The sequence below is a fragment of the Faecalibacterium sp. AF28-13AC genome (assembly GCF_003478405.1).
In the GTDB taxonomy this organism is placed as follows: domain Bacteria; phylum Bacillota; class Clostridia; order Oscillospirales; family Ruminococcaceae; genus Faecalibacterium; species Faecalibacterium prausnitzii_E.
Window position 1 is genome coordinate 1 of sequence record NZ_QUFG01000012.1, and the last position, 57,671, is coordinate 57,671.

Sequence of the window (57,671 nt, forward strand, 5' to 3'; positions counted from 1 at the left end):
AACCGAAAAAGATTTTGAGTTTTCCGCTTTTCTTAGTGGATGCATCGTTACGGATCGCATGAAGAAGCTGATCCGGATCTTGTCTTGGCAGTTCCATTTTAACCCTCCTATCAAAGAAATCTTCCGACCGGAAATCATTGCAAAGGGTGCGGCTATGGTAATAACCCCCATACCTGCAATCCTCCTTTATACCCCTTTATGTGCCCTTAATTATAAATCAAAAGGAGTAAAGAAGGTAAAAGAGAATGCGTATCTGCATTAAAATCGTCTAAAGATGCAGGACTTATTCTTTTTTATCACGAGCTTGTGCCAGAAATTCAATCAGCCGTTTCCTTGTCAGAATCCCGCATAGAGCATTCCGGCCATCAACGATGGGGACAAAATTCTGATTCAGCATTGCAGTTACAACCTGCTCGGAATCTGCATCTATTTGTAACGCAGGGCAAAAATCTCTGCGAACAATGCTGCCAAGTCGGTATCCCTCCTGTACTTTCAAGTCTGTTGTCTGGCAAGCAAGAAGGTGGCGGAGGAAATCTCCCTCCGTCACGCTTCCAATATACTGTTCCTGATCATTCAGTACCGGGACAGCGGTATAGCCATGTACCATAAACCGTTCCAATCCCTGACGAATCGTATCCTTTTCATAAAGAAATACAGTGGAGATTTTGGGAATCATGATTTTAGCTATGTTCATTTCACTTCTCCAGAATACCGTCCAGCATCAGATTGACTTCCAGCACATTGACAGTCTCTTCACCAAAGATGCCAAGGAATCGTCCGTCGGTGCAGTTTTGAATGATCTCACGCACTTCATCTTCGACCATATCATTTGCCTTTGCAATGCGTGCTACCTGATATTCCGCTGCTGCCGGGGAAATATGGGGATCAAGCCCACTGCCGGAACAAGTAACCAGGTCCACCGGAATGGCCGTTTCGTCCATGTCCGGATCGGCAGCCCGGAGCTTTTCTACCCGCTCTGCCACGAGCTGTGCATACTCCTCGCTTGCCGGAGAGAGGTTGGAGGGAGCAGCGTACATCAGTGCCTTTCCGTTTTCATCCGTATAGGTTGAAACATCAATATTCATAATGCGCCCCCACATATGGGCTTCATCTGTATATTGCTGCCCCAGCAGCTCACAGCCGTATTTTTTCCCGTCTACTTCAATGATGCTTCCGTTTGCATTATCCGGGAAAATAAGCTGAGCAATTCCTGTGACAACACCCGTATAGATTACGCCGCACAGCAGCGTAAAGATTAAAAAGATCATACCTGCCTTTGGCAGTACACTTTTTATCGTTTTCATGATAGATACCCCCTTATCCGAAGATTGTGAGAAAAATTTTCTGAAGCAATTCCGGTTCCCACAGGGCGAAACGCAGTGTAATCGCACATAGGACGGCTAAGGTCATTCCAAGAATTCCTTCAAAATACGAGATTGTTTTCTTTGTTATCGCATTCATATTTTGTCTCCCCCTTATACCAGGCCGGTAAACACCAGCAGAACATCGATCAGTTTCACAAAGATAAAGGGAGCCGCCAGACCGCCCAGACCATAAACCAGCAGGTTCCGTGACAGCAGCTTTCCAGCAGAGACCTCACGGTATTTCACACCTTTCAGTGCCAACGGAATGAGCGCGATAATGATGAGTGCATTATAAATGATCGCAGAGAGGACAGCGCTTTGCGGGGAATGCAGCCCCATAATATTCAGAGCAGACAGTCCCGGATAAAGTCCCATAAACAGCGCCGGAATAATGGCAAAGTATTTTGCCACATCGTTGGCAATGGAGAAGGTAGTCAGGCTGCCTCGTGTCATCAAAAGCTGTTTGCCGATGCGAACAATGTCGATCAGTTTTGTGGGTGAAGAGTCCAGATCCACCATGTTACCTGCTTCTTTTGCTGCTTGTGTGCCGCTGTTCATGGCAACTGCAACATCTGCTTGTGCCAAAGCCGGAGCGTCGTTGGTGCCGTCGCCTGTCATGGCGACCAAATGACCCTTGGCCTGAAAATCACGAATCATTGCCAGCTTTCCCTCCGGCGTTGCTTCCGCAAGGAAGTCATCCACACCGGCCTCGGCAGCAATGGCCGAAGCAGTAATCGGATTGTCGCCGGTGATCATAATGGTCTTGATGCCCATTTTCCGCAGATCTGCAAATTTTTCCTTCACACCCTGCTTGATAATATCCTTCAGATAGATAACGCCGAGGATCTTGTGGTTCTTAGCCACAACCAGAGGTGTGCCGCCCTTGGACGCAATAGACTTGACAACTTGATCACAGTCCGGAGAATACATTCCGCCTGCATGGGTCACATAACTCTGCATGGCATCTGCTGCGCCTTTTCGGATTTCGTTGCCGTCAAAGTCGACGCCGCTCATACGAGTCACGGCAGTAAATGGGACAAAATGCATATTCTTGTCCTGAAGGCTTCTGCCACGAATTCCAAACTGTTCCTTGGCCAGCACGACAACGCTTCTGCCTTCGGGGGTTTCATCGGCCAGAGAAGAAAGCTGAGCGGCGTCCGCCAGTTCCTGAATATCAACACCATCTACCGGAATGAACTCCGATGCCTGTCGATTGCCCAGAGTGATGGTTCCGGTTTTGTCAAGCATCAGAATGTCTACATCACCGGCGGCTTCAATGGCACGACCACTCATGGCCAGAACATTTGCCTGGTTCAGTCGGGACATACCGGCAATACCGATGGCAGAAAGCAAGGCACCAATGGTAGTAGGCGCAAGGCACACCAGCAGCGCTACTAAAGTTGTTACAGAGGTGGGATTCTCAATTCCCGCCAGCTTTGCAGAAAAAATAGAATAAGTGTAGAGGGAGACTGTTACTAAAATAAAGATGATGGACAAGGCTACCAGAAAAATCTGCAAAGCAATTTCGTTGGGCGTCTTTTTCCGGGCAGCACCTTCTACCATCGCAATCATCTTGTCCAGAAAGCTCTCTCCGGCTTCGTTGGTCACTCTGACAACGATCCAGTCCGACAGTACAGTGGTGCCGCCGGTCACAGCGCTGCGGTCGCCGCCTGCCTCACGAATTACAGGAGCGGATTCGCCGGTGATGGCGCTTTCATCCACAGATGCCGCACCTTCTATGACTTCGCCGTCTGCCGGAATCTGCTCTCCTGCTTTGACGATCACCAGTTCCCCTTTTTTCAACAGGGCGGATTGAACCACAGTCACGCTGTCCTTCTGCGATACAGAGGGGATTTTATGTGCGTCCACATCCTTTCGGGATGCCCGGAGAGAATCTGCCTGTGCTTTACCACGACCTTCTGCAATGGCCTCGGCAAAATTGGCAAATAGCACGGTAAACCAAAGGATAATGGCAATCGCCAGTGTATATCCGCTTGGAGCGTCTTTTAACCCGAACAGGGATACCACCCAAAGGATACTGGTCAAGATCGCAGACGCAAAAACCAGAAACATGACCGGGTTTTTTGCCTGTGTTTTCGGGCTCAATTTCATAAAAGAATCTTTAATTGCCCTGCCGAGCATTTTCCGGTCGGCAAAAGCAGTTTTCTGTTTTGTACGCATATCTGTAAATCTCCTTTACGCAATGCTGCCAAAGAACTCAGCAAGCGGACCAAGGGCAAGCGCCGGGAAGAAGCTCAGCGCACCGATCAGCAATACCACAACGATTAGCAGGAAAACAAACATTCCATTTGTGGTAGACAAGGTGCCCGCAGTCGTGGCAATTTTCTTTTTCCCAGCCAGGCTGCCTGCGATTGCAAGTGTGCCGATGATGGGCAGGAACCGGGCAAAGAGCATCACCAGTCCCAGACTTACATTCAGAAATACGGTATTCCCATTGAAACCGGCAAAGGCAGAGCCGTTATTGCCGCCACAGGATGAGTAGGCATACAGCATTTCAGAGAAACCGTGGGCACCGCCGTTATGCAGGCTATCCATGACAGAGGGTACTACGGCGGCAAGGCCACTGCCGACCAGAATTGCAATGGGTGTTGCAAGGCAAACCAGTACCGACCATTTCATTTCATAAGGCTCAATTTTCTTGCCAAGGAATTCCGGTGTACGGCCTACCATCAGACCGGCAATGAACACCGTCAGAATAGCAAAAGCAAGCATACCGTAAAGGCCGCAGCCCACGCCGCCGAAAATAACCTCGCCGAGCTGCATCAGCAGCATAGTCACCATACCGGCAAGCGGCGTGTAGCTGTCATGCATGGAGTTTACAGCGCCGTTGGAGGCTGCTGTAGTGAAAGCTGCCCATGTAGAGGACCCTGCAATGCCGAAGCGAGTCTCCTTGCCCTCCATATTGCCGCCTGCCTGTTCGGTCATTGACATATTGACTGCGCCGTTTTGTGCAAGCTGGGGGGTGCCAACCTGTTCAGTGACGGCGATACAGCCCAAAGCAACAACCAGGCAGAGAAACATTGCCATAAAGATCGCAACACCCTGCTTCTTGTTCTTTACTGCAGAACCGAATGTGAAACACAGTGCCGCCGGAATCAGCAGAATGGAAATCATTTCGATCAGATTGGTAAAGGCATTGGGGTTTTCCAAAGGATGTGCGGAGTTGACGCCCATATAACCGCCGCCGTTGGTGCCGGTCTGTTTGATTGCGACCTGGCTGGCCGCAGGACCCATCGGTACGAACTGCTCGGTGACGATCTGTGCATCCGAAACGATTTCGCCATCTACAGTGACGGTTTCGGTGTCTAAGTCAATTACCGCATCCTCAAGGATTTCGCCTTCTGCACTGACGGCAATCGGTTCTACAAAGGATACTGTTTCTGCACTTTTCAGGTTCTGGATCACGCCGCCGCCTACCAGCAACAGAGAAATGACCAGATTCAGCGGGAGTAGGATGTGAACCACGATGCGGGTCAAGTCCACCCAAAAGCTTCCCAACCCGGAGGATTTCACCTTGATAAAGCCACGGATCAATGCAAATAGAACGGCGATACCTGTAGCTGCGGAAACAAAGTTCTGAACAGTCAGACCTAAAGCCTGAGTGAGATAACTCAATGTGGATTCACCGGAATATGCCTGCCAGTTTGTATTGGTAATGAAACTTGCAGAAGTGTTAAATGCCAAATCCCATTTCACACCGGAAAGATGCTGCGGGTTTCCGGGAAGAACTCCCTGCAGAAGTTGAAGCAGGAACAGAAAAACAAGCCCGATACCGGAAAAAATCATTACACTTACCGCACATTTTTTCCATGTCATCTGTTCTTCTCTGTCTACACGCATAACCTTGTAAATCAGGTTTTCGCACGGTGTCAGAACTTTGGACAAAAAAGTTTTCTCGCCGCTCATGACGTTTTTTATGTATGCGCCCAGCGGAATTGCCAAAACGACCAGAATGGCAAGGTATAAAACATACTGAATCATGGTGCTCATGCCTGATCATCTCCCTTCATTAAAATATAGACATACCACAGCAGCATTGCTGCCGCACATACACCTATGAGTGCAATTAGCATTTGCATAAGATTCATCCTCCTTTTTTGCTGTCCCCAATATCATAAAACCTTTCCTCTAAAAATGGCATTAGTGATCTTTTGTGTGTTTAAAGATGAAATAAAGATTACAACCAACCCAAAAGCCATGCCATAGGAAAGGCGATAACGATCGTACTGATACAGACACACGCCAAAACCAGTAATGGCATTCCAACAAAGATGGAGATGGAGCCAAGTAGCGGATGATGCCAAATAAAGCGCTCCGCTTTTGCGTCAAATCTCTGTTCAAATCTTCTCGCCGCATTTGTAATGCTCATAATTGTTCACCTCATTTCTTTCTTGCAAGGCCATAATACCGCTAAAAGTATTAAGAGGGGAAAAGGGTCCTGCAATCGAAACAAAGATTGTATAAGTCTTTGTCGCTCCAGAAAGTGATCTTACGGCTTTGTTCAAGCCTTGTGCGCTTTTGTCTGAAATCCGTCACGCTTTATAACGAGTCGTGATCCTTCAGGGTTTTGCTGCCAAATAGATGTCAAAACAGCAGTATAGCCCGGATGGAGGCGCTGTCGATAAAATAAAAAAAGTGAACCCTCTGGGTATTTCCACCCAGAAAAGTCCACATAGAAAGAGCTGCTTTGGATTTATAAGAGATCGCAGTTGTCCAAATCCCTGCCATGAATCGTAGTTGTGGATGTACATTTGATGCTCGGTCTGAACAGGCTAGATTGCAGCTGCCATTTTGGGCTCGAACCCGACCGATTTCCCGGCTTTGCATAAAAATCCGATACCTGTTTTAAGGGGCTGATTTTGGCTCTGCACATTTTTGCACACCGGAACGGCTGGATAACGGATGCAAGAGGAAACAACAGGTGCAAAGAATGCAGCGGATGCAAAATGTTAATTTACGACAAAACGCTAAAAACGACGAATTTGCGTAATTCCGGAAATTGATGATTGTTGCGCGTTGGTTTCTCTTAATCAGTGGGCCCAGGGTTCGAGTCCCTGGAGGTGCACCACAACAACAAAATCCGAACTTTTTTCCAATAGGAGAAGGGTTCGGATTTTTTGTGTTTTTCGGAAAACAGAATGAATCCATTGCTTCCATCGAAAAACGTCCCAGACCTTATCATAAGAAAGCACGACAGACCACTGTAAGAGTGCCGTAAGGCAGAAAGGGCACGAGTATGAAGTACGATGCAAGAGCCTGCAAATTCAACATGGACGCCGGCTGCGTGGAGCTGCTGTTCCTCCGGGATGGGAGAAAGATTTCCATCAATTGCACCGGGGTCGAGGATGCGCTGGATGTGACCATGGCGCAGCAGACGGAGCTGGATTACCTTATTTACAATGACCCGCTGAGCTATGCTGATTTGATTTTGAATGGTGACCCGGAGGAATATTTGAAAAACGTAACCGGGAGCCATGGGTTAGAAGATTAAACGCAAATAAAAAACAGAGTGCCCCCCTGAATGAACAGCACCCCATTTGTCCGACAGGATTCGGTCTGACAAATGGGGCGTTTTTATATGTTGAAAAAAACGAAAGACGTATAGCGGAGAATGAGAGCAATTTTTATAGTGCAAGATGCTTTGCACGATAGTCCCGTGGGCTGATGCCATATACATTTTTGAACGCACGGGAGAAGTGAAGCTGATTGGGATAGCTGACCATGGTGCTGATGGTGCTGATGGGCAGGCGGCTTTCGGTCAGCAGCTGTGCCGCCCGTGCCATGCGGTAGTGCAGCAGGAATCCCTGCGGGCTTTCGCCCATGGTATCCCGGAACACCTTGCTGAAATAGCTGCGGTTCAGCCCGCAGAAGGAGGAGATATCCTCGATGGAGATATCTTCGCTGTAATGCTGCTCGATGAAGGACAGAGCCTCTTTCATATAGAAGTCCCGCAGGCGGCGGGGACTTTGTGCCTGATGGGAGGCCGAGGACTGTACAAGCTGATCCAGAAACAGAAAGCCGTAGCCGATCTGACGCAGGGGGCTGTCCTGACTGTGATTTACAAGGAAGAGCATCTGCTCTTGCAACAGCTGCCCGGCTTTGGCGCTTGCAGGCGAGTACACAGGGTTCTGTCCGCTGATGCCTGCAAGGTTCAGGGCTTCGTGGGCACGCAGACCGTCAAACTCGATCCATGTGTATTCCCACGGATCCTGTTCATCGGCACGGTAGGTAGTGACCTCACCCGGAGTGATCAGAAAACCATGCCCGCCCTCGATGGCGTATTCCTGTCCGTTTGCAAGCAGCAACCCTTTGCCGGAGATGACATAGTGGAACAGATAGTGGTTGCGGGCATAGGGACCATAGGAGTGCAGAGGCTCTGTCTGCTCCCAGCCATATTGGTATAAGTTGAGATCGACGAATCGCTCATCCTGAAACACATGGAACCTGAATGTTGTTTCCGTTGATACGTTTCTTTTTGTACATTCTTGCATACAAGATGCCTCCTGTCCGCTTTTTCTTATTATATACCAAAATGCGTTATGACTTCAACATAATTCGCAGTATTCCTTCAAATTGAGATATAACAAGTCGCATTTTTGCATTTACGAAACCACTGGCAGATAGTATAATAATGGCACAACAAGAGAAAAGAAACTGTGCAATGTGATGATGCACAAAATTTTCTCGCTGCTTTTGTAAGAGCTGACAAAAGCAAGAAAATCGACCCGGCCGGTGCGACACCGTACGAAGATCACCCTACGGAATAATGACTTTGGAGGAGAAAAAAATGAAGATCTCTCGCAGACAATTCGTAAAGGCAATGGCAGCAATGAGCGCCGCATCCATGCTGGCAGCCTGCGGCGGCAGCAGCGGCAACGGTTCTTCCGGCGGCAAGAAGGCACTGACCTTCCAGATCTGGGACGTTGCACAGAAGGAAGGCATGGAGGCGATGTGTGCCGCCTACACCCAGCAGCACCCGGAGGTCAGCATTGAGGTGCAGGTCACCAGCTGGAACGAATACTGGACCAAGCTGGAGGCTGCAGCCACCAGCAACCAGATGCCGGATATTTTCTGGATGCACACCAACGAGCTGCTGAAGTATGCCGACAACGGGATTCTGGCAGACTGCACCGACATTGTGGAGAAGGACAAGTTCTCGGAGGTCTCGCTGTCCAACGCCATGGGCTCCAACGGTACCCTGTATGCAGTCCCCAAGGACAAGGACACGGTCGGTCTGGTGTATAACAAGGAGATGTTCGATGCTGCCGGTGTAGCTTACCCGGACGAGAACTGGACTTGGGACGATCTGGTCAGCGCATCCGAGAAGATCTACGCTGCCACCGGCAAGTACGGCTATATGGCATACGCCGATGACCAGCTTGGCTACTGGAACTTTGTGTATCAGGCCGGCGGCTACATCCTGAACGAGGACAAGACTAAGGCGGGCTTTACCCAGCCTGCCACCGAAAAGGCAATGAAGTTCTACATCGGTCTCCAGCAGAACGACTGGTGCCCGGACCAGACCTACTTTGCCGAGACCGCTCCCGGCACTGCATTCTTCTCCGAGAAGGGCGCAATGTTCCTGGAAGGCGACTGGAACATCCTTGCCGAGCTGCAGAACTACCCCGAAATGGTGGGCAAGTGGGATGTGGCGGTTCTGCCCAAGTGCCCCGACCCGGAAAGCGGAGACGGCCGTGCTACCATCTCCAACGGTCTGTGCTACGCGACTGCTGCCAGCAACAAGAATCTGGACACCGTGAAGGATATCCTGAAGTTCTTCGGCAGCGAGGAGGGCCAGCGCATTCAGGGTGAAAGCGGTGCGGCCATCCCTGCCTATCAGGGTCTGGAGGATACCTGGGCAGGCTGCTTTGCAGAGTATCCCATCAATATCCAGTGCTTCATTGAGATGTTTGAGTACAGCATTCAGAGCGTCAACAACGCCTCTCGCCCGGAGTGGAAGAGCAAGGTCAATGATGAGCTGCTGAAGATCTACGCAGGTACCGAGGATATCGACACCGGCCTGCAGAAGATGCAGGACATTGTGGATCAGGCGAGTGCGGGCTGAAAATGCAGCTTGGGAGGAACCAAATGAAAAGCACATCAAAACTGGGTCGGGATGGGCGTTTCTGGGGGCTGGTCATGGTAGCTCCCACCATCCTCGGTCTGATGATCCTGAATATTATCCCGTTCTTCCAGACCATCTACATGAGTTTTTCCAAGACGAAAGCCTTTGGAGCCTATCAGTTCTGCGGTCTGGAAAACTACCTTGAAATGTTCCGCAATGCGGAATTCTGGAAGGCAAACTGGAACTCCATCTACTTCTGCATCCTCACTGTGCCGGTGGGCGTTTTTCTGGCGCTGATCGTGGCAGTGCTGCTGAACGCAAAGATCAAGGGCAAGACCGCCTTCCGCGCCATCTTCTTCCTGCCCATGGTGGTGGCTCCTGCTGCGGTAGCAATGGTCTGGAAGTGGATCTTCAATGCGGAGTACGGCATTCTGAATCAGGTCCTTGGCACGAACATCCGCTGGCTGACCGACCCCAAGATCGTTCTGGTCACCTGTGCCATCGTTTCCATCTGGAGCTCCATCGGCTACGATGCCGTGCTGCTGCTGTCCGGCATCCAGAACATTTCCCAGTCCCTGTACGAAGCCGCCGAGCTGGACGGCGCATCCAAGATCCGCCAGTTCTTCAGCATTACGCTGCCCATGGTGTCGCCCACCCTGTTTGTGGTGCTCATTATGCGTCTGATGGCTTCCCTGAAGGTCTACGATCTGATCTACATGATGGTGGAGCAGACGAACCCTGCGCTGACCAGTGCACAGAGCCTGATGTACCTGTTCTACCGCGAGAGCTTTGTTGCCGGCAATAAGGGCTACGCATCGGCCATTGTGGTGTGGACCGTGCTGCTGATCGGTCTGGTCACCCTGGTGCAGTTCATCGGTCAGAAGAAGTGGGTCAATTACGAGGTGTAAACTATGAATGCCAGTCTGAAAACCAGAAAGAATGTCGTAACGTTCTTTACCTATCTGGTCTTGATCCTCGGCAGCATCAGCATGATCTTCCCCTTTGTATGGATGGTGCTCACCAGCTTCAAGACGCAGGCCGAGTCTATGGCGATCCCGCCGCAGATCCTGCCCTCCCATTGGAATCTGGACAGCTTTGTCAAGGCATTGCAGAGCCTGCCCTTTACCAACCTCTACGTCAATACGGGTCTGTTGATCCTGTTCCGTGTGATCTTTGCGGTGGTGTTCAGCTCCATGGCAGGCTATGCCTTTGCCAAGCTGGAATTTCCCTGCAAAAAGCTGCTGTTCGGTCTGGTGCTGATCCAGATGATGCTGCCGAGCCAGATCTTCATTATTCCGCAGTACCAGATGCTGGCAAAGATGGGAGCCACCAACTCCATCTTCGCGCTGGTGTTCCCCGGTCTGGTCAGCGCCTTCGGTACCTTCTTTCTGCGGCAGGCGTATCTGGGCATCCCCAACGAGATCGCAGAGGCAGCGTATCTGGACGGCTGCAACAAGTGGCAGACCTTCGTCAAGGTCATGCTGCCGCTGACCGGCCCCAGCATGGCGGCACTGGCCATCTTTACGGCGGTGTTCGCTTATGCTGACCTGATGTGGCCGCTGATCTGTAACACCGATCTGAACATGATGACCCTGTCTGCCGGCCTTTCTACCCTGAACGGTCAGTACACCACCAACTTCCCGGTGCTGATGGCAGGCAGCCTGCTGGCCATGATCCCCATGGTGATTTTGTACCTGATCTTCCAAAAGCAGTTTATTCAGGGCATTGCCATGACCGGCGGTAAATAAGCAATTCACATTTCTCCTTCATCATAGCCGACAGGCGGGTAGCCGTTCCGACACGACCGCCTGCCTGTCGGCATTTTTGTTGGAAATAATTCTTTGAGGTGTTGAACTAATGAGCATTCGATTTGATTCTGACTCCCGCATTTTTGTATTGGAGACCGCCCATACCAGCTACCACATGAAGGTGGATGCGCTGGGGCACCTGCTGCATCTGTACTACGGCAAAACCATCGGCACCGGGGACCTGATGCAGCTGTATCCTCGCACAGACCGGGGATTCTCGCCGGATTACTACGCTTACCGCACCCACCGGGGCATTTCCCCGGATCTGCTCCCGCAGGAGTATACCGGCTGCAACGTGGGTGATTTCCGCATCTCCTGTCTGACAGTCGCAGACGAAAAAGGTGCATTCGGTGCGGATTTCACCTATGTTGATCATACAATAGAATCCGGCAAATACTCCCTGACCGGTCTGCCCTGTGCCCACGCAGAGGAAAACGATGCCGAGACCCTGATCGTCCGAATGCAGGACGAGGCCACCGGTCTGACGCTGGAGCTGCTGTACGGCGTGTTTGCACAGCAGGATGTCATCACCCGTGCGGTGCGGCTGACAAACCACGGAGATACCCCGCTGCGGCTGGACAAGGCGGCATCTGCCTGTCTGGATCTGCCCTTTGGCAGATGGGATCTGCTGCATTTCCACGGCAGACACGCCATGGAACGGCAGCTGGAGCGGGAAGCTGTGGGCACCAATATCCAGACCATTTCTTCGGTGCGGGGCAGCTCCAGCCACCACAATAACCCCTTCCTGATCCTCTGCCAGCGGGATGCAACGGAGACCAGCGGTGCCTGTTACGGGGTGATGATGGTCTATTCCGGCAGCTACCAGATGGACGTGGAGCGCTCTCAGACCGGGCTTGTCCGGGTAGTGAGCGGCATTCAGGAGGAGCGCTTTGCATGGAACCTGAAGCCGGGCGAAACCTTTGATACCCCGGAGGTGATCCTCTCCTTTGCGGCAGAGGGTCTGACCCCGCTTTCCCAGCAGTACCACCGCTTTTTGCGGCGCAACATCTGCCGCGGCCCATGGAAGGACAAGCGCCGCCCGGTGCTGATCAACAACTGGGAGGCCACCTATTTTGATTTCAACACCGAAAAGATCGTAAAGATCGCGGAAAAAGCGGCCTCTCTCGGCGTGGAGATGATGGTGCTGGACGATGGCTGGTTCGGCACCCGGAACGATGACAATCAGGGTCTGGGCGACTGGACTGTGAACTGCGAAAAGCTGCCCGGCGGACTGGACCCACTGATTGAGCAGATCCATGCACTGGGCATGAAATTCGGCCTGTGGATCGAACCGGAAATGGTCAACGAGAACTCCCAGCTGTACCGCACCCATCCGGACTGGGCGCTGACCCTGCCCGGACGCAAGCCCGCCATGGGGCGCAACCAGCTGGTGCTGGATCTCTCCCGCCCGGAGGTGGTGGACTATCTGGCAGAAGCCATCGGCAAGCTGCTGCGGGAGCATCACATCGAGTATATCAAGTGGGATATGAACCGCAGCATGAGCGATGTGTACAGCCGTGCTTTCCCTGCCGAGCAGCAGGGTGAGATCATGCACCGCTATATGCTGGGCGTTTATGCGCTGGCAGAGCGGCTGACGCAGGGCTTCCCGGAGGTGCTGTTCGAGGGCTGCGCAGGCGGCGGCGGACGCTTTGATGCCGGAATGCTGTGCTACTATCCCCAGATCTGGTGCAGTGATGATACCGATGCCATTGAACGGTTGACGATCCAGCACGGCACCTCCTTTGGCTATCCGGTCTGCACCATGGGTGCTCATGTTTCTGCCTGCCCCAACCACCAGACCGGCCGCACGACCCCCATCGACACCCGTGCTGTGGTGGCAATGAGCGGCACCTTTGGCTACGAGCTGGATCTGGGCAAATTAAAGCGCGCCGAGTGCACTGCAGTGAAAAATCAGATCAAGCGGTTCAAGCGGCTGAACGACCTGATCCGTACCGGCGATTATTACCGGCTGACCGACCCGGCAGAAAACGCATATTTCACGGCATGGCAGTTTGCCGCAGAGGACGGCAGCGAGGCACTGCTGAATCTGGTGGTGACCCATCCGCAGGCGAATCCCTTGCCCATCCACCTGTGCTTCCGTGGGCTGGAAGAAGATGCTGTGTATGAACTGGATGGCATCGACTATTTCGGCTCTCAGTATGCCCACGACGTAGAGGACGGCATTCACAAGGGGATGCGGTTCAGCGGCAGCACGCTGCTGTATGCGGGGCTTGTCCTGCCGCAGCTGTTTGGCGATTACCCCAGTGTGCAGCTTCATCTGACTCGAAAAGGATAAAAGGATATGAAGGATCAAACTGCATTTTCTGCCCGCTTTGCCCGCCATAAGGACGAGCTGGAATGGCTGTTCATGGAACTGTACCACAACCGGGAAGGGCTGGAGGTTCTGGAGCGTGAGATGGCACAAGCCTACAACGCCCGCAGCGCTGAGTTGAAAGCACTGGACAAGGCACGCTCTGCCGACCCGGACTGGTACAAGCGTGGCAATATGTTCGGCATGACCATGTACACCGACCTCTTTGCCGGGAACCTGAAAGAACTGGCAAAGAAGCTGACCTACCTCAAGGAGCAGAAGCTGACCTATCTGCACCTGATGCCCCTGTTGCAGATGCCCCACCCCCACAACGATGGCGGCTATGCGGTGGAGGATTTCGATACCGTAGACCCGACTCTCGGCACCAACAAAGACCTGGAAAACCTGACCCGTGAACTGCGGAAAGCCGGCATCAGCCTGTGTCTGGATTTTGTCATGAACCACACCGCCAGCACCCACCGTTGGGCAATGGCGGCAAAAGCCGGAGATGCAACCTATCAGGCGTATTATCACTGCTACGATGACCGCACCATCCCCGACCAGTACGAGCAGACCGTGCCGCAGGTGTTCCCCAACACCGCACCCGGCAACTTTACATGGTGCGAGGAGATGCACAAGTGGGTGCTGACCACCTTCCACGATTACCAGTGGGATCTGAACTATGCCAACCCGGCAGTGTTCGTGGACATGACCAAGAGTATCCTGCACCTTGCAAATCTCGGTGTGGAAGTGTTCCGCATTGACGCGGTGCCCTATATCTGGAAGCAGCTAGGCACCACCTGCCGCAATCTGCCGCAGGTGCACACCATCGTGCGGATGCTCCGCATGGTGCTGGAATGTGTCTGCCCGGCGGTCATCCTCAAGGGCGAGGTGGTCATGGCTCCCAAAGAGCTGGCTGCTTACTTCGGCACGCCCGAAAAGCCGGAATGCCACACGCTCTACAACGTGTCCACCATGGTCAACCTGTGGGGTGCCCTTGCCAGCCGGGACACCCGGCTGCTGAAAGCGCAGTTGGATGCCCTGCACGCCCTGCCGGACAACTGCTGGTTCGTGAACTATCTGCGCTGCCACGATGACATCGGCTGGGGTCTGGACGAAGCGGTGGAAAACCGGCTCGGCATTGACCCGCAGAAGCATAAGGAGTATCTCTACCACTTCTACGAGGGCAACTTCCCCGGAAGCTGGGCAAAAGGCGAGCTGTACAACTACGACCCCGCCACCGGCGACGCCCGCAGCTGCGGCACCACCGCCAGCCTGTGCGGCGTGGAGCAGGCACTGGAAAAGGGCGATAAAATCGCACTGGACTACGCCGTGAAGCGTGACCTGCTGCTGCACACCGCCATGGCATTCTTGCAGGGCTTCCCCATGCTGAACTGCGGCGACGAGATCGCCCAGCGCAACGGCTGGGACTACAAAAACGACCCCGACCGTGTGGAGGACAGCCGCAATCTGCACCGCAGCAAATTCAACTGGGAGGACGCAAAGCAGCGCACCCGAAAGGGCACGCTGCAAAACCAGCTGTGGCAGGGCATGGAGCAGCTGCGCCAAATGCGGGCAGACCCCTGCTTTGCCCCGGATGCGTGGGTGACTACATGGGACAGCCACAACCCCGGCGTGCTGGCACTGGTACGCAAGCGCGGCGAGGAAACGCTGGTGGGACTGTTCAACTTTACCGAGTACCCGGCAGGAGCCAGTCTGGACGCTCTGGGCGGCGAGTATCAAACCGCAGATGGAGCTTCCGTCTGGCTGGCGGATGTGGAGCTGGAGCCGTATCAGGCGCTGCTAGTACGCCGCTGAAAGGAGCAGCTATGGATATTGTAACGATTGGTGAAGTTTTGATCGACCTTACCCAGACCGGCAAGGATGAACGCGGCATCCCGCAGTTTGCCGCAAACCCCGGCGGTGCCCCGGCAAATCTGGCGGTGGCTGCTGCCCGGCTGGGGGCACAGACTGCCTTTATCGGCAAGGTGGGTGCAGACGCCTTTGGCCGCTACCTGAAAGAGGTTCTGGCAGAAAACAAGGTAGACGTTTCCGGCATGGCGGTGGATGCAGACCACCCCACCACCATGGCAGTCGTGTCGGTGGATGCCACCGGTGAGCGGAATTTCAGCTTCTACCGCAGCGCCAATGCCGATGTGATGCTGAGCAAAGAAGACATTTCGGAGGGCGCTCTGAAAGCTGCCAAAATCGTGCACTTTGGCTCGGTCAGCCTGACCGCTGACCCCTCCCGCACCGCTACGCTGGATGCTGCTGCCCGCGCAAAAAAGCTGGGAGCAATCATCACCTACGACCCCAATTACCGGGCGAACCTCTGGAAGAACAAAGAGGATGCCATTGCCCAGATGAAAGCCCCCCTGCCGCTGGTGGATATTTTGAAGGTTTCGGACGAAGAACTGCCCCTGCTTACCGGCACCACCGACTGTGCCGAGGGCACAGCCCAGCTTGCCCAGAACGGCATCCGGCTGATTTTCGTCACCTTGGGTGCAAACGGCGTATTCTACCGCTTTGGGGAGAAAACTGGCCATGTGGCTGGCGTCCCCTGCAAGGTGGGCGATACCAACGGCGCAGGCGATACCTTCTTTGGGGCTGCCCTGTCCAAGCTCTGCAAGGAGGAGCTGAATACCCTGACCGTGGACAAGCTGGAAAGCATTCTGGTCTTTGCTAATAAAGCTGCCAGCATCACCACCAGCCGCCACGGTGCTATCCCTGCCATGCCTACATTGGAAGAAATCGAAAAATAACAGAACCGGCCACCGACCTGTAGCAAATCATACAGGCCGGTGGCCGGAAACCATGGGTTAGAAGATTAAGGACAAAATAAAAAACAGGGCGCGTCCACCCGGACGCGCCCTGCCAAAGACCACAGACGATAACGATATGTACAGCAGGGCGTTCCCCGTCGGGAACGCTCTGTTTTTCTTTGCTGGGGGTGTGATGGGCCTGTTCCGCCTGCCACGCGGCAAGCTCGCGTTTGCGCAGCGCAGCGGAGCAATGAAAGCCCCAGTGGGGCTTTTAAGCGACCGAACGGTCTTGCGCAAGCAAGATGGAGGGGCCTTGCCCCGACAAGTGACCGTTGACCTTCCTCGCTGTTCCAGCAGGCAAGGGTGGCCGGGTAGAATGCCCGTGCCAGACGTTCGATGGCTTCATCGGAATAAGGGGAAGTGTTTGTGGACTTTTTCTTTTTGTTCAAACGCACGCTCCTTTGATCGTCCCACCGTGGCAAAGCCAGGCAAGAAAATCAAAGTTCCATTTTTTATCAGGCGCAAGGGCGCGGATGCTTTCCGCCCTGCACTTGCGGCTGGTGGCTCGTTGATGGCTTATAAGTGCCTGTCGTTATGCGACTTTTTCATCGTTCAGCATTTCTTCAAACTGTGCCATATACGCCTTGTGCTGTTTGAGAATCTTCGTAGTCTCCACTTTCACATAGGCATCATCAGGCACCTTGGGGAGATACTTCATCAGGAAATCAACATCTTGCTGGATGCGCCGGACGGCAGCTTCCAGTGCAGAATAGTTGATTCCGTAGATTCGTTTCTGCGGAGCAGAGCGGTCCTCCGGATGCAGAATCTCGTGCACGATCTGCTTGCGATTCGGAAAATCTGCCCTGGCAAGACGGTGCATATCGGCATCACGGACTTTGAACTGCCCGGACAAGATTTTCTCCTGCATACCGGGTATCATCTGATCCATGATTTGAACGCCTCGCATGAACTTTTCAGAACGGGCAACATAGGATTCGCTGACATTGTGTTGCTCCGCAATCTGCTTGCGGACGCTGTTTTCCGTAGCAGTGGGAGGAATTGTGTCAATTTGACACAATTCCTCCTGAACGGCTTCCTGAGTGGTTGCTGTATACTGATTGTTGCCGTTTCCACCGGGCTTTCGATGTTCCACACTGTACTGCTTTCCAATGAGGAACTTCTTCTGCTCCGGGGTGAGGTTGCGCCGCCCCAACTGGTTCTTACAAATCCAAGCGAGAACTTCTTCTCTGCTTTCAAACGGGAGCGGCATGGTGGAGAAAGAGATTTCGGGATTTCTATAAATAACAATCAAGAGGGCGACAGCTTTTGTTGTCACCCTCTTGATTATTATTTATTGTTCCCACGTTTTGGCTTTTTGTCGGACATTTATAATTTGGAGCTGGTATAGAATGCTGGGAATTGCAGAAACCAATGAAAAAATACCCAAGACAATAGAATGCTTGATAATCGCAAACAGTGCGAATAGGAGCAGCAGGAATAGCCATGGGTTACGCAAATTGCGGTAGTATTTTTCTTTGTCGGCGTAAGAAGTATGAAGTTCAAAAGGCTTTCCGTCGTTTGATTTTTCTACAATCAATAGTTCCCTGTTAAAAGTTGTTGCGTTTGTTGCAATACGACCGCCCATTTCCGCCCATGGACGCAATCGAACTTTTCCGACAGAATAGTTTAGATTGATATTCTTGAAAAATACCTTGTAGCCCATATCCTCCAAAAAATCAGCGTAGTCCGTTGCATTCTCTTTTGATTTTTCTCCGATAAACTCTACACAATAGGTCACTTCATCAGGACTGCATTCTTCAAATTCATAGAGCACCCTCCCTGTCCGGACAAGTCGATAGCCTTTTTCGGACATTTTGTTTAACCATTTTGCCTGTGCATTTAGCAATCCACCAAAGAAGCGATAACATTTTTTACTCATACTGCACCTCCAATAATTTCACTTGCAATGCTTACAAGTTCGTTTAGTCTTGCAAGCTCTTTTTCTGCAATTTCTTTTCCCTGTGCTGTAATGTGGTATTCTTTTTTTCTTCCCTCACTATCGCCATAAGGTTCAATCCACTTCTTGTCCTGCAAAGAGTTTAATGCTCCATATAAAGTGCCTGCGCCTAGGGAAAGCCGTCCGTCTGTTTTTTCTTCAATAAACTGCATAACAGCGTATCCGTGTTTTGGCGTATAAAGAGAAAGCAAAATATAAAAGGTGACTTCTGTAAGCGCACCACCTTTTGCATTATCGCGCATGGTTTGCCTCCTTGTTACGGTTACTGTAATAAATATATCACTAACCGTAATATTCGTCAAGCAGACTCAGGAAAATTATATAATGGGTGTGTGAAAGAAGAACAGTCTGCTCTCTATTTGGTTTGTTGTTCGGCGTGTCGTGGTGCTGAGAATTGCTAGGGGTCGATTGAACATTCGTTTTGGTCATTGTACCTCCTGTCTGTTCGATAACTCCTCGGTGAAGTTATGTAAAGCACGACACGCCGTTGCTGTTCGCACCATCAGGTGCGAACCATGAGCAGGGTTTGGGGTGGGACCGCGTTTGCGAAGCGCAGCGCAGCAATGAAAGCCCCAGTGGGGCTTTTAAGCGGCAGCGCGGTCTGCGATAGCAGATGGAGGGGCGTTGCCCCGACAAGCGCTACCCCAACAAGATCACTTCGGAAATGCAGACGCATTGTAGAAGTGAAGTCCCGGATGGACAGGAAATTTTCAAGGTACAACTCCCGTAAAAGAAAAATACCACCCTGCAAGACAGGCGAAAAATTTTGTCGGGTGAATCGGCGGCAAAATGAATCGGGTGTGTTGCGGAGCGGTAAATCTTTCAGGGAAAATCCACGGTGAGGCAGCGTTCAAAATGAACACGACCACATCTTGTAGAGGGTTTCAAACCAATCCACAAGAACGGTGGAATTTAGAAGAAAAATACCACAGTATGTAGAATGCGTCAAGAGGATTTTGAGAGATTTATGCCAGTAAAGTGGAGAGAGTAGGACTTATTTTATCGTGCAATCCCTGCCTTACCCAAAGTATAACAGGAGAACCGCAGACAGTACGGATGAAAAATCGTGAAGCAAGATGAATTTTTTGGATTATCATAAATAGCACGACTTTTTGACCGACAACACAAATTTTTGCACCCTTATTCCGTGGGATTCTCTTTATAATAAGAACAGAAATCAAACGGAAAAAGGAGATGTGGATGATGCAAGCAACAAACCTGAAAACGAATCATCTGACCCAGCCTCTCGGCATAGATGCCGGGACGCTGTTTTTATCGTGGCAGTGCGCCGAAGGCGTGCGCCAGACCACCTACGAAATCGAAGTGACCGCCGGAGCTGAAACGCTGTGGGCAAGCGGAAAGATCTTGAGCAGTGTGATGCACACCGAAACGCCCACCCCTGTGCCGCCCAAGACGCAGGGACAGTGGCGCATCCGGCTGTGGGATGAAAACGACCAGCCCGGTGCGTGGAGCGAAGCCGTCTTTGAAACGGGTCTGCCCTTTGCCGACTGGCAGGGCGTGTGGGTCTGCCCGGAAACGGAAGAGCCGGATATCGATTGCACCGATGCAATCAACGCCTTTGCAAAGCCCAACTGGGAGCAGAAGCAGGTGGCACTGGAAGCCTCCGGCAAAGGGCAGGCGCAGCCGTATCAGCCCCACCGTCCGGCAAGCTATCTGCGCAAGGTGTTCACAGCCCCGGCAGGAGAAAGCAAGCGGCTGTATATTACCGCCAAGGGTCTATATACGGCATGGCTGAACGGCAAGCGGGTCGGCGATATGGTGCTTGCTCCCGGCAGCTTTACCGCAGACAAGCACCTTGGGGTACAGACCTACGATGTGACAGGGCTTGTTCATCCCGGCGAGAATGAACTGCTCATCGCACTGGGCGATGGCTGGTACCGCAGCACTTCCGGCGTGGATGGTGACCGCGACCTGTTCGGCAAGGAACTGGCTGTCCTGTTCCAGCTGGAAGTGGATGGCAAGGCGGTCTGCGTTTCGGACGATGCCATGGAAGCAACCCAGTGCGGCCCCGTCCGCCAGAACGATCTGCAGCAGGGCGAAGTGTACGATGCCCGGCTGGAAGGAGAACTGACCGGCTGGCACGGCGTGAAGACTGCACCCAACACGCTCCCCCTCATTGGCATGAACACCGTGCCCATCCGGGAACAGGAAGCCTTTGCGGGCAGGCTGTTCCGCACACCCAATGGAGAAACGGTTCTGGATTTCGGGCAGAATATGGCAGGTTATGTAGAAATGAAGCTGACTGCCCACGAAGGTCAGAAAATCCGTCTGCTCTGCGGCGAAACGCTGGACGAGAACGGCAACTTTACGCAGGAGAACTTTCAGGACCGGAACCGCCACAAAGAGGGCGGCACGGCACAGATGCTGGAACTGATCTGCAAAGAGGGCGAAAACCACTATAAGCCCAGTTTTACCATCATGGGCTTCCGGTACGCAAAGGTGGAAACGGACATCGACCTGACCGGCGCAGAGTTTACCGCCCATGCCGTCTATTCGGAGATGCCGGTGACCGGCAGCTTTGGGTGCGGCAATGCGGATGTGAGTCAGCTGGTGCAAAACAGTGTGTGGAGCCAGAAGGGAAACTTCTGCGATATCCCCACCGACTGTCCTACCCGTGAGCGTGCCGGCTGGACGGGCGACATGGGGGTGTTCATTGAAACCGGTCTGACCCTGATGGATTGCTACCCGGTGGTGGAAAAATGGCTGGCAGAATGCCGCCTGAACCAGTACCCGGATGGGCGCATGGCAAACATTGCCCCGCCCACCAGCCGCCCCGGTTATATGACCCCCATGCTCTGCATGTCGGCGGGCTGGGGCGATGCTGCCATTCTGGTGCCCTACGCTCTTTATCAGCGTACCGGCGACCGCAAGATCCTGGCAGACAACTACGAGATGATGCAGAAGTGGTATGCGTTCCTGCTGGGTCGTGCCCAGCAGACCACCGAGGAGCAACAGACCGGCGAGTACGCCAGATATACCGTCCTGAACGGTCTGGACTACGGCGAATGGTGCGAGCCGGGCATCACCCCCATGCAGGCGATGATGAACCCCCGCAAAAGTGTGGGTACGGCGTATCTGGCTTATTCCGGGCGGCTTCTGGCAGAAATTGCACAGGCACTGGGCAAGGCAGAGGACGCAGCGCAGTACCGTGACACAGCGGAAAAAGCCCGCCTTGCCTATCATGCCGCCTTTACGGATCATGGGAAGATCACATCCGACCGGCAGTGCGAATATGTCCGTGCCATGGCATTCGGTCTGTTGGATGAAGCTGAGAGCCAGACTGCCGCCGACCAGCTGAACCAGATGGTGCTGGAAAACGGCTGCCACCTGAACACCGGCTTCCTTTCCACGCCCTTCCTCTGTGAGATGCTGGCAAAGTATGGTCATGCGGACACCGCTTACAAGCTGCTGCTGCAGGATACCGCCCCCAGCTGGCTCTATGAGGTCAAACAGGGCGCTACCACCGTCTGGGAAACGTGGACGGGCATTGACACCAATGGACACCCCAGTGAATCGCTGAACCATTATTCCTACGGCGCGATCTGCGGCTGGCTGTTCGGCGGTGTGTGCGGCATCCATCTGGCAGGGGAGATCCTGACCATCGCTCCCACCCCGAACCCTGCACTGGGTTGGGCAAAAGCGGTGTACGATTCCCCGGTGGGGCGCATTGAAAGCGGCTGGCAGTATGCAGGCGATGCCGTGACCTACACCATCACCGTGCCCTGTAATCTGACCGCAGAGGTTGCCCTCCCGGATGGCAGAAACCTGACCTTGCAGCCGGGAACCCATATCCTGTAACGCAAAAAGATTCCCCGCAAAACACAACGCCCCACACCGGAAGGAATAACCGGTGCGGGGCGTTGCTTTTATGGGGTAATGAAGAAGGAAATGATGAGAAAATGGCAGATCAGAATTTTTGTGCAAGGTATTTTGCACTGAGCTGGAAGCTCTTGACAGGGGAATTGTCTACCCAGTTGCGGTGGCTTTCCAGAATGATGGCATCTACATTCACGGCAAGTGCCTGTGTCATCAGGCTGTCCAGATCCATGTTGCCGGTGCCCAGCTCCATACTGTCGGTTTTCAGAATGGGGGTTATGGCACTGCCGGAGAGCCGCGTGCCCCGGTCGTTGATGTGCCACAGCTTCATGCGCGGGCCAAGCCGCTGCATCCACGCCAAGGCGTTTGCACCGCCCTCGGTGAACCAGTAGCTGTCAAACTCAAAGTTGACGAAGGCCGGATCGGTCTCCTCTAAAAGAATATCGTAAGCACGCTTTTCTGCGTTCACAGGACGCAGCTCGCAGTTGTGGTTGTGGTAGAGCAGGTGGATGCCCTCTTTTTGCAGAGTCTCACCCGCCTTGTTCAGGCGTTTTGCCAGTTCATGCATCGCGGCTTCATCGCCGTAATCAAAGCGGTACATCCCGGTGATGACCACATACTCCGTGCCAAAACTCTTTGCTTCCTCGGCCACTGCATGGGCATCCCGTTCCAGACTGCCAAGGTCGGTGTGCAGGCTGACCACCTTCAGGTCGGCTTCCTGCACCAGCTTGTGCCAGTCCAGATTGCCGCCCTTGCCCACCGGCATTCCGGCGGCTTTGGTCAGCAGCTTAACCAGAAATCCAATGGGATGGATCATAAATCCACACAGTTCAATGCCGTCGTACCCGGCGGCTTTCATGGCGGCAAGGGTCTCTTTGGCCTGCTGTTCGTTGTTCAGTACAGTGCCCAGCATAAATTGCTGCACGGCTTTGATGGGCATGATTTACCCCTCCAGTTTGAATGTTTTGCCCGGCGTGATGCCGTTTTCGTTAAAGCTGTCCACGCAGATGTAGTATTCCTGCCCGGCGGTCAGGGTGGAAAGGGTCACTTCGTCTGCATCGTAGACCAGCCAGCTCAGATAGAGCTTGTCGGGTGCAACGCCATAGCGGACATTGCAGCCCTGCGCATTTTCGATGTGCTGCCAGCTGATCTTTGCATCCAGTGCATCCACACGAATCCCGGCGGCTTCTGCCTGTGCAGGCTTTGCGCCCTCGCCGTTGCCGAACACCCGCAGGCCGCTGATGCGCAGTGCCTGTCCGTAGGGCAGCGCACCGCCGGTCACCCGGACATACCGTGCCCGGATGCCGTCCGCAAACTCAAAGTAGCCGTTGGAACACTCCCGGACAACCGTTTCGCGGATCGACCAGTCTGCTCCGTTCACACTGGTCTCTACCATGTAATGGGAAATCTGCGGCCGGGTCTCGATGTGGCGGGTCTTGCGGGTATCGCCGTAGCTGTCGGCTGGGAAGTCCACCACAAGCTTTTCATCTGCCATATTTACCTGAATGGCGCGGATATCACTCTCTTTGCCAAGGTCCACGCAGAGCCATTCGCCCGGCTCTGTACCAGCGGCGCTCCACCAGCTGCGGCAGTCCTCGTTGACGGCCAGTGCCGGGCTGCTGCCCTCGGCAGTGCTGGAAGCCGTGACCGGCTTTTTGTAGCTCAGCAGCATCCATTCCGGCTGCTGGCTGGCGGCATCGAATTTGCCAGCCGGGATGCGGTGCGGGTAATCGGCAAAGTTCTGGTTGCAGTAGAGAACCCCGTCTTTGTCGAACCCGGCAGGGAACAGCCCCACCCGGCGCTCAAAGTCATAGTTGACGGAAATGCGCATGGTAGAGGCGTGCCACCAGTTGCCATAGCGGTCGGCAATGGTGCTGCCGTGGCCTGCGCCGGTGATGAATCCGCCGGGCTTTGCGGAAAACGGGTTGGATGCCTGCCGCACAAAGGGCCCCAGCGGAGAATTGGAGGTGTATACACCATCGGCGTAAGTGTTGTACTGGGTGCCGGGGCAGGCGTATTGCAGGTAATAGAGGCCGTCATGCTTTGTCATAAAGGCACCCTCAATGTAGGGTTTGCCCACGGCGTTGAACATGGCAGTCAGGCTTTCGGCACTCAGGCCGGGGATGTTTGCCATCTGCGGCGGCAGATCCAGCTTGCCGGTTTCCGGGTTATAGAACTGCTTCATGGACTGGTACAGCACGCTGGCTTCCCGGTCCACAATGCCGTTGTTGCCGGGGCGTTCGTAGCCCAGTACGGTTTCATTGCCGAAGATCAGCTCCTGCTTTTCACCGGTGGGGGTCATGGTGTCCGGGTCCATCTCCACGCCGTAGATGGGCGTAGTATTGGAGCAGCCCCAGTAGAAGTACACCCGGCCATCATCATCGCAGAACAGATCCGGGTCCCAGAAAGCAAAGGGCGCAGATACTTCGGTAAACGGCTCGGTCAGGGGGTCAGAGGTGCGCAGAATGGGACAGTTGCGCTCCTTGCGGCTGGCGCAGAAGTACAGGAAATCGCCCACCTGCCGCACATCGGGGGCATAATCGTAGATCAGCAGATCCGGGTCTGCATGGAAGTCCCAGTGCAGCAGGTCGTCCGAATACCAGAAGCCTGCCGACATGGAAACAAAGAGGTAATATTTGCCCTTGAAGGATACCAGCGTGGGGTCTGCACCCTCCCGGAAACCTGCTGTACGGGGGCCTTCCTTCATGTGCTGGTAACGGTAGCCCAGATCAAGGGGGTTACAATAGGTTTGTTTCATCGAATCACTCCTTGGAAATGCCCTGCAATACACGGTTCAGCTGCTTGATGTCCTCTTCCGAAGCGCCGGCCTGCATCAGCATGGATTCAATGGTCATCCGCCGCATGGCGCGCTCCATCATCGCCACCAGAGCCGGGTTGTCCTTCACGGCGGCGGCAACATCTCCGCGGGCAGCGGCGGCTTTATCAGAGATCTGCTTCAGGATGGGACCAACTTTGGGGTCTGCTGTGGCGGCAGCCATGTTGTCCTTGACCGACCAGCAGCTTTCGTCCAACTCGCCGTCAAACCAGTTGGTCACGTTCTTGCGGTTGTCCATAGCATAATCCGGGTTGGGAGCGTCCACCTTGTTCACCAGGATCACGCTGCTGTGCTCACCGGAGCGTGCCTCAATGCTGTGTTTGCCGGTGATGGGCAGCTGGAAGGTGAACACCTTGTCGCCCTTACGGGTCTCCACCAGCTGACCGTCCTTGTACAGCGAGACCTCCGGCAGATTGGAGTAGACCTTGATCTCAGTCACATCCTCGGCGCGGTCTACATAGCGGCTGCCGCACAGGTGCACGAACGGCTCCTTGCTCCAGTAGGCCTTGTAGAGATAGAAGGGGTCTTTTTTGAGCTTGCGGTCAAAGGTGACAAGGCCCTTCTGGTTCTCGCCGTGCTTGCCGCCCTCATCACGGCCATCGGCGGCAAAATCAAACATATTCCACACATGGGTCGCCCACAGCCACGGACGAGCGGCGATCATCTTTGCGATATGTTCATGGTAGACGCACTGATAACTCTCGGTGTAGTCGCCCTTTTCCGGGTGGCTGCTCTGGTACTGGGGGTTGGCATCTGCGCCGTACTCCGAAAAGCCGATGCAGCGGTCAGGGTAATCGGCGTGGTACTTGTCAAAGAACTCGTCGTTCTGCTCCAATTCGCCCAGATACCAGCCGAAGTAGAGATTATAGCTGTTCACATCGGGAATTTCCAGAATGGGACTGGTGGTCTCCAGCATAAACACGTTTGCCATGGTGGTCTTGCGGGTGGGGTCCAGCTTGTGCGCCAGCTCGTTCAGCATACGGTGGTTTTCCAGCAGATCCTCGTTGACAGCAGAAGCAGCGGTGATCTCGTTGGACAAGCCCCACACGGCAATGCAGGGGTGGTTGTAGTTCTGGACGATCAGCTCTTCCATCTGGGTCAGGGTGTTGGCACGGCCGTTGGTCATGTGCATGGTGATGTAGGGGATCTCTGCCCAGATGACAAGACCCTTTTCATCACACAGGTCGTAGAAATACTGTGCGTGCTGATAGTGTGCCAGCCGGATGGTGTTGGCCCCGATTTCCAGAATGAGGGCAATGTCCTCCTCCATCATTTCGTTGGTCAGGGCATTGCCCGCACCCTTACGGTCCTGGTGGCGGGAAACACCGCGCAGCGGATATTCCCGGCCATTCAGGATAAAGCCCTTCTGGGGGTCGATCTCAAACTTGCGGCAGCCGAACCGGGCGGAAGTCTCCTCACCATTGTCCAGCTTGGCAGATACGGTGTAGAGGAAGGGGTCGTCCACGCCATCCCACAGATGGGCGTTGTCCAGCGTGAAAACAACCTTTGCAGTGCTCTTTTCCACCGGGGCGGTGAGGGTTTGACCCTCCAGTGCAAAGGTCACGTTCTGTGCGCCCACCACGGCGGCTTCCACGGTGACCTCGGCGGTCTTGGCAGCAAGGTCGGTGACGATGGGGGTCACCTTCAGTGCCGGTGCGCCATGAGCGGGCAGGGCAAAGTGCTCTGCCGGGACGATATGCAGGGTCACATCCCGGTAAATGCCGCCGTAGAAGGTAAAATCGGCTTTCTGGGGATACACGGTGTCGTTGTCGCGGTTGTCCACGGAAATGGCCAGCAGATTTTCCTCTTTGAGGTGGTCGGTCAGGTCTACCCGGAAGGTGGAGTAGCCGCCCTTGTGCTCAGCCAGCTTTTCACCGTTCAGGTAGACGGCGGCGGTCATAGCTGCGCCGTCCAGCTGCAAAACAGCCTTGCCGCCTGCCGGGATGGCGGGCTTTGCCAGGGCCAGCGTATACCAGCAGGTGCCGCGGTAGTAATCGTTGCCGCCGTCCTGACCGTCCACTGCGTTCCAGGTGTGGGGCAGAGCAATGGCCTCACCCATAACAGCGGTGGGGATGCCGGGATTCTCCTTGGTAAAATGCCAGTCGCTCTGATTCAACAGGATGGTCTTGCTCATGGTAAAAACTCCTTTATAAAAGATGGATGGAATCAGCAAAGACCGAAAGAGCGTATGAGCCCTTTCGGTCTTTGCAGGGTGTTACTGCATCTGTTCTGCAATTACTTCATGACGAAGGGCTTCTTTCTTATCTGCGATGCGTTTCTGGACGTTGACCATTTCTTCCTTGGTCAGCGGGCAGCCCAGCATGGCGATCAGGGTGATGGCCCAGCCCAGCATGGGCAGACCGAACTTGATGGCAAGGGTCATCCAGAAGATGCCGCTGGTGTAGGGATCTGTGGGCTGGGGCATGGTGGTGGTGTAACCCAGAAGGGCGACCGCACCGGTGGCGATGACAGCAGCCACCGAGGTGATGAGCTTGTCCACCAGACTGTAAGTACCAGAAACGACAGCCGGGATATAGCGGCCGCTGCGGTCCAGCTCGTAGTCAATGGTATCGGCCATGTAAGAAGTGTTGGAGGTGGTAATGCACATCATGGAACCATTCTGCAGCAGAGTCAGCAGGACGTAAACGATCATGTTCCAGCTGCCGATCACACCGATCTGACGAGTGTCGGTAAAGATGAAGAACAGGAACAGCACAGAGGCGATGGCCATGCTGACGCAGGTCCAGGTCACGATGCCCTTCTTGCTGCCATTTTTGCCCACATACTTTGCACCGAAGGCCGCAAAGAAGATGGAAGGCACCATGCTGATCACGCTAAGGGTGGTAGCAAGACCCATGTTGCCGATGAGGATGCCGTTCAGCATCGTGTTGATGATGGCCTGGCTGCCTACCTGCTGTGCCAGCTTATCGGAAGCGTTGGAGGCGATGTAGCACTGCAGGGGCTTGTTGTGCTTGAGCACCTCAAGAATATCCGCAGTTTTCAGCGGCTCGTGTTTTTTGCTGGTGCCCTCGAAGGTTTCGGGCTTATCGTAGGCGGAGATACCGGCGCAGACGATCAGGGTGCCGATACCGGCAATGATCAGCACGATGGTGCAGACCGTGCTGAGGAAGTCCTGATTAAAGGTGCCGCCGCACTTGGGCAGGATGACGGTGTAGATCAGCATGCTCATGCCCATGGGCACGGCGTAGTTCAGTGCAGTGGTCCAGACACCGATGGTGGGACGCTGGCGGGGATCGTTGGTCATAATAGCCGGCAGGGTCTGGGCGGTCATGTTGGTGACGGTATAGCCGATGATGTAAATAATGTAGGTCAAAACGAACACCGGCAAGCCGAAGCCCTTGCTGGAGCACAGGTTGAACATACACAGCAGGCCGACAGCCTCGATCAGGTAGCCGCTGATCAGCAGAATGCGCAGCTTGCCGAAACGGGTGTTGACGCGGTCGTAGATGAACGCCAGCATCGGGTCGGTAAAGCCGTCCAGAATGCGGGCCAGCATCAGGATGAGACCGACGGTTGCGGTGGTGATGCCGTAGCCGATGCTGGCAGAATAACTGGCCATACCGATCAGGGAATAGACGCTCATGCCCACAAAAGCGTTGCAGGCGTAACAGATGATCTGCCAGAGCTTTGCACGGCGGTACTGGACGCCGTCTGCTTCACTGGCACTGGGTTTCTTTTGGAACATAATGATTTTCCTCCTTTTTGTGTGAACGGAGTTCCGCTTTTTCTGACACCAGAATAACAGAATGCAACAGCCACCGCCGGATGAAAAACGATAGTTAAGGATAAAAATTCGTGCAATAATTTGTGATGCGTGAATTTGCGTCCGCCTTCACGATTTATTGTCCCATAGGGGCAAAACAGGTCTGCTACAATAGCCTCAACAAGCAACACGCAGGAAGGGAGAACCATCATGCAGAAATTTGAAAAAGGCTTTTTCATCGGTGCTGCAACAGCAGCCCATCAGGTAGAGGGCAACAATACGAAGAGTGACTACTGGGCACAGGAGCAGCTGCCCCATTCCAGCTTTACGGAGCCAAGCGGCATTGCCTGCGACCATTATCATCGGTACGAAGAAGATATCAAGCTCTTGGCCGATGCCGGGCTGAACGCCTACCGCTTTTCTATCGAGTGGGCACGGGTAGAGCCGGAGGAAGGAACGTTCGACCCGGAAGCCATCGAGCATTACCGCAAGGTGATCGCCTGCTGCAAAGCGCACGGTGTAGAGCCTATCGTCACCCTGCTGCACTTCACCAGCCCGAAATGGCTCATCTGCAAGGGCGGCTGGGAAACCGAAAGCACCGTAGAGGATTTCAAACGTTATGTGACCTATGTGATGGAACAGCTGGGCAGCGAGCTGCGCTATGTCTGCACCATCAACGAGGCCAATATGGGCTTGCAGCTGGCCGCGATCTCCAAGCGGTTCCGTCTGATGGCAGAACAGGCCGCCAAAAATGCCGCAGCGGCCGGAAAGTCTGCCGAGGGCACGGTGCAGGTGGGCATGAACTTCCAGAAGATGATGGAAAACATGAAGTATGCCGCCATGGAGAATGCACAGGTGTTCGGCACACCCCAGCCGCAGATCTTTGTCAGCGAGCGCACCCCGGAAGGTGATCTGCTGGTGCTGCGTGCCCATGCAGCCGCACGGGATGCCGTCAAAGCCATCTGCCCGCAGGTCAAGGTGGGCCTGACCCTCTCGCTGCACGACTTGCAGGCACAGCCCGGCGGCGAAGCCTTTGCCGAGGCCGCATGGCAGGAGGAGTTCACCCATTATCTGCCTTATATCAAAGACGATGATTTTCTGGGTGTGCAGAACTATACCCGCACCCTTTACGGCCCGCAGGGGCAGCTGCCGGCACCGGAGGGCGCAGAACTGACCCAGATGGACTACGAGGTCTATCCGCAGGCACTGGAACACGTCATTCGCAAGGTGGCAGAGGAATTCAAGGGTGACCTGATCGTGACCGAAAACGGCATTGCCACCGCCGATGATACCCGCCGTGTGGCGTTTATCCGGCAGGCGCTGGATGGCGTGCAACACTGCATCGCCGACGGCATCCCGGTGAAGGGATACTTCCATTGGAGCCTGATGGACAACTTTGAGTGGCAGAAGGGCTATGCCATGCAGTTTGGACTGATCGCCGTGAACCGCGAAACGATGGAGCGGACAGCAAAGCCCAGCCTTGGGGTGCTGGGTAGTTACACAGAAAGATAAGCTGCAATAGCAAAAAAACAGGCTGCGGAAGATGAACCGCTCCCTGTCAAGTAGACAGATGAAAAAACAAAAAGTTTTCTCCAGGATCTCAGATAGGAGGTCCTGGTTTTCTTTTATGCAGCATCCAGCAAACTGCGGTAGTCCATAGGTGCGAGGCAATTTAGACGATGCTGACGCCGTTGGTAGTTGTAGTAATGAATGAATTGTCCTACCGCATCCACAAGCTCTTCATAGGTTTCAAAATGGTTGAGATAATACATTTCACACTTCAGAATGCCCCAGAATCCCTCCATCGGGCCATTGTCAATACATCTGCCAACACGGGACATGCTTTGCCGCATTCCCTGTTTTTCCAGCATATCCTTGAACTGCTTGCTCGTGTACTGGAATCCCCGGTCACTGTGAAATAATGGGTGTGCATCCGGGTACTTCTGGATTGCCAAATCAAAGGTTTCAAATACGAGTTGGTTGTTGTTGTGCCTGCCAATTGCAAAGGAAACGATATCTCTGCCCTTCAAGTCCAGAATGGCACTGAGATAGGCTTTTCCGCCCTCAGAGCCATATTTCATTTCTGTAACATCGGTGCACCATTTCTCGTTTACGGTGTTGGCCGTGAATTCTCTGTTCAGAATATTCTCGGCAGTTACTTCGGGGGTGGATCTCTGATAAGCAGGACGCTTTCTGCGGATGACAGCAAGCAGGCCGACAATATGCACCAACCGATAAAAACGTTTCAGGTTGTACTGTTTTTCATGGGTAGCGTTATACTCGTCCGCAATTCGGCGGTAGCCATAGGTTCCGTTGTGTTCGGCATAGATCAAGCCAATATCATGCAGCAAAGCCTCGTTCTCAAGCTCGCTGCTGCTCTTGGTTCGGTGTGCCCATTTATAATAACTGGAACGATTCAGGTTCAGAATGTCACAAGTCTCGGTTATTGCATACCCCTCTTCGTGCATTTTCTGAACACAAATGTAGAGATATTCCTGTCTTACTCCGCTCAGCGCCACCTCCTTTCAAGTTCCTTGAGTTTTTTTAGCACTGCATTCTCCGTTTCCAATCTTCTGTTTCGGGCTTCCAGCATCCGGTTCTCGGCGCGCAGTTTCTCCACTTCTGTCATCTCAGATTCGGCCTTACGCTTACCACGCTTGTCTACCAGACCTTCCGCGCCTTTCTCGTTGTACTTCCTGACCCATGAATAGATTTGCTGGTAACTCACTCCGTACTTCTCAATCGTGGCAGTGTAGTCATTTCCATGCTCGATGCAGTAGCTGACAATTTCAATCCGTTCCTCGTATGTCGTAGTCCGTCCTTTGGTCATATAGATATCACTCCCTCGGCCTCTGCTGGGCCGTAATTCCTTATGACCATTATACATCTTAATCCAGTTTTGCAACTGTGTTCTTGATGAAATTCCGTACTTTTTACAGATTGCTGCCTGACTTCCTTCTCCGCTGAGGTAAGCGTTTACTGCTGATTTCTTTAACTCTCGTGGATAGTTTCTGTGCCCTGTATGTTCAAAACCATCTATGCCAAACGTTTCGTGTTTCCTGATCCAATCCTGGAATGTCTGTTGGCTTACGCCTAACCGTTTCGCTTCTGCTCCCTGACTTGTTTCTCCCCGTTGGTATCGCTCCACAGATTGGATGATCTCTTCTGGTGTCCGTTTTGACATAATAATGCTCCCCATAGTGTAGTCTCGAATTTTTGTTATTTCGAGTGTCTACTCTATGGGGAGCATATCAAGATGCTTCTTGCAGCCTGTTTTGGCTCAGCGGGAAAGATGCAGACCATGGACACCATCTGCAACCACGGCGGCGATCACATCAATTTGTTTTTGTGCCAGTTTTGCGTCGGTGTTCAGAAGCCCGGAAAGACCGTTCATTACAAAAATCAGGATCGCACCGACATTTTCATATTGGGATGGTTCCATGTTTGCGAGTTTGATTTGTTCCAGAATCGCATCACGCAGATGCTGTGTAAAGCGGTTCATCGCGGATGCAGGAACGACACCGAGGTAATCGGTCGCCTGCTGGAGAGAAGCAAACATCTCCTGCACAAAGGCCTCCGGCGCATCCAGCAGCTGCTGTGCGCCGCCCATATTGTCGCAGACGAGCTGGACCGTTTGCCGCTCCATTTCGGCGGTGAGGGCATCCAGCGTTTCATAGTGGGAATAAAAGGTCGTTTTGTTGATCTCGGCCCGTTCGGCAATTTCTTTGACCGTGATCTTTTCGATCGGCTTCTCCCGCAGCAGGGCAACAAACGCTTTCTGAATGGCACGCTTCGTTTTTTTGACCCGGATATCCATAGAATTCCTCCATCAATTGATTTCATAAAGGGTGCTTAACCAACGCTTTGAACGTGATTCGTTGCTTAAACACCGGATACGCCGGAAACTGCTGATTGCGGCCCCTGCGGCGCAGTGCTATTATAGCACCATGGAGATGGATAAGCAACTCACAGTTGAGTATTTGAGAATGAAACATCAAGTGGAGGCATTTTATGGATTTTAACAGTGTCAAAGGTAAAGTGGCCATCGTCACCGGCGCAAGCCGTGGCATCGGCCGGGCTATTGCCGAGTGCTTTGGCGAAAACGGCATGAAGGTGGTCTGTGCAGCCCGCAGTGCAGAGCAGGGGCGGGCTGTGGCAGATGGCATCTGCGCCAAGGGCGGCGATGCCATCTTTATCCAGACCGATTGCAGCAAGGCTTCTGCCATCAAAGAACTGGTGGATAAGACGGTGACGCACTACGGCAAGTTGGATGGCGTTGTCAGCAACGCAGGCATCGGCATGGGCGGCACACCGCTGCATGAGTATGAGGTAGAGGATTACGAGAAGATCTTCTCCCTGAACAGCGAGGGTGTCTTTGCCGGGATGAAGTACGGCGCAGAGGCCATCCTCAAGAGCCACAGCGAAGGCGGATTCCTCATCAATGTGGCATCGGTGGCGGGTCTTGTGCCCCAGCGTGGACAGGCGCTGTACAGTGCCACCAAGTTCGGCGTGGTCGGCATGACCCGCGCAGCGGCGCTGGATTACGCAGAATACGGCATTACCGTCAACGCCATCTGTCCCGGCTACACCAGAACCAGCATTTTCGGGGATGCACCGGCTGCGGCCATGGACTTCTTTGCAGCCGACTGCCCGGCAAAGCGGATGGGCGACCCGGAGGAGTGCGCTGCATTGGCACTTTTCCTTGCCAGCGGTCTGGCACGGTACATCACCGGTGCAGCCATCCCGGTGGACGGCGCACTGTCTGCCGGACACCAGAGCATCAGCAGCTGGAAGCACCCGGAAATTTTGACCGGCGGCAAGCTGAACAGCCAGAGCACGATTGCAGCACTGATGGAAAACGAGGCCGCAAAAGCCATCGTGGAGCAGTACCTGCCCGGTTTTGCCGACAACCAGCAGGCAAAAGCTGCCTACGGCATGACATTTGGCAAGATCGGCCCTATGCTGGGTCTGCCGGAAACGGCGCTGAAAGCACTGCTGGATGCGCTGGACAACCTGTGACCGAAGCAGCTCGGAAAGCTCCCTTGACAGGGGCTTTCGTTTTGCCTGCGTGCGGTTGATTTTTGGGAGGAGACCATGAAAAACGAAGCACTTTTCCGTACCGGCTCTGTCTGGAAATCCATCATTTCCATGGCGGTGCCCTCCATTATCATTATCCTTGTCATGGTGCTGTACAACATGGCGGATATGTTTTTTGTGGGCTGTCTGGGCGATACCGCACAGGTGGCGGCGGTCTCCGTTGTGGGACCGGTGTTTTCGATCCTTTCGGCAGTAGCGACCATGCTTGGCGCAGGCAGCAGCGCCATCATTGCACGCTGTTTTGGCGCAGGCGAGATCGAGCAGGGCAAGACCTGCTCCTCGCTCTGCTTCTGGAGCAGCTTTTTTCTGGGCGTTCTGGTCAGCATCGGTCTGCTGGTGAGCAGAGTGCCGCTTCTGGGGGTGCTGGGCTCAAATGCAGAATTTTTTCCCTATGCAGAGCGGTATCTTCAGGTCCTTGCACTGGGTGCGCCGCTTTTTATCCTGTCCAACAGCATGGCGATGCTGGTGCGTGCAGAGGGCGCAGTAAAAGAAGGCCTGATCGGCAATCTTCTGGGCACGCTGGTCAACTGCATTTTTGACCCGCTGTTCATTCTGGTGCTGAACTTCGGCGTCAGCGGTGCGGCTGCTGCCAGTGTGCTGGGCAATCTTGTGGCAACGGGCTGCTATCTACGCTACATCGTCAAACACGGCACGGTGCTGACCATTGATCTCCGTCCTGCCCTGAAAAAACCGCAGATGCTGGGTGAGATGCTGGCCATTGGTCTGCCCAACGGGATCAGCAGCCTGCTGGCAGGGTTTGCCTCCTCCTTCAGCAACCGGCTGCTGGTGACCCACGGCACGGCGGCGGTCGCAGCCATGGCGGCAGCGGGCAAGACGACCATGATCATCAGCATGATCGCCATGGCGATCTGCATGGGGTGCCAGCCGCTTCTGGCGTACAGCTACGGCGCAGGCGACACGAAGCGCCTGAAGCAGCTTTTGAAAGATCTGATCCTGCTGACCGTTGTTTTTGGTGTGCTTGCCGGGGCAGCCAGCTTTGCCGGACGCAATGCCTTGATCGGGATGTTCATCAAGGAAGAAGGGGCGTTCCGTCTGGGGACGCAGCTGGTGGTCTATCTGGTGCTGGGCAGCCCGGTGATCGGTCTGACCTATCTGGCAACCAGCCTGCTGCAATCCGTAGGCAGGGCAAGTGGTGCGGTGGTGCTCTCTCTTTTGCGGCAGGGGCTGCTGCTGATCCCGCTGCTGTACCTGATGAATGCGCTTTGCGGGGTGCAGGGCATTGCGGCGGCGCACCTGATGGCAGACGTGGGCGCTGCGGTCATCTCCGCAGGCATCCTGCTGCACTGGCTCCGGGCATCGGTAGAAAAAACGGCAGAAGTATGATATACTGTTTCCATCAATGAGCCGGAGGGATTAGGCATGGATGTTCTCCAGAATATGATGCTGTTTTCCGAGCTTGTCAAGTGCGGCGGAAATGTATATACATGGTGCTATGATGCACAGGGAAAACTCTTGCGGAGCAACTGCCCGGACGAGGCATTTCTTGCCAGTGCATTTGAACTGTTCGGCTGCAAACAGCGGATGCTGGAGCATGGGGATCGGGACGATGTACCTGTTACCTTGGGAACGGCATTGGGTCTTTTGTGGGGCGCAGCCTTTGAAAAGGAAGAGGGAAACCTGAAGCGTGTCTGGGTCATCGGGCCGGTGTTCTATCAGGATGTGACAATGCGCGGGATCGAGGAAGGGCTGAAATATTACAGCAAGCTGGAGATCAGTGTGGCATGGACGATCCAGCTTTACAAAGTCCTTGAAAAAGTTCCTACCCTGCAAAACACCATTATGAACCGCTATCTGCTGATGATGCACTACTGCCTGACCGGGCAGCGGCTGGAACTGAGCAGTGTGAACAGCAGTGCAGCACAGGACGAACGGCTGAAAAGCGATGCCATTCCCCATGACCGGCATAAGATCTGGATGGCGGAGCAGGGAATGCTGCAAATGGTCCGCACCGGAGACCTGAATTACAAGCAGGCACTTTCCAACAGCATGAGCATGAGTGCAGGCGTGCCGGTGCAGAGCAGCGATGTTCTGCGCCAGAGCAAGACTTCCATCATCGTGTTTACCTCGCTGGTGTGCCGTGCCGCCATTGAGGGCGGTCTTTCCCCGGAGGAGGCGTACGCGCTGGGGGACAGCTACATTCAGACGGCGGAAGCGGCAAAATCGTTGGATGAACTGAGCCCGCTTGCAATGATGATGTACGATGATTTCATTCGGCGTGTCCACAAACACCGGACGAACCCCAACCTCAGTATGCAGATCCAGAAATGTGTGGATCATATCGAGATGAATCTGGACAAAAAGATCGTGGCGGAAGATCTTGCCGCTCTGGTGGGCTACACGGAATACTACCTCACCCATAAATTCAAGGAAGAAACGGGTCTGAGCGTCACGAACTATGTGAAGTTTGCAAAGGTCGAACGCGCGAAGGTTCTGCTGAAAAGCACAACGCTCAGCGTCCGGGAAATTTCCGAGCAGCTTGGCTTTGCCACCCGCAATTATTTCAGCGCAGTCTTTCAGCAGGTCACCGGAAAAACACCGATGGAGTTCCGGGAAACATAAAGCAGAACAGGCATCCTGCGATACCATTTTGGCGGTATCGGACAGGATGCCTGTTTTGCTTTGAAGAAGAAAAATGGGGGAAAATAGCTCAGTTAAGGAACTTCTCGTTCAGGGTCACGCCAAAGTCGCGGGCAATGGCGCGCAGGTCATCGTCGGTGATGGTCTGCCGGATGATGCCGCCGCCCATGGAGAGCACCTTGACGTAGATCTCAGCACTCTTTTCGATGGTGTGGGCAAGACCAAAGGTGATGTCAAAGTCCGGACCGGAGGCAAACAGACCGTGCTGCGCCCAGATGGCTGCCTGATAGTGCTTCATCAGCTCACTGGTGGCCATGGCAATGTCCGCCCCGCCGGGCACCATCCAGGGGCAGACACCCACACCCTCCGGGAACACCACCGGGCACTCGGTGGCGCTCTGCCACAGGGCACGGGTGAAGTCCCGGTCGGTCAGGGGCAGGATGTAGGTCAGGGCAATGACGTTGGTGGCGTGGCAGTGGTAGATGACACGGTTTGCGCCATTGGTGGCAGCCTTGCGGACGCTGTGGTTCATAAAGTGGCTGGGAAACTCGCTGGTAGGCTTTGCACCGCCCTCCAAGCCCCAGACGATGCGCCAGCTGTCGCCCTTGTCGTTGATCTCCACAATGCCGATGCTGTGGACAGGGTCCGGCTCCACATTGCGAAAAAACTTGCCGGAGCCGGTGGTGATAAAGTACTCCCCGGCCAGGTTGTCCGCCTGCACACCCATGTTCACCCACTCCCGTGGCTGCGGGTCAAAGAAGGGGCGGCACTGTGTCACTTCCTCCTCCTTCATGCGGTAGGTCAGGTTGCCGCCGTTGCGCTCGTGCCAGCCCTGCAGCCAGCCATCGTTGCACATCCGCATAAAACCTTTGACGATCTCAATATCCAGAATACCCATCTTCAAACACCTCTCTGTTTTCAAATGCGCTTGCACAGCACATTCTGCTCGTAGTTTTTTACTTCCTCAAACCATGCGCCGTCTACCGGCACACCGTTCCGGCGGCAGTATTCGTCCCAGACCTCCCCAAAGGGCAGGGTCTTCAGCTCCTCCTGCCGCACCATCAGCTCGGTAAACTGGTTGGTGTCCTGCAGCTCCTTCAGTGCTGCATGGGGGGTACACAGGGCAGACAGCAGTGCCTTTTCCACGTTGCGGAAGCCCACCGTCCATGCGGAAATGCGGTTGATGGAGGCATCAAAGTAATCCAGTGCAATGTTCACCCGGCCGTCCAGACCGCCGCAGCGGACGATTTCCTTGCAGATCTCCTTCGTTTCATCGTCGAACAGCACCACATGGTCGGAGTCCCAGCGGATGGGGCGGGTGATGTGGAGCGCGATCTCCGGGAAGAAGGCCAGCAGAGCGGGGATCTTATCGCTGACCACCTCGGTGGGGTGGTAGTGACCGTTATCCATCAGGGGAATGCACTTTTCCCGGTTGAAGGCGGCGTAGCTCAGGGCAAACTCGGCGCTGCCCACGGTGTACGATTCCACACCGATGCCGAACACCTTGCTCTCGATGCAGGGCTTTACCAGCTTGAAGTCGTAAGGCTCGCTCAGGATCTCGTCAATGCTTGCCTTGTAGCGGTCGCGGGGGCCTTTGCGGTCCGCCGGGATGTCCTTGAAGCCGTCGCCTGTCCAGATGTTCATGGTGCAGGGCTGCCCCAGCTCCTCTGCCAGATACTGGCTGATGCGGATGCAGGCCTTACCGTGTTCTACCCAGAATTTCCGGGTCTCCTCGTTGGGGCTGGCAAGGGTCAGCGGGTCGCACTTGGGGTGGGAGAAAAAGGTGGGGTTGAAGTCTGCGCCCAACCCTCTTGCCTTGCAGAAATCTACCCATTTTTTGAAGTGCTTCGGCTCCAGCTTGTCCCGGTCTACCCACGAGTTCTCCTCGTCAAAAATGGCGTAGGAGGCATGGAGATTGATCTTTTTGGTGCCGGGGCAGAGGGACAGCACCTTGTCCATGTCGGCCATCAGTTCTTCCGGGGTGCGGGCACGGCCGGGGTAGTTGCCGGTGGTCTGGATACCGCCGGTCAGGGGCTTGGTGGGGTCGGTATCGAAGCCACGGACGTCATCTCCCTGCCAGCAGTGCAGGGAGATAGGCACGGTCTTTAACCGGGCAATGGCTGCTTCGGTGTCCACGCCAATGGCGGCGTAGCGGGCTTTTGCTTCTGCGTAGCTCATAAAGTTCCTCCTTCAGGAATGCTCATCTGAATCTTCAAATTGCCGATGGCGGTGGCCTCAATGGGCAGCGCCACCACCTGTTTTCCGGTATAGTGGGCGGTCAGCTCGTTCAGGGTGGTGTTCTTTGCGCCGCCGCCTGCAATGTACAGCTTATCCCAGTGCTGCCCGGTGAGGGCTTCCAGTTCCCGGAATGCTTCCCCGTAGCAGTACGCCAGCGAATGATAGACGCTGTTGATGAGGTCGGCATCCGTGGCCGGGGCTTCTCCGGTCTCGGCAAGGGCGGCTCTGATCTCTGCACGCATATCCTGCGGGGCAGAGAACCGGGCTGCGTTCACATCAAAAATGCGGGTGTAGGTGCTGGTTTTTGCCAGCTCTACCATCTGGGCAAAGGAGATGCCCAGATGCTTTTGCACGCACTGAATGATCCACAGACCCATGATGTTTTTCAGGTAGCGGATGTACCCCACGCCGCCCTCGTTGGTAAAGTTTGCACGGCGGCTCTCCGGGCTGGTGATGGGCGTTGCCAGCTTGACCCCCAGCAAACTCCATGTGCCGGAGGAGAGGAACGGCGCATCCCCCTGTTCCATGGGAATGCCCTCCACAGCACTGGCGGTGTCGTGGGTGGCGCACAGCACCACCTTGGTCTGCCCGCCCACCTCGGCGGCGATGTCTGCTTTCAGAGGCCCCAGCACCGTGCCGGGAGCGGTGAGCTTGGGGAACATCGCCTCCGGCAAGCCCAGAGCCTGCAATATTTCCGGGTCGTACTCCTTGGTCTGGGCGTTCACAAGCCCGGTGGAGGTGGCGTTGGTGTACTCCCGCGCCTTTACGCCGCACAGCTTCCACAGCAGGTATTCCGGGATCATCAAAAAGTCCTTGGCCTGCGCCAGCCGCCCGGCTGTTTTGTCGGCATACAGCTGATAAATGCTGTTGAAGGGCTGGAATTGGATGCCGGTGCGTGCATAAAGCGTTTCAAACGGCAGAATGCTGTGCACCTCATTCAGCACAGCCTGCGTCCGGCTGTCACGGTAGGCGTAGACAGGGGAGAGGGGCTTGCCGTCTTTCAGCAGCACATAGTCCACCGCCCAGGTGTCGATGGAAAGGCTCTCAATGACCGGGTACTTTGCAAAGGCCTCCCGGATGCCCTGCTTCACGTGGACGAACAGGCTGTCGATGTCCCATTCCAGATGACCGTCCACCCACCGGACGCTGTTGGGAAAACGGTACACTTCCTCGGTGCGGAGAACGCCGTTCTCCATCCATCCCACAATGTGCCGCCCGCTGGACGCACCAATGTCGATGGCAAGATAGTTTTTGTGCATAATGCGCCTCCTGTGTAGCTTTGACTGCTACCAGTATAGCCCCATGATGCCGCCGATTCCATCCGCAAAGGTGACGCATTTTTTGTGAAAAGTCTACTCTTGCACGGCAAAGGCTGGTGCGCTATACTGAACACAGAAAGAGAGGAATCGGAAAATGCTGACCTACAACATGGATGTGACCCCGGAAAGCGTTTGGAAGCGCACCACCCCCAGCGAAGCAGAGCTGGCACAGCCCTATTACTGCACCGAGGCAGGGGTATTTTACGCCCAGCAGCACTTTTCCACCGCCCGCACCGATAAAGAAAGCTACCTTCTGTTTTACACCCTCCGGGGTGCAGGGCTGATCGAGCAGGGGGAAAGCCATGTGGTGCTCAGCACCGGGCAGGCGCTGCTGCTGAACTGCCGCACGCCGCAGAGCTACTGTACCGCCTCGGGGCAAAGCTGTTGGCATCATTACTGGGTGCATCTGGACGGCGCAGGGGTCGCCGCTATGGAGCCGCTGCTGCTGCCGGGCAAAAAACTGACCCCGGTGCAGCTCACCGGGGTCAAGATGCAGGAATATTTTGAGACGCTTTTAACGCAGATGGAGCGCAGCACCGTGGACAGCATGGTGACCACCGGCTTGGCGCTCCACGAGATGCTGGCCCTGTGCGCACTGAGCATCCTTGCACAGGCTGAAGCCACCAGCGCACGGCAGGTCATTTTGCAGGCGGCGGAGACCCTGCGCAAAAATTACCAGCAGGAACTTTGCCTTGCCGACCTGCTGGCAGAGGCGCACATGAGCAAAAGCTATTTTCTGCGCCTGTTCCGGCGGTATATGGGCACGACACCGTATAATTATCTGGTCAACTTCCGCATCACACAGGCAAAGGAGCTGCTCGTCCTCACCGACCACAGCGTCAGCGAAATTGCACAGGAGGCAGGCTTTGGAGATGCCAGCAATTTTTCTACCCGCTTTGCAAAAGCCACCGGGCAAAGCCCCCTGCAATACCGCAAAAGTGCGCTGAAGCCGCTGGAGGGGGCACGGTGAGCGGAGGAATTGTGTCAAAATGACACAATTCCTCCGGGTGCTTTCATAGAACCATGGAATGTGAATGTTTTGCCCGAAACCGCTACGACAGTGCCCGATACAAGACCCAGCTGAAACGCAATGGTGTGAAACTGGTGTCGGCAACGGAAGTCATTTCGGCTGGCCCGGAGGGCATTATTCTGGAGTCGGTGCTGGAGGGCTATGCCGAATACTACTCGGCTGACCTGTCCGAAAAGGTCGTGCGCGGCATGACCGAGAATGCTCTCAAGGGTATTTAATAATGGCGGCACGATTCCGTTCGGTTACATGATCGATGAGACCCGGCATTACCAGCCCGACCCGTTGTTGGCTCCGTATGTGGAGCAGACGTTCCAGAAGTATGCAGACGGCGCGACCATGACCGACCTGCGGGATTGGTTGAAGGCGCACAACATCAAAAATTCAATGGGCGGGGAGATGTCCTATAACACGATTCAGCGGATGCTGAGTAATCGCCGGTACATCGGCGAATTGCGTTTGCGAGATGTGGTACAGCCCAATGCAATTCCGGCACTGGTATCAGGTGAACTTGTCGGGGTAAGACCCCTCCATCTTGCTACGCAAGACCGTTCTGTCGCTTAAAAGCCCCACTGGGGCTTTCATTGCTCCGCTTCGCTGCGCAAACGCGAACCTGTTCAACAAGGTGCAGGAAAAGCTGGCGAAAAATAAAAAGGCCCCTGCCCGTCATAAGGCAGAGGAAAGCTATCTGCTCACCACCAAGCTGTACTGCGGCAAGTGCGGTGCACTGATGTTCGGAGAAAGCGGCGTCAGCCACACCGGGAAGATGTACACCTATTACAAGTGTGCTGCTGCCAAGAAGAAAAAGACCTGCGATAAAAAGGCCGTGCGGAAACAGTGGCTGGAAGATCTAGTGGTCAACGAGACCATGAAGCTGGTGGAAGATGACGCTTCCATGAATGCCATCATTGCCAAAGTCATGGAATTGCAAAATCAGGAAAGCACAGACCTGCCCATCTACGAAAAGCAGTTGAAGGAAACGGAAGTCGGCATCACCAATATGCTGAATGCCATCCAGATGGGCATTCTGACCAGCTCTACCAAGGAGCGGCTGGAAGCTCTGGAAGAACAGCGAAAAGAACTGCAAGCCCGCATTGCAGAGGAACGGCTGGCTAAGCCAAAGATGAAAGAGGAGTTCGTCCGGTTTTGGCTGCTTCGCTTCCGCAAGCTGGATATGACCCAGCCGGAGCAGCGGCAGGCACTGGTGGATACCTTCATCAATGCCATCTATCTCTACGATGATAAGGTTCTCATTACCTTTAATTATAAGGAAGGTACGGAAACGGTCGCTTTCGGGGAAGCCGTGAAAGCAGAGAAAAGTTCGGATATGAGTGCGCGAGGAGCACCAGATATTGAACGTCAAATCGTAAGATTTGACGTTCTTTTTTATGTAGGAAAGCGGCTGCACACTTTCTGCACACCGTTTGCACATTTGCCCGAATCAGGGGCTTTTCTGCGCAAGGTTTGCACAGCCTGCTTTCCTTTGCATAAAAAGAAGAGAAGTTAGGCGAACAAGGCTCTCGTCAACTCTCTGCGTTCGTCTGCGTCCATCAGCCGGATGGCTTCAAGGATCTCCTTACCGGAGATTTTTGTTGCCGCCGGCTTTTCGTTTTGCCGGGGCTGAGGTGCTACCGGGGTCAGGTCTTGGGAATAGAAGTTCGCTTCGATCTTCTCGGTCAGCTCCAACCGGGGCTTGTCCTGCGTGTGGGCGTAGGTGTCCATCAGGACAGCAGCCGTTGCGTGGCCTGTGTTGCCCTGAACAGACTTGAAGTCACCATCCGACTGCAAGAGCTGGTAGGTGGCACTGGAATGCCGCAGACCATGGAACACGATCTGCTCGAACTCCGGGTGCGCTGACCGCCATTGCCGATACCACTTGGTCAGCAGTTCTGGCGCAATGGGCAAGCCGTCCGGGAGCCGGAACAGTTGCCCGCAGTTATTGTACTTTTCTGGGGCATTCTGCTCGTCCTGCTTGCGCTTTTCAAGCCATGCCAGAAGCTCGGCTTTCAGAGGCTTGGTCATATACAGGATGCGGTTGAACTTCTTGGCCTTGGGCTTTTTCAGGATGAGGGAGGATTTGCTTCCCTCCCGCCTGTCCGGGAAGGTGTGGTAGACCTGATTGGGGTCGAGCTTTTCCAGAGCGTCCTTGTTGGCTCGCTGCATGGTCTTGCTGACTGAGATGGTGCCGCGCCCTTCGGCGGCATCGAAATCCAGATCACTCGGCTGCAAGCCGAGAATTTCGCCCTCACGGAGCGAAAGAATCATGCTCATGTGCACCGCCAGATGCAGGGCAGGGTTCTCGATGGTCTGCAACGCCGCCAGCATCGTCTTTTCATCCCAGATGGTGCGCTCCTCGCTGTTCGCCTTGGGCGCTTCACGGGGCAGGGGAATCTTGTGGATCAAGTCCCATTCCACCGCATAGGAAAATGCGGTCTTGAGCAGCGTGTGGACTTCGTGGATGGAGGTGCTGGACAGCAGCCGCTTCTTTTGCTTGTCGGAAAGCTTCTGTTTCACACCGTGCACATACTGCCCGCAGGGGGTCTTGGCAAGGGTAGCATAGAACTTTTCAATGTCGTAGGTTCGCAGCTCCTGCACCTTGCGATTGCCGATATAGAACTGCTTGGCGAACTCGTAGCCGCCATGGTTGTCAAAGTAGGCCGAGTTGACATCAAAGATAAGCTCGCAGTAGTGGGTGGCATCCGGCTTCAGACCACGGGTGGAAATCGTGCCGTTGGCTTCCATCCGGGCGAACAGGTCAGTGTAGTTGGCGGTTGGCTTTTTGAAATAGACGTTCCATTCTGCGCGGTGGGGAAGAATGTCGGGGTTTCGATAGCTGTCCTTTTCGCGCTCATTGTGCTGCTGGGTGTTGCCAACAGCTTTGTCCGAAACAGCGAGATTTCGGACGCTTGTGCGGTCGATGCCATCGTTTCTTGCCAGAGGGCATCCCTCCTTTCAGGGTTCAGAGGAAGGTGACGGGGGAACGGAGATGCACTTCTGAGGAAGTGTAATAATCCACTATGACACTTTCATCCCTGCGGTCTGCAAAGTGTAGTGGGCTCTTCGAGGACTCTCCGATGGGGAACGTCTCCTGCGGGAGAGTTGCAATCAGGTGCCACATGGCGGCACTTGATTTACAGCCGAACAAGCTGGCGGTCAAAGATTTGCGAATCCCTGCCCACCAGCTCGTCCGGCTTTTTCAACGGGTCATTTTGACCCGTTGATTTGGCAAGCTGTCAATTTGACATCCTGCCAACAACACCCCTATAAAGTGCGTTTTCGGTCAATTGCTGCGTACGTGCGTACGGAGAGAGGGCGGCTGCCGCGTACGCACGTACGCAGCAAAACACCCGAATTCTCCTTTTATGGGGGTCATGTCCTCCAGCCGTTTGGCGTAAGGTCGGGCTGCACAAGGGCTTCGATGCCCACAAAGCCCCGGACACGCCGCCCGGAAGAATTGATGATGTTGTTGGTGGATTCCAGATTGTACCTGCGCTGGTTGGCGATCAGGGCATCGCTGAACCCTCTGGCCTTGATGGCGTTCAGGCTGTTCTCCTCACACCACATCCGGTAGACCTCGTACAGCTCTTTCGAGCTGGTGCAGGCATCCGCCTTCAGGCGGATGTAACCCTCGGATTCGAGGAAGTCGAACACATTGTTGTTGTCCCGCTTCACCAGTTCCCGGTTGCGCTTGGTACGGTCGCTCTCGGTGAACTGAAACCCGTTCTTCACCAGCCGCTGCAACCCCTCAAACGCCCACAGCAGGATATCCTCGACCTCTGCTGCCATCTTCTCGGCAATGTCTGGGTCATCCACACGGGAGAGGGGCTTGTCCTTGGTGGTCAGAATGAGTTGGCGGCGGTAGAAACCGTCCGAGCGGTCATACAGAGCCTGCAAGTCCCCGTTGCTGAACGCCAGCAGACGGGCGTACATCCAGCCCTGATAGCTCTGCTTGCCCTTGCGCTCCAAGTCCATCTGTCCCTGTGCGGTCACGATGGATTTGACATAGTTGGTCTGACGCAGGGCTTCCATCCGCATATCATCGTCCACGCAGAGCAGGGTGTGTTCGAGGTCTGCGTGGGCAAAGCGGTTCTCCGAGATCTTGCCGATGCTGCCATCCTTCATGTTGCAGCCGAACAGCCGGGACAGCACCACGCCGATTTGCGACTTGCCCTCGCCGCCGCTGCCCTTAATGACCATCATGCGCTGTCCCTTGTTGCTGGGGATCAGGCAGTAGCCGATGAACTCCTGCACAGTGGGAATGTCCTCCGGGTAGAGCAGATCGGACAGGAACTGCAGCCAGTGGACGGGCTGGACGGCTTTCGGGTCATACCTGACCGGGAGCCGGTTGCGGACGATCTCCGGCTTGCCCTCCTGAAAGGTGCCGTCCAGATACAGGGTGCCGTTTGCCAGCGCAATGCGGTCGGTGACGGGCGGGAAGTCCTCCACCTGTGCCGCCAGTTTCAGAACATCTACGACATTGCTGACCCGTTTTGCGATATTTGCGCCGATATGGTCTCGCAGCATATCGAAAATTTCACAGCGCAGGTTCATGGTGTCTGTGACCCTGCCTTCCGGGGTGAAAAATGCGCCATTCGAGTAAAGCAGTTGATGGGTGCTCAGAAAATCGTCACAAAACAGGGATTCGTTGAAAAGGCCTTTCTTGATCCATGCAGGGGTAAAATTACTCATAGGCATTCCATCCTTTCGTTGGCGTTACGGAAAAACAATGTGGTCAATTTGACCACATTGTTTTCTGGTAACTGAGGAATCAACGTTTAGCCGTTCTCCCTGCATGGATTTCCTGCCCCCTTCCGGCGGCGTTTTCCGGCTCGCTCTTGCGAGGTCATCACCGGGTATCCCATGCAGACGGTCATGCGGTTTTCAAGGTGCAACGGGCAAAACAGCAATAAAAAAGCCGTCACAAAACAGACCAGCCCTGCCTTCGCTTTTTCTGGAAGGTCATGCTAGTCAGTTATGTAACGGCTGCAAGCCAAGATGTTCAGCCCCGCAGGGGCTGAACGAATATGTAAAAACATGTTATATTCAATTTTTGGGATAGACTACCACAAAAATCGAGCCGTGTCAACAAAAAACTTTGAGGCTACGCCACTTTCGGCAGGGTGCAAGAAAAAACGAGGAAAACTTTGGCAAAAAGAGAGAGGGCTGGACGGTGCCAGCCCTCTTGACAAGGCAACAACAGCCCAAAAGTTTCATTCCCACCCTCAAACCATCTTCATCCCGGTTTCGTCCCGGTTTGCAGAATGCCCTTGCAATCCGAAAGAAGCCGTGCTATAATGCCGCTGTAATTAAATCATAAATCTTCAGGGCAGGGTGCAATTCCCTACCGGTGGTACAGCCCACGAGCCGTAAGGCATGATTCGGTGAAACTCCGAAGCCGACAGTACAGTCTGGATGAAAGAAGATATCAAGTGCAGAACCCGTACGGTCCTGCGCTTGTGGAGGCTGCTCTGGGATGCGTTTGCATTCTGGAGCTTTCTTTTTTGCACAAGGATCCCTTGTGTTTTTTCGGCTTGCCCTGAACGTTTTTGTTCAGGGCTTTTTCTTTTGGAGGCAACACGATGAACGACAAAGACTATATGCGTCTGGCTTTGCAGCTTGCAAAAAAGGGCTGCGGGTGGACATCGCCCAACCCGATGGTGGGTGCCGTGGTCGTAAAAGAGGGCAGGATCATCGGACAGGGCTGGCACCAGAAATACGGTCAGGCTCATGCGGAGCGCAATGCGCTGGCATCCTGCACCGAAGATCCGCAGGGAGCGACCCTGTATGTGACATTGGAGCCGTGCTGCCATTACGGAAAGCAGCCGCCCTGCGTGGATGCGATTCTGGACGCGGGCATTCACCGGGTGGTCGTGGGTTCCGCTGACCCGAATCCGCTGGTAGCCGGAAAAGGAATTGCAATCCTGCGCGCACACGGCATAGATGTGACCGAAAATGTTCTGCAAGAAGAATGCGATGCGCTGAACAAGGTATTCTTCCACTATATCACCACAAAACGCCCCTTCGTTTCCATGAAATACGCCATGACGATGGACGGAAAAATCGCCACATACACAGGCGCTTCCAAATGGATCACCGGGGAAATTGCCCGGAATCATGTTCAACGGCAGCGGCACCGATTCCGCGGCATTATGGTGGGAGTCGGAACCATTCTGGCAGATGACCCGCTGCTGACCTGTCGGATAGAGGGTGGCCGTGATCCTGTCCGGATCATCTGCGATACACATTTGCGGACACCGCTGCAATCACAGGTGGTCATGACCGCCAAACAGGTCCCCACCATTCTTGCGACCTGCTGCGGCGACCCAGAGAAGCAGGCGGCATATCAACAGGCCGGGTGCCGGATTCTTTTTCTGGAAGAGCAATGCGGTCATGTGAATCTTCTGCAACTGATGGAACAGCTGGGGCAGGAGCAGATCGACAGCATTCTGCTGGAAGGCGGCGGAACCTTGAACTGGTCTGCACTGGAAAGTGGCATCGTGCAGCAGGTACAGGCTTACATTGCCCCGAAGCTGTTCGGAGGAAGGGATGCCAGAACACCCATCGAGGGTGCGGGTATCCCGCTTCCGGATGCTGCATTCCGCCTGAAGAACAGCCGATTGGAACAGCTTGGCGAAGATTTCCTGATCGAAAGTGAGGTGGAGTACCCGTGTTTACCGGAATTGTGGAAGAAGTCGGAACAATAAAATCCATCAATCGGGGACAGCATTCCGCCGTACTGACGGTTCGTGCAAAAACGGTTCTGGAAGGAACCAGGATCGGCGACAGCATCGCCGTCAACGGCATCTGTCTGACCGTCAGGCAGCTCTTCCCGGATAGCTTTGCTGCGGATGTCATGCACGAGACATTGAACCGCTCTGCACTTGCACAGCTCACCGTTGGAAGTGCGGTCAATCTGGAACGTGCCATGCCGGCCAACGGACGTTTTGGCGGACACATCGTAGCAGGCCATGTGGATGGCGTCGGACGCATTGCCAACATCCGAAAGGACGATACCGCTGTCTGGTACACCATTCATGCGGATCCCGCGATCCTTCGCTATGTCGTCGAAAAGGGTTCCATCACGGTGGATGGCATAAGCCTGACCGTGGCTGCAGTGGAACCCACGGGCTTTGCCGTGTCCACGATACCGCACACTGTCCGTCAGACGAACCTGCACCAGCGGCACAAAGGAGATTTTGTCAATCTGGAAACCGACGTTGTCGGAAAATATATTGAGAAGCTGCTTCAACCGGAAGCACCGAAACAAAACACACTCACAAAAGAAATGCTGCTGCGCTGCGGCTTTTAAGGAGCGTTTACAATGAACTTCAATACCATTCCCGAAGCTTTGGAAGACCTGAGACAAGGAAAAATCATTCTGGTAACGGATGACCCCGACCGTGAAAACGAGGGGGACTTCATCTGTGCTGCCGAATTTGCCACCACCGAAAACGTCAACTTTATGGCGACCCACGGCAAAGGTCTGATCTGTATGCCGATGTCCGAGGCTTTCGTCCAGAAGCTGCAATTTCCACAGATGGTGCAGCATAACACCGACAACCATGAAACGGCATTTACGGTGTCCATCGACCACGTTTCTACTTCTACGGGCATTTCTGCCGCAGAGCGTTCCATTACGGCGATGGCTTGTGTGGACGATCACGCAAAAGCAGAAGATTTCCGCAGACCGGGCCATATGTTCCCCCTTCTGGCAAAAAAGAACGGTGTGTTGGAGCGCAACGGTCACACGGAAGCAACCGTTGACCTGTGCCGTCTGGCAGGGCTGAAAGAATGCGGCCTGTGCTGCGAGATCATGCGGGAGGATGGCACGATGATGCGCACCGCTGAACTGGCAAAGCTGGCAGAGCGTTTCCAGATCAAATTCATCACCATCCGTGATTTACAGGAGTACCGCAAGTGTCACGATAAACTGGTCGATCAGGTGACAGCGGTGAACCTGCCTACCAAGTATGGCACCTTCAAAGCATACGGTTTTGTGAGCCGCCTGAACGGAGAACATCACATTGCACTGGTAAAGGGCGACATTGGCGATGGAAAGGATGTTCTGTGCCGCGTCCACTCCGAATGCCTGACAGGCGATACGTTCGGCTCCTTGCGCTGCGATTGCGGCCAGCAGCTGGCCGCCGCCATGACACAGATCGAAAAAGAAGGCCGGGGCATCCTGCTTTATATGCGGCAGGAAGGCCGGGGCATCGGTCTGATCAACAAGCTGCGTGCCTATGAGCTTCAGGAGCAGGGCATGGATACGCTGGAAGCCAATCTTGCCTTGGGGTTCCATGGAGATGAACGGGAGTATTATCTCGGCGCGCAGATCCTCCGGGAACTTGGCGTAAAAAGCCTGCGCCTGCTTACCAATAACCCGGACAAGGTATATCAGCTCTCCGAGTTTGGGCTGGAGATCTCCGAGCGCGTACCCATTCAGATGACGGCGACCCCGTATGACCTGTTTTACCTGAAAACGAAGCAGGCACGGATGGGACATATTCTGGAATATTAACAACGAAAGAGGTATTTAAGAATGAAAACGTTTGAAGGCAAGCTGGTTTCTCAGAATATCAAGATCGGTATCGTAGCAGCCCGTTTTAACGAGTTTATCACGTCCAAACTTCTGAGCGGAGCAATGGACGGTCTGCTCCGGCACGATGTGCAGGACGCTGATGTTCATGTTGCATGGGTTCCGGGTGCTTTTGAGATTCCGCTGGTCGCCTCCAAAATGGCAAAAAGCGGAAAGTACGATGCTGTGATCTGTCTTGGTGCCGTGATTCGCGGCTCTACCAGCCATTACGACTATGTGTGCAATGAGGTTTCCAAAGGCATTGCCACGGTTTCACTGGAAAGCGGAGTTCCCGTGCTCTTTGGTGTTCTAACCACCGAAAACATCGAACAGGCCATCGAGCGGGCAGGCACCAAAGCAGGTAATAAAGGCTATGACTGCGCGGTCAGTGCCATCGAGATGGTAAACCTGCTCCGGGAAATGGATACCGCCGCAGAGTAAAATACACGCAGGAGTTTGCCATGATTGTTATAAAAACCCGACAGCCTGACCCGGAATTGGAGCAGAAGATCCGGATGCTTCTGGAACGAGAGCACATCGAGGCAGAGCAAATATCCATTGATTCATGGGAGAAGTTGGTTCTTCCGGGGCTTACACTGGATGGAATGACCCACGAAGTGTCATGCAACGGCAGAAAAATCTCCCTTACACGACTGGAGTTCGATTTGCTGCTGATGCTTGCTTCCCACGAAGGACAAATCTTCTCAAAAGAAGAGCTTTTTCGTGCTGTGTGGGGACAAAACTGTGACGACACCTTAAAGGTCGTGGCAAATACCGTTTCCAATCTGCGAAAGAAGCTGGCCGACTGCGGCAGCTTTATCCGCACCACCCACGGCGGCTATACCTTTAGGAGCAAAAAGGAGAACGACCCGGAATGACCAGAATCTTATTTGTTTGTCTGGGAAATATCTGCCGAAGCCCGATGGCCGAATATATCATGAAAGACCTTGTGTCCAAGGCAGGGCTTTCCGAGCGATTTGAAATCGCATCAGCCGCCACCAGTGCATGGGAGATCGGAAATCCGGTCTATCCTCCTGCGCAGCAGAAGCTGGCAGAACATGGCATCGACTGCAACGGCAAGACCGCTCGGCAGATGACCCGGCTGGATTATGCACGGTGTGATCATCTGATTGGCATGGATGAAAGCAATCTGTGCGACATCCTGCGGCTTGTCGGCGATGACCCACAGCATAAAGTCTCTCTGCTGATGGCGCATACAGGTCAGCCCCGTGAGGTAGCAGACCCATGGTTCACGGGAGATTTTGAAGCCACATGGCAGGATGTGCTGGAAGGGTGTACGGCATTGCTTGAAGAACTGCGCTAAGTTCCTTTCATTTCTCCTGCATTAAACCACAGCCCCGCTTTGGCTTCTCCTTCGCCAAGGCGGGGCTGTGGTTGTTATGTCATTGATCTTCCAGTCTGCCGTGGTCGCAGCCGAGTGACAGGAAACGTTTGATCTCCCCATCCAGCACCATCTGTGCATACTCCAAGGGCTTATGGTACAGCAGCCAGTCCAGTTCTGCCCGCTGTGCCGGGGTGTTGCCGTATTTGTCCTCAATGGCGGTGCAGTCGATGGCAACGGCAGAGCCGTCCGCAAATCGGGCTTCCACTCGGTTTGTGTTTATGTTGAAGCAGCAGGAATGCAGTTTGTTCATAGTGAACCTCTTTCTATATAAGGTAGTGTCTGTTCGATTGTCCAAATCCCTGCCATGAATCATGGTTGTTGATGTACATTTGATGCTCGGTCTGAACAGGCTAGATTGCAGCGGCCATTTTCCCGGCTTTGTATAAAAACCCAATGCCTGTTTTAAGGGGTTGATTTTGGCTCTGCACATTTTTGCACACCGGAACGGCTGGATAACGGATGCAAGATGGGATAACAGGTGCAAAGAATGCAGCAGATGCAAAATGCTGATTTACGATAAAACGATAAAAATGATGAATTTGTGTAATTCTGGAAATTGATGATTGTTGCACGTCGGTTTCTCTTAATCAGTGGACCCAGGGTTCGAGTCCCTGGAGGTGCACCACAACAACAAAATCTGAACTTTTTTCCGATAGGAGAAGGGTTCGGATTTTTTGTATTCATTGGAAAACAGAACGAATCCCTTGCTTCCATCGAAAAACGTCCTAGACCTTATCATAAGAAAGCACGACAGACCACTGTAAGAGTGCCGTAAGGCAGAAAGGACACAAACATGAAGTACGATGAAAGAGCTTGCCATTTCAACATGGACACCGGCTGTGTGGAGCTGCTGCTCCGGGATGGGAGAAAAATCTCTATCGACTGTACCGGGGTCGAGGATGCGTTGGATGTTACCATGGCGCAGCGGTCAGAGCTGGACTACCTCATCTATAATGACCCTCTGGCGTATGCAGACTTGATTCTGAACAGCGAACCGGAGGAATATCTGAAGAACGTGGCTGGGAACCACGGATTAGAGGACTAAACGCAAAAACAGGGTGCGCCCCGAAGGACGCACCCTGCAAAAATCCACACACGATAAGTAAGGCAGGGAGTTCCCCAACGGGAACTTCCTGTTTTTCTTTGGTTGCAATATGAGCCTATTCCGCCTGCCATGCGGCAAACTCCCGTTGTCCTTCCTCACTGTTCCAGCAGGCAAGAATCGCCGGGTAGAATGCCCGTGCCAGACGTTCGATGGCTTCATCGGGGTAAGGGGAAATGTTTGTGGACTTTTTCTTTTTGTTCAAACGCACACTCCTTTGACGATCCGCAGACAGTTTAGCATGATTGTACCTGATGCATCATTCCTGTACGAATCTCGTAAGTTTATCTGCTACGGCATCATGGGAGGCACTGTGAATAATAACGAGAATCAACTTTTTTCCTAGAGTTTTAACAAGCAATTGATCAGGCTATGTTCAGGTTTTCGTCAAGATTGCTTTCGGGTTCATCCAGCAAGATGCAAGTAAAGTCACCCAAAAGAGTACGTGCTGTCAGGCAGCAGGGATCTATGCGAGAGGTCTGACAGAAGTGGATGATGATACCGTTGGCATTCCAACACTTATGCTTTGTTACGCCGTACCCTTGGGCAACAAGAATGTGAAAACCATAATGGGGGAAAGAATATTCACAGCCGCATGGATTGCCCAGCCATACAAAATACTTCCCTGTGCCTTTTGCAATGAAAGCCATCCCAAGGCATAGCCTATTCCACCCGTTAGCAGCACTATGACACACAGCGCAGGGATATTCTTGTCTGGCAGCGCAGTAATGTGTACCATACCAAAAATGAGTGCCTGAACGGCATTCCCTGTTTTCTCTCCAAATTTATGGCACAGGCGTTTACAAAGAAACCCCCGGAACAGGATTTCCTCCGACAGCGAAGTCTGCACGATCGCCCATATCAGTATAACTGCAGATGTTTCTATACTCCAACCGGTCTGCCGAAACGCATCCACTGTAAAACCCTGATAATTCAGATTTCCAGATCGATAGAGCCACATATATGGTAAAAATAATGCCGCTAAAAATCCCGCAAGAATACAAAACATAGCATTCAAAGGCGGGGCAGGTGCTGTACTAATTCCCAACCACTTAAAAAAGCCTTTGACCCTTTTCTGTGTAAGGATATACCACACAAATGGAACACCTGAAAAAATCAAAAGTTGCAATACCGCACTTGTTATCTGGTTGAGCAGGATCATACCGTTCCTCCATTATCATCGTGTTCTTCAAAGGCAGCGCCTGTCCGTTGTGCAATGCAGTCTGCAGGACATCAGAGCGCCCTTATTCTGCGCCTGCAGCAGGAAAATCTTTCCGGTTTTATTTGTCACTGCAGTCGCACCCGGTCTTTCCCGGAAATGCCGCTTCTTTTGCCGAAGGGTCGTACTTTGGCCTGTAATGACCGCCGAATTGCAGTTCCGGCCATTTACTCTTCCGTATCTTGCCGCTTTTACAATGTTTTTCGATAAATCGACTAATAATTTCCACAAAAATCTCGATTTTTCATATTTTAACACAACACAAACAGACCGTCAAGCTTTCCTTTCTTGCGGCCTTATTCTTTTATTCAATTTCACCAACCTTCTTTTCTCGACTGCCTCTCTTGCCGTTTAGCCTTCTCTAATGCGTGGCCTATCTTTCCTTATGCTGTCAGCCTAATTTCCCGCTAACATTCTCAGAAGGCGCTACCAGCGCTCTTGTACCCCAGAATCCTGCGCAGGCAGCTGTTGGTCCAATTCTCCGTTGCGGCGATTTCCTCTGCCGTGACCTTTGTGAAGTCCATTCCTTTCGGGTGGCGACGGATCATGCCGCCCACGGCTTTCCTTGACGACAATGCCGTACTGCTGCATGAGCTTGTCAGAGAAATCTTCAAAGCTCGTGGTACGGTACAGCACCGAAGAAATCTGTTTCCGCAAGATGTCCTTTACGGTTTCAAACTTCTTCTGCCTGGGCTGCTGTCCAGTTGCGGTAAGGGCAGCATTTTCACGGTCAAGTTTCATCTGACCGCGCCTACGCGCCCAATACTCCGCTTCGCTCACGCGCTCCTTCGAGCCGTTGAGCAGGTCGATCTGGTACAGACCAGCACCCTCACACAGCTCCATGACCTCAACACGCAAGTGCCGCATGGTCTGGGCTGTGCTGGAGTGCTTCATACCCTCGCGCCAGTCACGGGGCTTTTGCATATAGGGCTTGCGCCCGCTCCATGGTCAGGCCGTTCTCTACTGCGTCCTTCGGGTCGAAGCTGATGATATAATGGTGGGTCTTCACGTCCGCAGACTGTTCGTAAAACAGTATTCAACAAATGACACGGCAACTGGATGTCAGGATTGGTTACTGTTCACTCCGCTAGGCCTAAAAAGCATTAAGTCCCATGACCACACCGCCGAGGTGTTGGCCATGGGACTTTTTGTGTCTGGGAGCGGCACACCTCTATCGAGGTGTAACACACTAGACTTTGTTCCAAAGTCGTGTGCCAAAGGAGATTACGCTCCTTTGAAATTTCCGTTATCATAGAGGAAAGAAACAATCTATTAACTTTCCCATGCAGCAACAATGCTTCTTTCTGGGTTTTGAGGGTCAATAGTCACCTTTATAGGTGTTCCCTTGCTCACGAGAGGGTTGAACCAAAACCAATGGGACTGTCCATAATAAGTGTCTTTTCCAATCTTGTATTGGTACCGAATCACCCAAGGATAAATTACATCTTCATCAGCAAGGTGATAGGTACTCATGTGGAATTTTATGTGAACCCTTTTTACTGCATTAACTTTTCCGGAAACAATCTTTCCGTTTTTCAGCAGGTCTGCTTTGCGGATGTCTGTAATCCATGCTACCCCGATAATTGCCATAGCAATAAGCCACGCAGCTATGAGTGCCCCGATTCCAACTTGCTTATAGGCGATAGAAATCAGAAAAGCAACAAAAATCCCAACAGCACCAAGAATATGGAGCAAATCTTTAGAAAAGAACTTATGGATTTTTTTCATGGAAAGACACTTCCTTTCTCGGTAGACAACATTATTTGTTCTATTGTATCATATGCTCTGTGTTTTTTCAAACCAAGTCAAGTGATTGGTGAAACGACATGAAATAATTGCATCTCACGACAGGTCACCAAAGATAATTGGATTTTTGCAAAAAGAGGAGTAGTGTATCATCGAAGGATGTGTTATACTCAGTCCATGGAACAATTATGAACTTTATTGTTACTCGGCAGGGTTTGGGGCAGGCACGCCCCAACAAGATCACTTGGAAAACTCGCAAGAGTTTGAGAAGTGAAGTCCCGGATGGACAGGAAATTTTCAAGAATTGAAAATTTGTGGCCACGGGACGGTTCTTGCCCTCTACCGCTGCGCTCAAAACGTATTTTTAACAGATGTTTCCGAATTGTTAAGACGCAAAAATAAGTAGAGAGTTCCACTGCTCGTGTATGTTGATCGCCGTTTGCTCCGAACGAAGTTCCTGCCCCTGTTTGTGCAGCGGCGTTGACGAAAAGTCGGTATCACGTTTGGTCGGCTCATGAAATTTTCAAGGTGCGTTTCCCGTAAAAGAAAAATACCGCCCACGCAGCGCAGCGATGATTTTGTCGGGTGACTCAGCTTCAACTCGGCCCTCATCCTTCTGGGGGCTCTGGGCATCCTGCCCCCTGCCACCAGCGCCATGCTGCATAACCTTTCCACTCTTGGCATCAGTCTGCGCAGCATGACAGACCTGTTGGAGCAGAAGCCTTCCCTGTAAAAATGGTACGCCGGAGCGTCCGCAGATGCTCCGGCGTACTGAAATTATGAATCCATCCCAGCCAAAAGGAGGCTGCTGCACAAATACCGTGCGGCAGCCTCCTTTTTGGTTCAGATAAACCGGCAGAAACCCAGCCAGCAGCCCAGCAGGAAGAAGAGCAGCGCCTTCGCCAGTACCGGCAGCCACAGGCTCTTGCACAATGTCCTATCCCACCGGTGGATGTTCTGTTTAGGGCAGGTGCCCACGCAGGCTTCACAGGCGAGGCACTCCCCGCTGCGCAGGCTGCTTTCCTCCAGCTTCAGGCAGACCGGGCACTGCTGCTTGCAGGCATTACAGCCCGGTATACAGCCATCGCTCTGCCGGTGCAGCCGTGCAAAGGGCAGCACCGGCAGCAGGGCGAACACCGCTCCCATAGGGCAGAGAAACTGACAAAAGAACCGGGGCTGCACTGCCATGCCCAGCAAGATGAGCACAAACAGCGCAATGCCCACGCCGAAGCCCTCCGGCGGCAGACGCAGGGCCGTCAGGTGGGAAAACACCTCCCACGGGTTTGCGCCGGTCAGAAGCTTTTCCTGCTGGGTCACATACAGCGCCACCAGCCCCGCCAGCAGCAGATATTTGACCTTCTGCCCCCAAAGCACCGCCCGCTCCGGCAGACGGAGCTGCTTTTTGCGGTGGAACAGCTTTTTCTGGAGTAGCCCGGACAGCGCCCAGACGGCATCACCCAAGCTGCCGAAGGCGCAGGCGTATCCGCAGAAGAACCGGTCGAACAGCAAAGTGAAGCCGCACAGCCCCAGCAGAGAAAACGTGAAGCTGTCCGCTGTGAGCACCTCGCCCGCACCGATGTGCAGAAAGAGCTGCTTTATCCCGGAAAACCCGGCCACGAATGCGCCCGGCATGGACACAAAGAAGAACAGCTGCACCCCGGCGCGCAGCCATGTACGGCGCTTTTTGTCCCGCTGGCGCTGCTGCGCCGCCGTCAAAGGCTTTGTCTGTGTTTTTTCCATCATCCTGCCGCCTTTCCCAGTGCGTCCTCGACTGCACCGATGAGACCTTCTGCCGTGAGGGTAGCGCCGGAAACGGTATCCACCCCGGCAGACTGTATTGCCAGCATCTCGTCCAGCAAAGGCAGCGCCTGCTTGTAGTAGGGCTTATCCTCGCCGGAGGCATCCAGCACCGCAATATCGGTCATTTTTCCGTTCCGGATGGTCACCGACACCCGGATGACATCGCCAAAACCAAAGGCGCTGCCCTCATAGGTGCCGTCCCGGTAGCCGCTTTGGGTCTGCTCTGCCTGCGCTGCGCTCTGCGCCTGTAAAACGGAAGCGTTGTAGGCTTCCACCTCAGCGATCTCCTGCTTGCGCTGGCTCACCGCTGATGCCCGGACCAGCGCCACCTGCTGGTATTGCCATAGTACCCCCAGAATCAGCAGCAGGTTCACCGCCCGGAGAAGAAAATTCTTGTATTTCATTCCGCGGCTCCTTCCGTTTCAGGTTCGGCTTCGGTCTCTTCCGATGGCAGCACCGCTTCGGATGCCGGCAGCACTTCCTCAGAAGATGCCGGTTCCGGTTCAGAGGATGCCGGTGCATCTGCCGGGAAAAGTTGCTGCCATATTTCTTTGAGCCATGCGGGAACGGCGCTTTTTTCCTCCGGCTGCACTACCTCCACGGTGGGCGCAGCGACCGGCATTTCATCGGGTCCCGGTACTTCAGACGGTGCGGCGGCTTCTTCTGCCGCTTCTTCCGATGCTGCCTGCTCCGGGTCGGCTTCCTCTGCCGGGGCAACTGCCGCCTTTGCCAGTGCCAGCTTGACCGCGTTCAGGATGCCGGTGGAGGAGTAAGTCGCGCCGGAAACAGCATCCACGTTG

Annotated in this window: 50 protein-coding genes, 2 pseudogenes and 1 riboswitch (1 of these 53 running past the window's edge); of the genes and pseudogenes, 22 read left to right on the top strand and 30 right to left on the bottom strand. The window is 53.9% G+C overall.

Features of this window, described 5'->3' with window-relative positions; genetic code table 11:
* Positions 1-283: 283 nt before the first annotated feature.
* The 5 genes from DWY95_RS14190 to DWY95_RS14210 all read right to left on the bottom strand — a co-directional run bounded on the left by DWY95_RS14190 (position 284) and on the right by DWY95_RS14210 (position 5,754).
* Positions 284-694 carry a CBS domain-containing protein gene (locus tag DWY95_RS14190; protein ID WP_097771710.1) on the bottom strand — a complete coding sequence of 137 codons (411 nt, stop codon included), beginning with the start codon at positions 692-694 and terminating at the stop codon, positions 284-286.
* A 1-nt stretch (position 695) separates the two neighbouring features.
* Positions 696-1,304 (bottom strand): potassium-transporting ATPase subunit KdpC, encoded by a 609-nt coding sequence (gene kdpC / locus DWY95_RS14195; protein ID WP_118554015.1) that lies wholly within the window; start codon positions 1,302-1,304, stop codon positions 696-698.
* A gap of 171 nt (positions 1,305-1,475) precedes the next feature.
* Entirely contained in the window at positions 1,476-3,545 is a 2,070-nt protein-coding gene (kdpB, locus tag DWY95_RS14200) for a potassium-transporting ATPase subunit KdpB (protein ID WP_118554016.1), read from the bottom strand.
* A 15-nt stretch (positions 3,546-3,560) separates the two neighbouring features.
* Complete coding sequence (gene kdpA, locus DWY95_RS14205) at positions 3,561-5,375, bottom strand: potassium-transporting ATPase subunit KdpA (RefSeq protein WP_118554017.1); 1,815 nt, start codon at positions 5,373-5,375, stop codon at positions 3,561-3,563.
* Between the two features lie 187 nt (positions 5,376-5,562).
* Positions 5,563-5,754 (bottom strand): hypothetical protein, encoded by a 192-nt coding sequence (locus DWY95_RS14210; RefSeq protein ID WP_097771706.1) that lies wholly within the window; start codon positions 5,752-5,754, stop codon positions 5,563-5,565.
* Between the two features lie 867 nt (positions 5,755-6,621).
* Here DWY95_RS14210 and DWY95_RS14220 point away from each other — a divergent pair.
* Positions 6,622-6,876: a DUF6061 family protein gene (locus tag DWY95_RS14220; protein WP_118554019.1), complete on the top strand. Its 255-nt coding sequence runs from the start codon at positions 6,622-6,624 to the stop codon at positions 6,874-6,876.
* Between the two features lie 133 nt (positions 6,877-7,009).
* On the opposite strand, the gene DWY95_RS14225 is transcribed toward DWY95_RS14220, so the two are convergent.
* Entirely contained in the window at positions 7,010-7,876 is an 867-nt protein-coding gene (locus DWY95_RS14225; protein WP_118554020.1) for an AraC family transcriptional regulator, read from the bottom strand.
* A 296-nt stretch (positions 7,877-8,172) separates the two neighbouring features.
* Between DWY95_RS14225 and DWY95_RS14230 the strand changes: the two genes are divergently transcribed.
* The 6 genes from DWY95_RS14230 (at position 8,173) to DWY95_RS14255 (ending at position 16,331) form a co-directional block, all read left to right on the top strand.
* Positions 8,173-9,450 (top strand): sugar ABC transporter substrate-binding protein, encoded by a 1,278-nt coding sequence (locus DWY95_RS14230; protein WP_118554021.1) that lies wholly within the window; start codon positions 8,173-8,175, stop codon positions 9,448-9,450.
* Positions 9,451-9,473: 23 nt separating this feature from the next.
* Entirely contained in the window at positions 9,474-10,358 is an 885-nt protein-coding gene (locus tag DWY95_RS14235; RefSeq protein ID WP_117534935.1) for a sugar ABC transporter permease, read from the top strand.
* A gap of 3 nt (positions 10,359-10,361) precedes the next feature.
* On the top strand, positions 10,362-11,198 hold the full coding sequence (locus DWY95_RS14240; protein WP_117506307.1) for a carbohydrate ABC transporter permease: 837 nt from the start codon (positions 10,362-10,364) through the stop codon (positions 11,196-11,198).
* 109 nt (positions 11,199-11,307) lie between these two features.
* On the top strand, positions 11,308-13,554 hold the full coding sequence (locus tag DWY95_RS14245; RefSeq protein WP_118554022.1) for an alpha-galactosidase: 2,247 nt from the start codon (positions 11,308-11,310) through the stop codon (positions 13,552-13,554).
* 6 nt (positions 13,555-13,560) lie between these two features.
* Positions 13,561-15,387, top strand: coding sequence for an alpha-amylase family protein (locus tag DWY95_RS14250; protein ID WP_118554023.1), 1,827 nt, complete (start codon positions 13,561-13,563; stop codon positions 15,385-15,387).
* A gap of 11 nt (positions 15,388-15,398) precedes the next feature.
* Positions 15,399-16,331, top strand: a complete 933-nt coding sequence (locus tag DWY95_RS14255) for a carbohydrate kinase (RefSeq protein WP_118554024.1) — start codon at positions 15,399-15,401, stop codon at positions 16,329-16,331.
* Positions 16,332-16,923: 592 nt separating this feature from the next.
* On the opposite strand, the gene DWY95_RS14275 is transcribed toward DWY95_RS14255, so the two are convergent.
* The 3 genes from DWY95_RS14275 to DWY95_RS14285 are packed head-to-tail and all read right to left on the bottom strand — an operon-like array spanning position 16,924 to position 18,590.
* Positions 16,924-17,667 carry a hypothetical protein gene (locus DWY95_RS14275; protein ID WP_243082802.1) on the bottom strand — a complete coding sequence of 248 codons (744 nt, stop codon included), beginning with the start codon at positions 17,665-17,667 and terminating at the stop codon, positions 16,924-16,926.
* A 15-nt stretch (positions 17,668-17,682) separates the two neighbouring features.
* Entirely contained in the window at positions 17,683-18,270 is a 588-nt protein-coding gene (locus DWY95_RS14280) for a DUF2812 domain-containing protein (protein WP_118554025.1), read from the bottom strand.
* Complete coding sequence (locus DWY95_RS14285; protein WP_117530195.1) at positions 18,267-18,590, bottom strand: helix-turn-helix transcriptional regulator; 324 nt, start codon at positions 18,588-18,590, stop codon at positions 18,267-18,269. The genes DWY95_RS14280 and DWY95_RS14285 overlap by 4 nt, the downstream gene beginning before the upstream one ends.
* Before the next feature lie 958 nt (positions 18,591-19,548).
* On the opposite strand from DWY95_RS14285, the gene DWY95_RS14300 reads away from it, so the two are divergent.
* A complete protein-coding gene (locus DWY95_RS14300; protein WP_337995343.1) occupies positions 19,549-22,167 on the top strand; it encodes a family 78 glycoside hydrolase catalytic domain in 2,619 nt (872 codons plus the stop codon).
* A gap of 109 nt (positions 22,168-22,276) precedes the next feature.
* Here DWY95_RS14300 and DWY95_RS14305 read toward each other — a convergent pair whose 3' ends face one another.
* From DWY95_RS14305 to DWY95_RS14320, 4 genes are all read right to left on the bottom strand, one after another.
* The gene (locus DWY95_RS14305; RefSeq protein ID WP_118554027.1) at positions 22,277-23,125 is read right to left on the bottom strand and encodes a TIM barrel protein; all 849 of its coding nucleotides are present in this window, start codon (positions 23,123-23,125) and stop codon (positions 22,277-22,279) included.
* 3 nt (positions 23,126-23,128) lie between these two features.
* Positions 23,129-24,943, bottom strand: coding sequence for a family 43 glycosylhydrolase (locus DWY95_RS14310; RefSeq protein WP_118554028.1), 1,815 nt, complete (start codon positions 24,941-24,943; stop codon positions 23,129-23,131).
* A 4-nt stretch (positions 24,944-24,947) separates the two neighbouring features.
* Entirely contained in the window at positions 24,948-27,155 is a 2,208-nt protein-coding gene (locus DWY95_RS14315) for a glycoside hydrolase family 2 TIM barrel-domain containing protein (RefSeq protein WP_118554029.1), read from the bottom strand.
* An 81-nt stretch (positions 27,156-27,236) separates the two neighbouring features.
* Positions 27,237-28,727, bottom strand: coding sequence for an MFS transporter (locus DWY95_RS14320; protein ID WP_118554030.1), 1,491 nt, complete (start codon positions 28,725-28,727; stop codon positions 27,237-27,239).
* A 228-nt stretch (positions 28,728-28,955) separates the two neighbouring features.
* Here DWY95_RS14320 and DWY95_RS14325 point away from each other — a divergent pair, with 228 nt between their 5' ends.
* The gene (locus DWY95_RS14325) at positions 28,956-30,257 is read left to right on the top strand and encodes a family 1 glycosylhydrolase (RefSeq protein WP_118554031.1); all 1,302 of its coding nucleotides are present in this window, start codon (positions 28,956-28,958) and stop codon (positions 30,255-30,257) included.
* Positions 30,258-30,370: 113 nt separating this feature from the next.
* Here DWY95_RS14325 and DWY95_RS14330 read toward each other — a convergent pair whose 3' ends face one another.
* The 3 genes from DWY95_RS14330 to DWY95_RS14340 all read right to left on the bottom strand — a co-directional run bounded on the left by DWY95_RS14330 (position 30,371) and on the right by DWY95_RS14340 (position 32,562).
* Positions 30,371-31,264 carry an IS3 family transposase gene (locus DWY95_RS14330; protein WP_118554032.1) on the bottom strand — a complete coding sequence of 298 codons (894 nt, stop codon included), beginning with the start codon at positions 31,262-31,264 and terminating at the stop codon, positions 30,371-30,373.
* Complete coding sequence (locus DWY95_RS14335; RefSeq protein ID WP_199665515.1) at positions 31,255-31,929, bottom strand: helix-turn-helix domain-containing protein; 675 nt, start codon at positions 31,927-31,929, stop codon at positions 31,255-31,257. The genes DWY95_RS14330 and DWY95_RS14335 overlap by 10 nt, the downstream gene beginning before the upstream one ends.
* Before the next feature lie 96 nt (positions 31,930-32,025).
* Positions 32,026-32,562: a TetR/AcrR family transcriptional regulator gene (locus DWY95_RS14340; RefSeq protein WP_118554033.1), complete on the bottom strand. Its 537-nt coding sequence runs from the start codon at positions 32,560-32,562 to the stop codon at positions 32,026-32,028.
* A gap of 194 nt (positions 32,563-32,756) precedes the next feature.
* Here DWY95_RS14340 and DWY95_RS14345 point away from each other — a divergent pair, with 194 nt between their 5' ends.
* The 3 genes from DWY95_RS14345 to DWY95_RS14355 all read left to right on the top strand — a co-directional run bounded on the left by DWY95_RS14345 (position 32,757) and on the right by DWY95_RS14355 (position 36,422).
* Complete coding sequence (locus DWY95_RS14345) at positions 32,757-33,764, top strand: SDR family oxidoreductase (protein ID WP_117534945.1); 1,008 nt, start codon at positions 32,757-32,759, stop codon at positions 33,762-33,764.
* Between the two features lie 75 nt (positions 33,765-33,839).
* Entirely contained in the window at positions 33,840-35,186 is a 1,347-nt protein-coding gene (locus DWY95_RS14350; protein WP_117930090.1) for an MATE family efflux transporter, read from the top strand.
* A 36-nt stretch (positions 35,187-35,222) separates the two neighbouring features.
* Positions 35,223-36,422, top strand: coding sequence for an AraC family transcriptional regulator (locus DWY95_RS14355; protein WP_118554034.1), 1,200 nt, complete (start codon positions 35,223-35,225; stop codon positions 36,420-36,422).
* An 88-nt stretch (positions 36,423-36,510) separates the two neighbouring features.
* Here the strand turns inward: DWY95_RS14355 and rhaD are convergent, their stop codons facing one another.
* From rhaD to DWY95_RS14370, 3 genes are read right to left on the bottom strand one after another with little or no spacing between them, the layout of a single operon-like run.
* Complete coding sequence (gene rhaD / locus DWY95_RS14360) at positions 36,511-37,338, bottom strand: rhamnulose-1-phosphate aldolase (protein ID WP_118554035.1); 828 nt, start codon at positions 37,336-37,338, stop codon at positions 36,511-36,513.
* A gap of 20 nt (positions 37,339-37,358) precedes the next feature.
* Positions 37,359-38,618, bottom strand: a complete 1,260-nt coding sequence (locus tag DWY95_RS14365) for an L-rhamnose isomerase (protein WP_118554036.1) — start codon at positions 38,616-38,618, stop codon at positions 37,359-37,361.
* Positions 38,615-39,937, bottom strand: a complete 1,323-nt coding sequence (locus DWY95_RS14370; RefSeq protein ID WP_118554037.1) for a rhamnulokinase family protein — start codon at positions 39,935-39,937, stop codon at positions 38,615-38,617. The genes DWY95_RS14365 and DWY95_RS14370 overlap by 4 nt, the downstream gene beginning before the upstream one ends.
* A 154-nt stretch (positions 39,938-40,091) precedes the next feature.
* Between DWY95_RS14370 and DWY95_RS14375 the strand changes: the two genes are divergently transcribed.
* From DWY95_RS14375 to DWY95_RS14385, 3 genes and pseudogenes are all read left to right on the top strand, one after another.
* Complete coding sequence (locus tag DWY95_RS14375; protein WP_118554038.1) at positions 40,092-40,967, top strand: AraC family transcriptional regulator; 876 nt, start codon at positions 40,092-40,094, stop codon at positions 40,965-40,967.
* Between the two features lie 68 nt (positions 40,968-41,035).
* Positions 41,036-41,537 (top strand): annotated as a pseudogene (locus DWY95_RS14380) (recombinase family protein); the annotation flags it as partial.
* Between the two features lie 22 nt (positions 41,538-41,559).
* A complete protein-coding gene (locus DWY95_RS14385) occupies positions 41,560-42,531 on the top strand; it encodes a recombinase zinc beta ribbon domain-containing protein (RefSeq protein WP_118554039.1) in 972 nt (323 codons plus the stop codon).
* On the opposite strand, the gene DWY95_RS14390 is transcribed toward DWY95_RS14385, so the two are convergent.
* Positions 42,528-43,961 carry a plasmid recombination protein gene (locus tag DWY95_RS14390; protein ID WP_118554040.1) on the bottom strand — a complete coding sequence of 478 codons (1,434 nt, stop codon included), beginning with the start codon at positions 43,959-43,961 and terminating at the stop codon, positions 42,528-42,530. The two genes, DWY95_RS14385 and DWY95_RS14390, sit on opposite strands and share 4 nt — an antisense overlap.
* Before the next feature lie 432 nt (positions 43,962-44,393).
* Positions 44,394-45,713, bottom strand: coding sequence for a phage/plasmid primase, P4 family (locus DWY95_RS14400; protein ID WP_118554042.1), 1,320 nt, complete (start codon positions 45,711-45,713; stop codon positions 44,394-44,396).
* A 624-nt stretch (positions 45,714-46,337) separates the two neighbouring features.
* A riboswitch (FMN riboswitch) is annotated at positions 46,338-46,452 on the top strand.
* Positions 46,453-46,603: 151 nt separating this feature from the next.
* Here DWY95_RS14400 and ribD point away from each other — a divergent pair.
* Genes ribD through DWY95_RS14430 form a run of 6 tightly spaced genes read left to right on the top strand, consistent with a single transcriptional unit; the run spans position 46,604 to position 50,923 of the window.
* Positions 46,604-47,728 carry a bifunctional diaminohydroxyphosphoribosylaminopyrimidine deaminase/5-amino-6-(5-phosphoribosylamino)uracil reductase RibD gene (gene ribD / locus DWY95_RS14405; protein WP_118554043.1) on the top strand — a complete coding sequence of 375 codons (1,125 nt, stop codon included), beginning with the start codon at positions 46,604-46,606 and terminating at the stop codon, positions 47,726-47,728.
* Positions 47,692-48,333 (top strand): riboflavin synthase, encoded by a 642-nt coding sequence (locus DWY95_RS14410; RefSeq protein WP_187116989.1) that lies wholly within the window; start codon positions 47,692-47,694, stop codon positions 48,331-48,333. The genes ribD and DWY95_RS14410 overlap by 37 nt, the downstream gene beginning before the upstream one ends.
* 12 nt (positions 48,334-48,345) lie before the next feature.
* Positions 48,346-49,542 carry a bifunctional 3,4-dihydroxy-2-butanone-4-phosphate synthase/GTP cyclohydrolase II gene (locus tag DWY95_RS14415; protein WP_118554044.1) on the top strand — a complete coding sequence of 399 codons (1,197 nt, stop codon included), beginning with the start codon at positions 48,346-48,348 and terminating at the stop codon, positions 49,540-49,542.
* A gap of 21 nt (positions 49,543-49,563) precedes the next feature.
* On the top strand, positions 49,564-50,040 hold the full coding sequence (gene ribE / locus DWY95_RS14420) for a 6,7-dimethyl-8-ribityllumazine synthase (protein WP_098924552.1): 477 nt from the start codon (positions 49,564-49,566) through the stop codon (positions 50,038-50,040).
* Positions 50,041-50,060: 20 nt separating this feature from the next.
* Positions 50,061-50,477: a response regulator transcription factor gene (locus DWY95_RS14425; RefSeq protein WP_118554045.1), complete on the top strand. Its 417-nt coding sequence runs from the start codon at positions 50,061-50,063 to the stop codon at positions 50,475-50,477.
* Entirely contained in the window at positions 50,474-50,923 is a 450-nt protein-coding gene (locus DWY95_RS14430; RefSeq protein WP_118554046.1) for a low molecular weight protein-tyrosine-phosphatase, read from the top strand. Before DWY95_RS14425 ends, DWY95_RS14430 begins: the two co-directional genes overlap by 4 nt.
* A gap of 79 nt (positions 50,924-51,002) precedes the next feature.
* On the opposite strand, the gene DWY95_RS14435 is transcribed toward DWY95_RS14430, so the two are convergent.
* Positions 51,003-51,254 carry a DUF6061 family protein gene (locus tag DWY95_RS14435; protein WP_118554047.1) on the bottom strand — a complete coding sequence of 84 codons (252 nt, stop codon included), beginning with the start codon at positions 51,252-51,254 and terminating at the stop codon, positions 51,003-51,005.
* Positions 51,255-51,354: 100 nt separating this feature from the next.
* Positions 51,355-51,576, bottom strand: coding sequence for a hypothetical protein (locus DWY95_RS17130; protein ID WP_158577568.1), 222 nt, complete (start codon positions 51,574-51,576; stop codon positions 51,355-51,357).
* 221 nt (positions 51,577-51,797) lie between these two features.
* Here DWY95_RS17130 and DWY95_RS14445 point away from each other — a divergent pair, with 221 nt between their 5' ends.
* On the top strand, positions 51,798-52,049 hold the full coding sequence (locus DWY95_RS14445) for a DUF6061 family protein (protein WP_118554049.1): 252 nt from the start codon (positions 51,798-51,800) through the stop codon (positions 52,047-52,049).
* A 115-nt stretch (positions 52,050-52,164) separates the two neighbouring features.
* Here DWY95_RS14445 and DWY95_RS17245 read toward each other — a convergent pair whose 3' ends face one another.
* The 7 genes and pseudogenes from DWY95_RS17245 to DWY95_RS14475 all read right to left on the bottom strand — a co-directional run.
* Complete coding sequence (locus tag DWY95_RS17245; RefSeq protein WP_187116992.1) at positions 52,165-52,311, bottom strand: hypothetical protein; 147 nt, start codon at positions 52,309-52,311, stop codon at positions 52,165-52,167.
* Positions 52,312-52,635: 324 nt separating this feature from the next.
* Entirely contained in the window at positions 52,636-53,268 is a 633-nt protein-coding gene (locus tag DWY95_RS14450; protein ID WP_118554050.1) for a CPBP family intramembrane glutamic endopeptidase, read from the bottom strand.
* A gap of 606 nt (positions 53,269-53,874) precedes the next feature.
* A pseudogene (locus DWY95_RS14455) lies at positions 53,875-54,337 on the bottom strand (relaxase); the annotation flags it as partial.
* Positions 54,338-54,597: 260 nt separating this feature from the next.
* The gene (locus DWY95_RS14460; protein WP_015564803.1) at positions 54,598-55,053 is read right to left on the bottom strand and encodes a DUF3592 domain-containing protein; all 456 of its coding nucleotides are present in this window, start codon (positions 55,051-55,053) and stop codon (positions 54,598-54,600) included.
* Positions 55,054-55,914: 861 nt separating this feature from the next.
* The gene (locus tag DWY95_RS14465; protein ID WP_118554051.1) at positions 55,915-56,814 is read right to left on the bottom strand and encodes a 4Fe-4S binding protein; all 900 of its coding nucleotides are present in this window, start codon (positions 56,812-56,814) and stop codon (positions 55,915-55,917) included.
* Positions 56,811-57,275, bottom strand: a complete 465-nt coding sequence (locus tag DWY95_RS14470) for an FMN-binding protein (protein ID WP_118554052.1) — start codon at positions 57,273-57,275, stop codon at positions 56,811-56,813. The genes DWY95_RS14465 and DWY95_RS14470 overlap by 4 nt, the downstream gene beginning before the upstream one ends.
* Positions 57,272-57,671, bottom strand: the 3' portion of a protein-coding gene (locus DWY95_RS14475) for an FMN-binding protein (RefSeq protein ID WP_118554053.1). Its footprint extends 713 nt past the window's final position; only the last 400 of its 1,113 coding nucleotides appear in the window; its start codon lies off the right edge, out of view — the gene reads right to left on this strand; its stop codon occupies positions 57,272-57,274. The genes DWY95_RS14470 and DWY95_RS14475 overlap by 4 nt, the downstream gene beginning before the upstream one ends.

What these genes read in the sequence shown, in the direction of transcription:
- DWY95_RS14235 (WP_117534935.1), top strand. Translation starts at nt 9,474, where the DNA reads ATGAAAAGCACATCAAAACTGGGTCGGGATGGGCGTTTCTGGGGGCTG.
- DWY95_RS14460 (WP_015564803.1), bottom strand. Translation starts at nt 55,053, where the DNA reads ATGAAAAAAATCCATAAGTTCTTTTCTAAAGATTTGCTCCATATTCTT.
- rhaD (WP_118554035.1), bottom strand. Translation starts at nt 37,338, where the DNA reads ATGGGTATTCTGGATATTGAGATCGTCAAAGGTTTTATGCGGATGTGC.
- DWY95_RS14415 (WP_118554044.1), top strand. Translation starts at nt 48,346, where the DNA reads ATGAACTTCAATACCATTCCCGAAGCTTTGGAAGACCTGAGACAAGGA.
- DWY95_RS14315 (WP_118554029.1), bottom strand. Translation starts at nt 27,155, where the DNA reads ATGAGCAAGACCATCCTGTTGAATCAGAGCGACTGGCATTTTACCAAG.
- DWY95_RS14335 (WP_199665515.1), bottom strand. Translation starts at nt 31,929, where the DNA reads ATGTCAAAACGGACACCAGAAGAGATCATCCAATCTGTGGAGCGATAC.
- DWY95_RS14365 (WP_118554036.1), bottom strand. Translation starts at nt 38,618, where the DNA reads ATGAGCTACGCAGAAGCAAAAGCCCGCTACGCCGCCATTGGCGTGGAC.
- DWY95_RS14305 (WP_118554027.1), bottom strand. Translation starts at nt 23,125, where the DNA reads ATGCCCATCAAAGCCGTGCAGCAATTTATGCTGGGCACTGTACTGAAC.
- DWY95_RS14255 (WP_118554024.1), top strand. Translation starts at nt 15,399, where the DNA reads ATGGATATTGTAACGATTGGTGAAGTTTTGATCGACCTTACCCAGACC.
- DWY95_RS14470 (WP_118554052.1), bottom strand. Translation starts at nt 57,275, where the DNA reads ATGAAATACAAGAATTTTCTTCTCCGGGCGGTGAACCTGCTGCTGATT.
- DWY95_RS14245 (WP_118554022.1), top strand. Translation starts at nt 11,308, where the DNA reads ATGAGCATTCGATTTGATTCTGACTCCCGCATTTTTGTATTGGAGACC.
- DWY95_RS14445 (WP_118554049.1), top strand. Translation starts at nt 51,798, where the DNA reads ATGAAGTACGATGAAAGAGCTTGCCATTTCAACATGGACACCGGCTGT.
- DWY95_RS14230 (WP_118554021.1), top strand. Translation starts at nt 8,173, where the DNA reads ATGAAGATCTCTCGCAGACAATTCGTAAAGGCAATGGCAGCAATGAGC.
- DWY95_RS14320 (WP_118554030.1), bottom strand. Translation starts at nt 28,727, where the DNA reads ATGTTCCAAAAGAAACCCAGTGCCAGTGAAGCAGACGGCGTCCAGTAC.
- DWY95_RS14250 (WP_118554023.1), top strand. Translation starts at nt 13,561, where the DNA reads ATGAAGGATCAAACTGCATTTTCTGCCCGCTTTGCCCGCCATAAGGAC.
- DWY95_RS14355 (WP_118554034.1), top strand. Translation starts at nt 35,223, where the DNA reads ATGGATGTTCTCCAGAATATGATGCTGTTTTCCGAGCTTGTCAAGTGC.
- DWY95_RS14340 (WP_118554033.1), bottom strand. Translation starts at nt 32,562, where the DNA reads ATGGATATCCGGGTCAAAAAAACGAAGCGTGCCATTCAGAAAGCGTTT.
- DWY95_RS14210 (WP_097771706.1), bottom strand. Translation starts at nt 5,754, where the DNA reads ATGAGCATTACAAATGCGGCGAGAAGATTTGAACAGAGATTTGACGCA.
- ribE (WP_098924552.1), top strand. Translation starts at nt 49,564, where the DNA reads ATGAAAACGTTTGAAGGCAAGCTGGTTTCTCAGAATATCAAGATCGGT.
- DWY95_RS14345 (WP_117534945.1), top strand. Translation starts at nt 32,757, where the DNA reads ATGGATTTTAACAGTGTCAAAGGTAAAGTGGCCATCGTCACCGGCGCA.
- DWY95_RS14400 (WP_118554042.1), bottom strand. Translation starts at nt 45,713, where the DNA reads ATGAGTAATTTTACCCCTGCATGGATCAAGAAAGGCCTTTTCAACGAA.
- DWY95_RS14370 (WP_118554037.1), bottom strand. Translation starts at nt 39,937, where the DNA reads ATGCACAAAAACTATCTTGCCATCGACATTGGTGCGTCCAGCGGGCGG.
- DWY95_RS14465 (WP_118554051.1), bottom strand. Translation starts at nt 56,814, where the DNA reads ATGATGGAAAAAACACAGACAAAGCCTTTGACGGCGGCGCAGCAGCGC.
- DWY95_RS14240 (WP_117506307.1), top strand. Translation starts at nt 10,362, where the DNA reads ATGAATGCCAGTCTGAAAACCAGAAAGAATGTCGTAACGTTCTTTACC.
- kdpB (WP_118554016.1), bottom strand. Translation starts at nt 3,545, where the DNA reads ATGCGTACAAAACAGAAAACTGCTTTTGCCGACCGGAAAATGCTCGGC.
- DWY95_RS14285 (WP_117530195.1), bottom strand. Translation starts at nt 18,590, where the DNA reads ATGCGCGATAATGCAAAAGGTGGTGCGCTTACAGAAGTCACCTTTTAT.
- DWY95_RS14220 (WP_118554019.1), top strand. Translation starts at nt 6,622, where the DNA reads ATGAAGTACGATGCAAGAGCCTGCAAATTCAACATGGACGCCGGCTGC.
- DWY95_RS14190 (WP_097771710.1), bottom strand. Translation starts at nt 694, where the DNA reads ATGAACATAGCTAAAATCATGATTCCCAAAATCTCCACTGTATTTCTT.
- DWY95_RS14450 (WP_118554050.1), bottom strand. Translation starts at nt 53,268, where the DNA reads ATGATCCTGCTCAACCAGATAACAAGTGCGGTATTGCAACTTTTGATT.
- DWY95_RS14280 (WP_118554025.1), bottom strand. Translation starts at nt 18,270, where the DNA reads ATGAGTAAAAAATGTTATCGCTTCTTTGGTGGATTGCTAAATGCACAG.
- kdpA (WP_118554017.1), bottom strand. Translation starts at nt 5,375, where the DNA reads ATGAGCACCATGATTCAGTATGTTTTATACCTTGCCATTCTGGTCGTT.
- DWY95_RS14425 (WP_118554045.1), top strand. Translation starts at nt 50,061, where the DNA reads ATGATTGTTATAAAAACCCGACAGCCTGACCCGGAATTGGAGCAGAAG.
- DWY95_RS14225 (WP_118554020.1), bottom strand. Translation starts at nt 7,876, where the DNA reads ATGCAAGAATGTACAAAAAGAAACGTATCAACGGAAACAACATTCAGG.
- DWY95_RS14430 (WP_118554046.1), top strand. Translation starts at nt 50,474, where the DNA reads ATGACCAGAATCTTATTTGTTTGTCTGGGAAATATCTGCCGAAGCCCG.
- kdpC (WP_118554015.1), bottom strand. Translation starts at nt 1,304, where the DNA reads ATGAAAACGATAAAAAGTGTACTGCCAAAGGCAGGTATGATCTTTTTA.
- DWY95_RS14375 (WP_118554038.1), top strand. Translation starts at nt 40,092, where the DNA reads ATGCTGACCTACAACATGGATGTGACCCCGGAAAGCGTTTGGAAGCGC.
- DWY95_RS14435 (WP_118554047.1), bottom strand. Translation starts at nt 51,254, where the DNA reads ATGAACAAACTGCATTCCTGCTGCTTCAACATAAACACAAACCGAGTG.
- DWY95_RS14325 (WP_118554031.1), top strand. Translation starts at nt 28,956, where the DNA reads ATGCAGAAATTTGAAAAAGGCTTTTTCATCGGTGCTGCAACAGCAGCC.
- DWY95_RS14310 (WP_118554028.1), bottom strand. Translation starts at nt 24,943, where the DNA reads ATGAAACAAACCTATTGTAACCCCCTTGATCTGGGCTACCGTTACCAG.
- DWY95_RS14350 (WP_117930090.1), top strand. Translation starts at nt 33,840, where the DNA reads ATGAAAAACGAAGCACTTTTCCGTACCGGCTCTGTCTGGAAATCCATC.
- DWY95_RS14300 (WP_337995343.1), top strand. Translation starts at nt 19,549, where the DNA reads ATGATGCAAGCAACAAACCTGAAAACGAATCATCTGACCCAGCCTCTC.
- ribD (WP_118554043.1), top strand. Translation starts at nt 46,604, where the DNA reads ATGAACGACAAAGACTATATGCGTCTGGCTTTGCAGCTTGCAAAAAAG.